54 protein-coding genes and 1 riboswitch (1 of these 55 running past the window's edge) are annotated in these 57,671 nt (G+C 57.1%); of the genes, 38 read left to right on the top strand and 16 right to left on the bottom strand.

The features are described from left to right. The 3 genes from tsaE to regB all read right to left on the bottom strand — a co-directional run. Positions 1-455, bottom strand: the 5' portion of a protein-coding gene (gene tsaE / locus NWQ23_RS14840; RefSeq protein WP_306167165.1) for a tRNA (adenosine(37)-N6)-threonylcarbamoyltransferase complex ATPase subunit type 1 TsaE. 10 nt of this gene lie to the left of the window's left edge; only the first 455 of its 465 coding nucleotides appear in the window; its start codon is at positions 453-455; the stop codon falls past the left edge of the window. Positions 456-496: 41 nt separating this feature from the next. After that, a complete protein-coding gene (locus NWQ23_RS14835; RefSeq protein ID WP_306167164.1) occupies positions 497-2,041 on the bottom strand; it encodes a PAS-domain containing protein in 1,545 nt (514 codons plus the stop codon). A gap of 79 nt (positions 2,042-2,120) precedes the next feature. After that, complete coding sequence (gene regB, locus NWQ23_RS14830; protein ID WP_306167163.1) at positions 2,121-3,524, bottom strand: sensor histidine kinase RegB; 1,404 nt, start codon at positions 3,522-3,524, stop codon at positions 2,121-2,123. Positions 3,525-3,694: 170 nt separating this feature from the next. Between regB and NWQ23_RS14825 the strand changes: the two genes are divergently transcribed. Continuing rightward, on the top strand, positions 3,695-4,246 hold the full coding sequence (locus NWQ23_RS14825; RefSeq protein WP_306167162.1) for an ActR/PrrA/RegA family redox response regulator transcription factor: 552 nt from the start codon (positions 3,695-3,697) through the stop codon (positions 4,244-4,246). An 18-nt stretch (positions 4,247-4,264) separates the two neighbouring features. Here the strand turns inward: NWQ23_RS14825 and NWQ23_RS14820 are convergent, their stop codons facing one another. The 5 genes from NWQ23_RS14820 to NWQ23_RS14800 form a co-directional block, all read right to left on the bottom strand. Beyond that, a complete protein-coding gene (locus NWQ23_RS14820; RefSeq protein ID WP_306167161.1) occupies positions 4,265-4,732 on the bottom strand; it encodes a hypothetical protein in 468 nt (155 codons plus the stop codon). A 2-nt stretch (positions 4,733-4,734) separates the two neighbouring features. Further along, positions 4,735-5,265, bottom strand: a complete 531-nt coding sequence (locus NWQ23_RS14815; protein WP_306167160.1) for a GspMb/PilO family protein — start codon at positions 5,263-5,265, stop codon at positions 4,735-4,737. Continuing rightward, a complete protein-coding gene (locus NWQ23_RS14810; protein WP_306167159.1) occupies positions 5,265-6,329 on the bottom strand; it encodes a PilN domain-containing protein in 1,065 nt (354 codons plus the stop codon). The genes NWQ23_RS14815 and NWQ23_RS14810 overlap by 1 nt, the downstream gene beginning before the upstream one ends. A 79-nt stretch (positions 6,330-6,408) precedes the next feature. Further along, positions 6,409-7,713 carry a DUF1501 domain-containing protein gene (locus NWQ23_RS14805; RefSeq protein ID WP_306167158.1) on the bottom strand — a complete coding sequence of 435 codons (1,305 nt, stop codon included), beginning with the start codon at positions 7,711-7,713 and terminating at the stop codon, positions 6,409-6,411. Between the two features lie 89 nt (positions 7,714-7,802). Further along, positions 7,803-10,439: a DUF1800 domain-containing protein gene (locus tag NWQ23_RS14800; RefSeq protein WP_306167157.1), complete on the bottom strand. Its 2,637-nt coding sequence runs from the start codon at positions 10,437-10,439 to the stop codon at positions 7,803-7,805. Between the two features lie 404 nt (positions 10,440-10,843). Between NWQ23_RS14800 and NWQ23_RS14795 the strand changes: the two genes are divergently transcribed. From NWQ23_RS14795 to gspD, 9 genes are all read left to right on the top strand, one after another. Further along, positions 10,844-12,505 (top strand): GspE/PulE family protein, encoded by a 1,662-nt coding sequence (locus NWQ23_RS14795; RefSeq protein ID WP_306167156.1) that lies wholly within the window; start codon positions 10,844-10,846, stop codon positions 12,503-12,505. Between the two features lie 12 nt (positions 12,506-12,517). Next, positions 12,518-13,753, top strand: coding sequence for a type II secretion system F family protein (locus tag NWQ23_RS14790; protein ID WP_306167155.1), 1,236 nt, complete (start codon positions 12,518-12,520; stop codon positions 13,751-13,753). Further along, positions 13,737-14,174, top strand: a complete 438-nt coding sequence (gene gspG / locus NWQ23_RS14785; RefSeq protein ID WP_306167154.1) for a type II secretion system major pseudopilin GspG — start codon at positions 13,737-13,739, stop codon at positions 14,172-14,174. The genes NWQ23_RS14790 and gspG overlap by 17 nt, the downstream gene beginning before the upstream one ends. Beyond that, on the top strand, positions 14,155-14,589 hold the full coding sequence (locus NWQ23_RS14780) for a Tfp pilus assembly protein FimT/FimU (RefSeq protein ID WP_306167153.1): 435 nt from the start codon (positions 14,155-14,157) through the stop codon (positions 14,587-14,589). Before gspG ends, NWQ23_RS14780 begins: the two co-directional genes overlap by 20 nt. Then, on the top strand, positions 14,586-14,984 hold the full coding sequence (locus NWQ23_RS14775) for a type II secretion system protein J (RefSeq protein WP_306167152.1): 399 nt from the start codon (positions 14,586-14,588) through the stop codon (positions 14,982-14,984). The genes NWQ23_RS14780 and NWQ23_RS14775 overlap by 4 nt, the downstream gene beginning before the upstream one ends. Beyond that, complete coding sequence (locus NWQ23_RS14770; protein WP_306167151.1) at positions 14,981-15,652, top strand: hypothetical protein; 672 nt, start codon at positions 14,981-14,983, stop codon at positions 15,650-15,652. The genes NWQ23_RS14775 and NWQ23_RS14770 overlap by 4 nt, the downstream gene beginning before the upstream one ends. A gap of 50 nt (positions 15,653-15,702) precedes the next feature. After that, on the top strand, positions 15,703-16,485 hold the full coding sequence (locus tag NWQ23_RS14765; protein WP_306167150.1) for a type II secretion system protein GspK: 783 nt from the start codon (positions 15,703-15,705) through the stop codon (positions 16,483-16,485). Next, a complete protein-coding gene (locus tag NWQ23_RS14760) occupies positions 16,482-17,141 on the top strand; it encodes an A24 family peptidase (protein ID WP_306167149.1) in 660 nt (219 codons plus the stop codon). The genes NWQ23_RS14765 and NWQ23_RS14760 overlap by 4 nt, the downstream gene beginning before the upstream one ends. A 75-nt stretch (positions 17,142-17,216) precedes the next feature. Then, the gene (gene gspD / locus NWQ23_RS14755; RefSeq protein ID WP_306167148.1) at positions 17,217-19,610 is read left to right on the top strand and encodes a type II secretion system secretin GspD; all 2,394 of its coding nucleotides are present in this window, start codon (positions 17,217-17,219) and stop codon (positions 19,608-19,610) included. A gap of 79 nt (positions 19,611-19,689) precedes the next feature. Here gspD and ppsR read toward each other — a convergent pair whose 3' ends face one another. Next, positions 19,690-21,117 carry a transcriptional regulator PpsR gene (gene ppsR, locus NWQ23_RS14750; RefSeq protein WP_306167147.1) on the bottom strand — a complete coding sequence of 476 codons (1,428 nt, stop codon included), beginning with the start codon at positions 21,115-21,117 and terminating at the stop codon, positions 19,690-19,692. A 35-nt stretch (positions 21,118-21,152) separates the two neighbouring features. Further along, a complete protein-coding gene (locus NWQ23_RS14745) occupies positions 21,153-21,950 on the bottom strand; it encodes a cobalamin B12-binding domain-containing protein (protein WP_306167146.1) in 798 nt (265 codons plus the stop codon). A gap of 274 nt (positions 21,951-22,224) precedes the next feature. Here NWQ23_RS14745 and bchF point away from each other — a divergent pair, with 274 nt between their 5' ends. The 15 genes from bchF to NWQ23_RS14670 all read left to right on the top strand — a co-directional run bounded on the left by bchF (position 22,225) and on the right by NWQ23_RS14670 (position 38,143). After that, a complete protein-coding gene (gene bchF / locus NWQ23_RS14740; RefSeq protein ID WP_306167145.1) occupies positions 22,225-22,725 on the top strand; it encodes a 2-vinyl bacteriochlorophyllide hydratase in 501 nt (166 codons plus the stop codon). Continuing rightward, positions 22,722-24,005 (top strand): ferredoxin:protochlorophyllide reductase (ATP-dependent) subunit N, encoded by a 1,284-nt coding sequence (locus NWQ23_RS14735; RefSeq protein WP_306167144.1) that lies wholly within the window; start codon positions 22,722-22,724, stop codon positions 24,003-24,005. Before bchF ends, NWQ23_RS14735 begins: the two co-directional genes overlap by 4 nt. Continuing rightward, entirely contained in the window at positions 24,002-25,531 is a 1,530-nt protein-coding gene (gene bchB / locus NWQ23_RS14730) for a ferredoxin:protochlorophyllide reductase (ATP-dependent) subunit B (protein WP_306167143.1), read from the top strand. Before NWQ23_RS14735 ends, bchB begins: the two co-directional genes overlap by 4 nt. Then, a complete protein-coding gene (locus tag NWQ23_RS14725) occupies positions 25,521-29,072 on the top strand; it encodes a magnesium chelatase subunit H (protein WP_306167142.1) in 3,552 nt (1,183 codons plus the stop codon). Before bchB ends, NWQ23_RS14725 begins: the two co-directional genes overlap by 11 nt. A gap of 37 nt (positions 29,073-29,109) precedes the next feature. Then, positions 29,110-30,006 (top strand): ferredoxin:protochlorophyllide reductase (ATP-dependent) iron-sulfur ATP-binding protein, encoded by an 897-nt coding sequence (gene bchL / locus NWQ23_RS14720; RefSeq protein WP_306167141.1) that lies wholly within the window; start codon positions 29,110-29,112, stop codon positions 30,004-30,006. Further along, positions 30,006-30,698 (top strand): magnesium protoporphyrin IX methyltransferase, encoded by a 693-nt coding sequence (gene bchM, locus NWQ23_RS14715; RefSeq protein ID WP_306167140.1) that lies wholly within the window; start codon positions 30,006-30,008, stop codon positions 30,696-30,698. Before bchL ends, bchM begins: the two co-directional genes overlap by 1 nt. Continuing rightward, the gene (locus NWQ23_RS14710; RefSeq protein ID WP_306167139.1) at positions 30,695-32,125 is read left to right on the top strand and encodes a PucC family protein; all 1,431 of its coding nucleotides are present in this window, start codon (positions 30,695-30,697) and stop codon (positions 32,123-32,125) included. Before bchM ends, NWQ23_RS14710 begins: the two co-directional genes overlap by 4 nt. A 19-nt stretch (positions 32,126-32,144) precedes the next feature. After that, entirely contained in the window at positions 32,145-32,927 is a 783-nt protein-coding gene (gene puhA, locus NWQ23_RS14705) for a photosynthetic reaction center subunit H (protein ID WP_306167138.1), read from the top strand. Positions 32,928-32,985: 58 nt separating this feature from the next. After that, entirely contained in the window at positions 32,986-33,621 is a 636-nt protein-coding gene (gene puhB / locus NWQ23_RS14700; protein ID WP_306167137.1) for a photosynthetic complex putative assembly protein PuhB, read from the top strand. Positions 33,622-33,627: 6 nt separating this feature from the next. Next, entirely contained in the window at positions 33,628-34,104 is a 477-nt protein-coding gene (puhC, locus tag NWQ23_RS14695) for a photosynthetic complex assembly protein PuhC (RefSeq protein WP_306167136.1), read from the top strand. Positions 34,105-34,152: 48 nt separating this feature from the next. Beyond that, positions 34,153-34,449: a hypothetical protein gene (locus NWQ23_RS14690; RefSeq protein WP_306167135.1), complete on the top strand. Its 297-nt coding sequence runs from the start codon at positions 34,153-34,155 to the stop codon at positions 34,447-34,449. Continuing rightward, a complete protein-coding gene (gene acsF, locus NWQ23_RS14685) occupies positions 34,446-35,564 on the top strand; it encodes a magnesium-protoporphyrin IX monomethyl ester (oxidative) cyclase (RefSeq protein WP_306167134.1) in 1,119 nt (372 codons plus the stop codon). The genes NWQ23_RS14690 and acsF overlap by 4 nt, the downstream gene beginning before the upstream one ends. Further along, positions 35,564-36,349, top strand: coding sequence for a putative photosynthetic complex assembly protein PuhE (puhE, locus tag NWQ23_RS14680; RefSeq protein WP_306167133.1), 786 nt, complete (start codon positions 35,564-35,566; stop codon positions 36,347-36,349). The genes acsF and puhE overlap by 1 nt, the downstream gene beginning before the upstream one ends. Positions 36,350-36,354: 5 nt before the next feature. Continuing rightward, entirely contained in the window at positions 36,355-37,569 is a 1,215-nt protein-coding gene (gene hemA / locus NWQ23_RS14675) for a 5-aminolevulinate synthase (protein ID WP_306167132.1), read from the top strand. Between the two features lie 112 nt (positions 37,570-37,681). Beyond that, entirely contained in the window at positions 37,682-38,143 is a 462-nt protein-coding gene (locus tag NWQ23_RS14670) for a cytochrome c family protein (RefSeq protein ID WP_306167131.1), read from the top strand. 52 nt (positions 38,144-38,195) lie between these two features. Here the strand turns inward: NWQ23_RS14670 and bchO are convergent, their stop codons facing one another. Genes bchO through crtA form a run of 4 tightly spaced genes read right to left on the bottom strand, consistent with a single transcriptional unit; the run spans position 38,196 to position 42,405 of the window. Then, entirely contained in the window at positions 38,196-39,041 is an 846-nt protein-coding gene (gene bchO, locus NWQ23_RS14665; protein ID WP_306167130.1) for an alpha/beta fold hydrolase BchO, read from the bottom strand. 4 nt (positions 39,042-39,045) lie between these two features. Next, positions 39,046-40,710 (bottom strand): magnesium chelatase subunit D, encoded by a 1,665-nt coding sequence (locus NWQ23_RS14660; RefSeq protein ID WP_306167129.1) that lies wholly within the window; start codon positions 40,708-40,710, stop codon positions 39,046-39,048. Then, complete coding sequence (bchI, locus tag NWQ23_RS14655; RefSeq protein WP_306167128.1) at positions 40,703-41,707, bottom strand: magnesium chelatase ATPase subunit I; 1,005 nt, start codon at positions 41,705-41,707, stop codon at positions 40,703-40,705. The genes NWQ23_RS14660 and bchI overlap by 8 nt, the downstream gene beginning before the upstream one ends. Further along, positions 41,704-42,405 carry a spheroidene monooxygenase gene (gene crtA / locus NWQ23_RS14650; protein ID WP_306167127.1) on the bottom strand — a complete coding sequence of 234 codons (702 nt, stop codon included), beginning with the start codon at positions 42,403-42,405 and terminating at the stop codon, positions 41,704-41,706. Before crtA ends, bchI begins: the two co-directional genes overlap by 4 nt. 106 nt (positions 42,406-42,511) lie before the next feature. Here crtA and NWQ23_RS14645 point away from each other — a divergent pair, with 106 nt between their 5' ends. The 10 genes from NWQ23_RS14645 (at position 42,512) to NWQ23_RS14600 (ending at position 52,323) form a co-directional block, all read left to right on the top strand. Continuing rightward, the gene (locus tag NWQ23_RS14645; RefSeq protein ID WP_372340139.1) at positions 42,512-44,050 is read left to right on the top strand and encodes a phytoene desaturase; all 1,539 of its coding nucleotides are present in this window, start codon (positions 42,512-42,514) and stop codon (positions 44,048-44,050) included. Next, the gene (gene crtB / locus NWQ23_RS14640; protein WP_306167125.1) at positions 44,047-45,069 is read left to right on the top strand and encodes a 15-cis-phytoene synthase; all 1,023 of its coding nucleotides are present in this window, start codon (positions 44,047-44,049) and stop codon (positions 45,067-45,069) included. The genes NWQ23_RS14645 and crtB overlap by 4 nt, the downstream gene beginning before the upstream one ends. A gap of 30 nt (positions 45,070-45,099) precedes the next feature. Beyond that, positions 45,100-45,579, top strand: a complete 480-nt coding sequence (locus NWQ23_RS14635; RefSeq protein ID WP_306167124.1) for a TspO/MBR family protein — start codon at positions 45,100-45,102, stop codon at positions 45,577-45,579. Positions 45,580-45,628: 49 nt separating this feature from the next. Continuing rightward, positions 45,629-46,399: a fumarylacetoacetate hydrolase family protein gene (locus NWQ23_RS14630; RefSeq protein ID WP_306167123.1), complete on the top strand. Its 771-nt coding sequence runs from the start codon at positions 45,629-45,631 to the stop codon at positions 46,397-46,399. Between the two features lie 76 nt (positions 46,400-46,475). After that, positions 46,476-48,272, top strand: coding sequence for an adenine deaminase (ade, locus tag NWQ23_RS14625; RefSeq protein WP_306167122.1), 1,797 nt, complete (start codon positions 46,476-46,478; stop codon positions 48,270-48,272). After that, the gene (locus NWQ23_RS14620; RefSeq protein ID WP_306167121.1) at positions 48,269-49,750 is read left to right on the top strand and encodes an AMP nucleosidase; all 1,482 of its coding nucleotides are present in this window, start codon (positions 48,269-48,271) and stop codon (positions 49,748-49,750) included. Before ade ends, NWQ23_RS14620 begins: the two co-directional genes overlap by 4 nt. A gap of 133 nt (positions 49,751-49,883) precedes the next feature. Beyond that, entirely contained in the window at positions 49,884-50,174 is a 291-nt protein-coding gene (locus NWQ23_RS14615; protein ID WP_306167120.1) for an HU family DNA-binding protein, read from the top strand. 75 nt (positions 50,175-50,249) lie between these two features. Next, on the top strand, positions 50,250-51,122 hold the full coding sequence (locus NWQ23_RS14610; protein ID WP_306167119.1) for a DMT family transporter: 873 nt from the start codon (positions 50,250-50,252) through the stop codon (positions 51,120-51,122). Between the two features lie 57 nt (positions 51,123-51,179). Beyond that, on the top strand, positions 51,180-51,893 hold the full coding sequence (locus NWQ23_RS14605) for a cytochrome c biogenesis CcdA family protein (protein WP_306167118.1): 714 nt from the start codon (positions 51,180-51,182) through the stop codon (positions 51,891-51,893). Positions 51,894-51,909: 16 nt separating this feature from the next. Beyond that, on the top strand, positions 51,910-52,323 hold the full coding sequence (locus NWQ23_RS14600; RefSeq protein ID WP_306167117.1) for a thioredoxin family protein: 414 nt from the start codon (positions 51,910-51,912) through the stop codon (positions 52,321-52,323). Here the strand turns inward: NWQ23_RS14600 and aroC are convergent. Then, entirely contained in the window at positions 52,320-53,426 is a 1,107-nt protein-coding gene (aroC, locus tag NWQ23_RS14595; RefSeq protein WP_306167116.1) for a chorismate synthase, read from the bottom strand. The genes NWQ23_RS14600 and aroC overlap by 4 nt on opposite strands. Positions 53,427-53,518: 92 nt before the next feature. After that, positions 53,519-53,617, top strand: a riboswitch (TPP riboswitch). A 36-nt stretch (positions 53,618-53,653) separates the two neighbouring features. Between aroC and thiB the strand changes: the two genes are divergently transcribed. Genes thiB through NWQ23_RS14580 form a run of 3 tightly spaced genes read left to right on the top strand, consistent with a single transcriptional unit; the run spans position 53,654 to position 56,827 of the window. After that, positions 53,654-54,643, top strand: coding sequence for a thiamine ABC transporter substrate binding subunit (gene thiB, locus NWQ23_RS14590; protein WP_306167115.1), 990 nt, complete (start codon positions 53,654-53,656; stop codon positions 54,641-54,643). Continuing rightward, positions 54,619-56,148: a thiamine/thiamine pyrophosphate ABC transporter permease ThiP gene (locus NWQ23_RS14585; RefSeq protein WP_306167114.1), complete on the top strand. Its 1,530-nt coding sequence runs from the start codon at positions 54,619-54,621 to the stop codon at positions 56,146-56,148. The genes thiB and NWQ23_RS14585 overlap by 25 nt, the downstream gene beginning before the upstream one ends. After that, positions 56,135-56,827 (top strand): ATP-binding cassette domain-containing protein, encoded by a 693-nt coding sequence (locus NWQ23_RS14580; RefSeq protein WP_306167113.1) that lies wholly within the window; start codon positions 56,135-56,137, stop codon positions 56,825-56,827. The genes NWQ23_RS14585 and NWQ23_RS14580 overlap by 14 nt, the downstream gene beginning before the upstream one ends. Before the next feature lie 80 nt (positions 56,828-56,907). On the opposite strand, the gene NWQ23_RS14575 is transcribed toward NWQ23_RS14580, so the two are convergent. Then, positions 56,908-57,671, bottom strand: a 764-nt coding sequence (locus NWQ23_RS14575) for a cytochrome c1 (RefSeq protein ID WP_306167112.1), incomplete at its 5' end; no start/stop codon positions are given.

Genomic DNA, 57,671 nt, shown 5'->3' with positions numbered 1-57,671 from the left:
AGACCTCTCAGACGGCTGTCCCAGGGTGGGGGGCCAGAAATTGTGAGCTTATGCGCGTGATCCTCTGCGGAAAATGCGAGCCTGAGGGCGGTTTTTGGCGCGATATCGCCCAAGCGATCGGGCCACTCTATGAGGCAGATTGCCGTCTCAAAGGCCTCATCCAATCCAAGTTCGAGCGCTTCGTCAGGATGAGTCAGCCGGTAAAGGTCGCAATGCCAGATGTCTGCAGAAGCATCTTCATATGTCTGAACAAGCGTAAAGGTTGGCGATGGCACGTCTTCCATTCTGCCCAGACGCGCCCGTATCAAAGCACGTGCAAAGGCGGATTTGCCTGCGCCGATGGCCCCCTCCAAAAGCAGCGTGTCACCTGCCTTGAGGTGTGGCGCAATGAGACTGGCCAGATTTGTGGTGGCATCCTCATCGGCAAGCACAAAATGAAACAGGGGGTTGGTCATAGTCCGACACTATGGCCTCGCGTGGCCCCTGCAAGCGAAAATCAGCGTTTGCCTGCCCGGATGGCCGCGTCCGGCAGTGTCAGTTTGCGGATCACGGGGCGCATCTGTGGCGCAATAGCAAAGCGGACCATTGTCATGCCGCCGGCGATGGGTGTTGCGTAGCATTTCAGATGACGCCCATCATCAAGCATCGCGTCTTCGCACCATGGCTTGCGCGCACCAACCTGTTGCACGAAATTGCGCATTTCGGACCATATCGGCGAAGGAATGCAACGGTCCTGCCAGATCGACATTTCGGATTGCAGTTCACGGTATTCCAGCATCAGTTCGGCATTGGTCGACCAAAGCGCGCCATAGGCACGGTTAGTGGTGACCAGCGTGCCGGCAGCGGAAAACACGGCGATTGCATCGGGAAGCGTATCAAGCACCGCTTGCCCCGTCTCGATATCGGAACGAAACCGCCGGGTCAGTGACACTTCGGCGCTGATATCCTCGAAGAGAAATGCAAATGCGCCATCAGGGTGGGGGCGTCCTGTGACCCGGTAGGTTTGGCCGTCGGGAAGCGCCCAGTTTTCGCTATAGGTCCCGTTCTTTGCGGCCGTTTCAACGGCTGAGAACTGTTCACGCCAAGAGCCATAGTTCTTTGGCTCTGGCATCATGCGTCGTTCGCGCAGGCGGTCAAGGACAGTATCGATCGATGGTTTCGCCGTGAGAAAATCGATCGGCAGTTGGGTCATCTCAAGCATCGCCGGATTGAACATGACCAGCTGACGGTCCCTATCGAAGATTGCCAATCCAATCGATAATTGGGCAAAGGTCTTGCCCAGCGTCTGGACAAAGCTCTGTCTTTGCTGATCGACGCGCACAAGCGCGTTTGCATCATTTGCAAAGTGAAGGAAGCCATCGGCATGGGCAACCGTTCTCACATCGAACCATTGCGTAACTTCAGTTTGCGGGTTTGTGATGCTCAACCGGTGCTCACCCTGCGTATCCAGATTTGAAGGCATCACAAAGAGCGGCGTTTGGTAAGGATCTTGCGGCGCTGCAAATTCACAATAGGCCCGATTGGCCCAGCGCAGTTTTCCGACCTTGTCGGTTTGCCAAATCAGCTGTGTCGTATGGGCGGCCACATCATGCATCAATGATGTTCGGGCATCATCCGCCGCCTGAACCCACAACTGCATCACCGTTTTTTCGGCAGTATAGAGCGACAAACGAAGCTGCGTATCATCACGCTTGATGTCGATGAAAACCTCGGGGCCTTCCTTGCTCCGCAGGCGGGTTGCGGTCGTGGTCGGATCATCAAGAGTGCTGCCAAGTGTGGGAAATCTTGCCTCGAGCGCATGCAGAACTGCATCATAGTCAGACATGTGATCGGCCCTGTGGTCCAACAAAGCAACCGCCCCGCCCGTCGCATCGACCAGCGATTTACCCTGAAACAGGAAAACGGCGACGCAAGCTTCTATGCCTGATGGGTCTTTCGGAGCCATTGCAACTTGTTTTTGTTTCGGCTTCAGCACAGCCAGTATCAAGCCTGCACCGACAAAAGCCACCAACAAGACCATGGCTAGATCCGCCGCATCCATCAACATTGCCCATCCATTCCTGATCCTGCTCAAAGCCAGCATCGGCGAGGAAGGTTAATGTGGGATTAATTGAAATGCTCTAGGGCCAGGTTGCGATCGGTTGGTTCTTACCCAAAGGCGTGCTGCCGAGTGGTTCACTGGCTTGCAGCACGTTGCGTGGCCAGATCACTTCGACAACCGCTCCTCCGGTTGCTTGCCCATTCCAGCTTGCGTGGCCGTGACGGCGACTGTTTGTAAAGGTTAGCTTTGCTCCGGATCGCTCCAATAGCGTCTTGGCAATAAAGAGACCAAGACCCATGCCCTCATAGCCGGGACGGCGTGCGCCATCTTCAAGCAACCGACGGCGCCTGACATAAGGGTCTCCGATGCGGCCGATGACGGATTGTGGAAAGCCATCGCCATCATCTGAAATGCGCACAACAATCTGGTCATCGGTCCAATTTACCTCAACCCAAACCGCAGACCGCGAAAAATCCACGGCATTCTGGATCAGGTTTCGCAGCCCGTGGATGATCTCGGGCCGGCGCCTGATAATCGGTTGTGTCAGTCCCGCTCCCTCTTCTGGCGCGATATAAAAGAGCACAGCCTTACCACGGTTTATATGGGGGTCGGCGGCTTCGCGTACGACGGTTTCAACGGGAGCCTGCCGCAAATGCAGGTCATCTTTGCCTGCCTGCCCCATGGATTGCAGGATATCACGGCAACGGTCGGCCTGTTGACGAATTAGCTCGGCATCCTCCAAAAGCTCGGGATGGTTCTCGAGTTCTTCTTTCAGTTCACTGCTGACCAGTTTGATCGTCGCGAGAGGCGTGCCCAATTCATGCGCCGCGGCAGCAACCACACCCCCAAGATCAGTGAGCTTTTGCTCCCGCGCGAGGGCGAGTTGGGTTGCAACCAGCGCCTCGCCCATCGCATGCATTTCGGTGGTGACCTGACGGGCATAAAGGGCAAGGAAGACCACGCTAATCAAAAGCGCCACCCAGAAGCCGAACTCGAACAAGTTGGGTAGCGAAAGCACGTTGCCATCAGCACTGATCAGCGGCAGGTGAGTACGGCTGATCACTGTGACCAAACAAATGGTCATCAGGCCAAGAAAAATCGTGTTGCGCAGGTGCAAGACAGTTGCTGCAATCGTGACAGGCGCCAGTATGAGCATCGCAAACGGATTATTCAGCCCCCCAGTGAGGAACAAGAGCAGCCCGAGCTGGACAATATCAAAAACCAGCCAGAGGGTGGCCTGTACTTCGGAGAGGCGTTTGTTTTCAGGGTAGGTATAGCTGGAGATGATATTTGCCATCACAGACAGAGTGATGACCAATGCGGCCATACCAACTTCAATTTGTATATTATAGACACGCACGGCGACCAAAATTGCAATCGTTTGACCTATGATCGCGAACCATCGCAACGCGACGAGCGTCCGCAGGCGCACCCAATTGCTGCGCTCCTGTTCATTGAAAAGCTGAAACTCGCTGGGCGCCATGCTGTTGGGTCCGATATGCTGATGATCTGGAAGGATAAGGCGAAATGGCGCAGGATCAATGCGGCTTGGTTGCTGTGCGGTGCTTTGTTGGTTTTGCAGGGTATGGTTGCAGTTGACGCAAAGCATTGGCGGCCTAACTAAAAGCTCGGTAAGCACAGTTAGGGCAACGGATGAATATCGAGGCGTTGGATCTGGGCGAAGACAAAAGTCTTCTCCTCGTTGATGATGACGAAGCGTTTTTGCGTCGTCTGGCAAAAGCGATGGAGAAACGAGGTTTCGATGTCGAGATGGCAGGTTCGGTTGCGGCAGGACAGGCGATAGCAACCGCCCGCCCGCCCGCCTATGCGGTTGTTGATCTGCGGCTCGAGGATGGGAATGGGCTGGACGTGGTGGAAACGCTGCGCGCTCGTCGCCCAGAAAGCAGAATCGTTGTTCTGACAGGCTATGGCGCCATTGCTACAGCGGTTGCAGCGGTCAAGATCGGGGCGACCGACTACCTCGCAAAGCCGGCAGATGCCACCGATGTGACCAACGCGCTGCTCTCGCGGACAGATGCGTTGCCCCCGCCACCTGAAAACCCCATGAGCGCTGATCGCGTGCGTTGGGAACATATTCAGCGGGTTTATGAACTTTGCGACCGGAATGTTTCGGAAACGGCACGGCGTCTGTCGATGCACCGCCGGACCTTGCAGCGGATACTGGCGAAACGCAGCCCGCGCTAGTCGACTGCAGGCGCCCCGCTAATTTCCTTGCGAGAGTCCGATAACTTCGCGCTTGCCGTCTGGGGTTATGACCGTTACGGCGCTCGGCGTGATGTCCAACACTTCCCAATTTCCGACCTTGTCACCCACCCTTGCCCGAAACATTTGATTGTTGTTTGACAAGCGCAGCAACGCCACCTGCACACTGTCGCTTTCGACGATCCCCGTGAGGCTAATCGTGACAACCACCGGAGCAGGCACCGCCACCGTTGCGATTTCAGGTGGACGCCGCGTGATATGAAAAAGAGGTCTGGCAAGGAGTTCTTGTGCGCCCGCTGCAATCAATGTCTGTGGGTCCGGGCCCGTGGGGGCGGCTGCCTCTGTGCCATCACGCGATGACAGGCGAGGTTCTTGGCCAAGCGGCATCCAGATCAAACCGGCAAGGACGATTGAAAGCAGACCTGCCGCCAATGGTACCGTCGTTTGGATATGCGGTGAAAGGTTCATGGCTATCTTGTAAACCCGCTCAGCTTCAGTTCGATCGCCAGAGGTCGGTCATCGACTGTCTGGTTTGTCGCCCGCGCCCGCCGCAGACTGACGCTTTCGACAACGATCTTTGGCTCATGCGCTGTGAGGCTTTCCAGAAAGCCCCCAAGCTGACTTTCCGAAACAACACCGTTGAGCGTCAGTCCCATACGAAGCGCACCGCTCAGCTGTTCGATCTGATCCGCGCGTATGACCTCTAGGCGGACCTGGTTTTGCTGGGCAAGGGCCTGCATCTCGGTTTGCATTTGTGATTGCGCGAGTTGCGGTGTGTCGGCGCTATAGAATTTTGAGAGAACATCGGGCGCAACCTGTTCGGTTGTGGCGCGTTGTGCGCGCAGAATTGTCTCTTGCTCTAGCGCAATGTCATCGTAGTTGTTGCGCGCAACATTGGCCAAAAACAGCGTCAGCAGGATCAGCAAAATAGATGTTCCCATCACCAATAGCGTCCCGACACGACGCACCAAAGTGGGGTTATAGAAGGCGAAACTACTCATCAAAGCAGCCCAGTCAGAGTCGCGTTGATACGGAAGCGTTCGAGATTCTGGGTATTGTCGCGCGTGACAGGTGATCCGAATTCAATATCGGTCACTGAATCGAGCGTAGAAAGCAGACGAGTCACCTCTGCGGCAGATGGCGCGAAACCAATGAGGGTTAGATCACTGTCTTGGATGATCAATTGTTCCAGCCACACGCCGTCTGGAAGTGTTGCAGCGAGCGTTCCGATGACGGCGACGCGGGCATCCCCAAAAGCGCGCCGGTCTCGAAGGCCTTGTGTAATCGCTTGAGCTGCCGCCAATTCACGCAGTTCTGCGCTGGCCTGTGCTGCTCTATCAGAGACGGTGGAGTAATTGGCCGCCTGCGCGATAAAGAGTGCAATGGCTGAAACACTGAAGACTGCAAAAGCTGCCAGAGGCATTCGAAGCGCGGGCGGAATTTTCCCAAGGCGCGCGAGAGGGCCGCTGGCTTTGGCCAAAATGGACGGCTTCTTTATCCAATCAGGCTCAACGCCAACACGGAGTGATCCGTCTTCACGGTGCCGGCGCGCCAGATTGATGGACTTTCCAGTGTTCTTGATGCCCTCCAAGACCCAGTCAATCGAGCTTTTTAGAACAATCGCACCCTCGACTAGCCAATCGCCCTTTTTGGTTTCCTGTGCGGACCAGAACCAGACACATTGTTCGCGCTGAATCGGCGAGCGAAACTCAAGCTCGGTCTCAATCATGGCCTGCAAGTCGTTGAAAGGGCCGTTGGGAATCTGAAAGCTAAGGTCAAGCGCTGTTCGGCCCGCAAAGACAAGGTCGATTTCACGTTCCGGCAATTCCTGCAAACGCGCGATCAACTCGGCTTTATCCGTAAAGCCGAACACATCTTCGTCTAGACGCAAAGTGTATGATCTGTCCCCAAGATAGAGCTCTGGAGGCGGCGCTTTTTTGGGGATCTTCGGCGGCTCATTCATCATCGACACGCTTGCCGAAACCAAATTGACCAGCTTCGTCATGGTATTAACGGACTTTTGGGTCGTCGATGGGTTGGATGACATGTCTGGAGAGGTCGTCATTCCGGTGCGTGGCCTTTAAACGAATTGCGCTGAAGGGCAGTGTGCCCTTCAGCGCGTTAGGTTTCAACTGTCGCTTTGCTTAAGCTGTCGCGGTTCTCGTGAATAGTCTGTGATCAAAGAACTGGTGACCCGGCAATACTGTTTGAACCAATCCAACAGGCATTTCCATGTGGCGGACCATGATCTCGGCGACGAGGTCGCGGTACTCGGTCGCTGTCGGAACAAACCGGTTCTGGAACAATGCAGCAGGATCAAGCGTTGTGATATCTGGTGCAAGGCCACCTACCGTTGGTCCACCGAATGCAAACCATGTGCTTCCTTTACCGTGGTCTGTACCGCGGCTCCCGTTTTCGATGACGGTACGGCCAAATTCAGTGCCAACCAATACGACAACGTCATCTATCAAATTTCCGGACCCGCTCATATCAAGGTAGAAGGTCAGGAAGTCATTGGCGCCCTGGAACAGGCGCTGATTGAAACCGAACGACCTATCACCAACACCTGAGATATTGTCAGGAACTTGGTTTGCGTGAGTATCCCAGCCGACATTCCAATCCAATGCAGCTACCTCTAGTGGCACACCAGCCTTGATAAGCTGTGCCGCCAGTCTCAAACCCCTGCCCAGATCGGAGTTGGAGTAGTTCAAACCAAGCATTCCCGCTTCACCAGCCGGCACGTCGAACATGCTCGAATTCTGAACTTCGGCGATTGATTCAAGCATGATGACCTGGTTTTCACGGACTTCCGCGGACATGCCAGCTTCGTCAACCTCATGCGATGCAATCAGATGCATCAATTCGGTCAACTGGTTGTCTTCACACCCACCCGTCGTACAGAAGTTGTCGTTCCTAAGGTCAAAGCTTGAAGCTGCCTGAACGACCGGGATCGTTAACGTGCCCCGGGCTTCTGTGCTGAGGCCATTCTTGCCAAGGACAGCCCCGCGCAGCGGGTGCATTGGGTTGGCTGTATTCTGAAGATAACGGTTCAGGTAACCATCGATGATGTTGTTACGCGCACCCGTACCAATCCAGCGTTGGTTGTCAAAGTGTGACCGCCCGCCATCATCCATTGCAGTTGCGGGCGCAACCATCAGGCGGCCGTCTTCCCAGATCCGTTGCAGACCAATCAAGTTAGGGTTCATACCGCGATAACCGTTGTCCCCAGCGAGCATTCCAAGATTGTATGCGCTGTGTTCGGTGCCGGAATCTGGTCTTGGAATGTTGATATTCGGACGGTGCGTGTAGTACCAGTCGTCACCTACCGCAGGAAAAAGGTGCAGACCATCCGCACCTCCGCGCATGAAGACCTTAATGAATGTTTTCTGCCGCCCGCTCTCATTTGATTGGCCAAATGAAAACTTCGGTGCGCCTGCGACACCCGCCATACTTGCAGCGGCTACCATTGCTGAGGACTTTAGAAATTCTCTACGGTTTTTCAATTTGGAAACCTTTCCTATTCGGTTGGTGCCGATGCTTATTGCAATTGGAAACTTGGAAGGACGACGAGCAGGCCGGCAGCCCGTTCAAATGCGTCAGTCTCATTCACATCAGGATTGCGAGGATCAAAGATCCCGTCCATCCCTTTCAAAACAGCTACTAGTTGCTCGTATTCTTCAAGAGAGTAGCGATCTGCGGTTGCGATCGTGAGGAGATAGGCGGCAACCTCTTCTGCGGTTTCGATACCGGCCTCTTCAATCTTTGTCTGAAGGTCGAGGTTATGCGTACTGCTGCGCTCTACCGTCTCTGTCACTGCGCGGAACTTGCCGATCATTGACGCAGAGCTTGTCCATGCTGATCCTGTTTCAGGCAGACCTGTCGGAAGCCCAAATTCAAGTGGGTCGAAACCACCCTCACGGCTCGCTTGACGGAAGCGCTCGAAAAAGCTGCCCTCGGTATCATCAAGATTTGGGCTCAGACCCAGTGCACGAATGACGGATACAGCATACTCATAGGGTGTCTTTACCTTGTTGCGCTGCAGTTCAACGGTTGTGATGAATTCCGGCGCCGTCAGAATTGCGCGCAGGATTTGACCCGAATTGCCATTTGTTGCTTGCCAAGTATCGACGCAGAGCTGGACAAAGTTCGCCGGAGGCACATCTGCAACGAACCGCTGCACGATCTTGCCGCAGACATAGTTCTGGGTACGTGGATCGTTGGCTAGCAAGGCGATAAATTCTTCACCCTCTTGAACGCCAGCTGCACCGGAGCGGCCTGGCATGACAAATCCGTTTAGGAACTGAGCAGAGAATGTCTTGTCTCCTGAATCATGGTCGCCTTCACGGAATTCAAACTCAAAGAGTTGGGGCGCGTCGTCAACGCCGCTATTCGTCCGGCGGTAGTTCCAGCCAGTGAAGATGCGCGCGGATTGGATAACGTCCTCTTCCGTATATCCACCGTTGACGCCAACAGTCATCAGCTCGAGAATCTCGCGGCCGTAGTTTTCATTGAGGCTATTGGCACGGTTCCGGTCGTTATCAAGGAACTGAGACATCAACGGGCTTCGGGCGGAATAGAGCAAAAGATCTTCAAAATCTCCGAAAGCGTTCTCGCGGAAGAACTGACGGTCTTCGACGTTCTGCTGGCGAATATCGCTGTCTTTTGTCGATGCAAAGAAATGGTTGCTCCAGAAGTCGCTCATGACATCCTGAAGTTGCTTTTCGGAAAACGCAGAATGTGCAAGGTTGTTACGGAACAGACCACTCAAAATGCGCCCTTGGTCGTTGCTGGTTGTATGAAGAAATGCATCCGCATTGAGACTGTTGAACACGGCGTCGTTGATTGCGCTAGGGTTCAGCTGCTCATCTATATAGTTGGTGATGCCAATCTCACGAACGCGTGCGTAAAGCTCGGCGGTCGGTCCATTTGTCATGCGCGAGAGCGCCATTGAAATACCGTCACCTGCCATTGCAGCTTGGAATTCATAGGAAACAGGAACAGTCGTGACTTCGGAATTCACGCGGGATGCCCCCGTCACTGTCACTGTTGCTTCTCCGGTTATCAAATCTTCCGGGAACAGGCGCACCGCAAATTGACCAGTGTCTTGACCCACATCGACAGTAACTTCACGCCCCGATGGCAAAATAACAGCGTTAACGATGTTGAATGTCTCTGGCTGCATAACCTGCCCAAAAAGGGTCTGGCCACTGGATGAAACGATTCCTGCCTCGGAGGGTCCGCCGGTAATCTGAACAGCTTGTGTCAGCGCTACGTTGGTCGGCGGTGTAAGCGCGCTTGCGCGTGCCATATCTGCCGGCATGACAACAGGGACAACTGGTGTCGGTGTCGGTGTTGGAACGGTGGACGGTGGGACAGTAGGAGTTGGTACAACCGGCGCGCCTGCAACGGGCGTTCCCGCTGGGGGCGGAACGGTTCCTGGGGTTATGACAGAGCCGCCGCCAGTGCTCACCGACCCGCCTCCGGAACTTGCAACTTGCTCTGTCGTTCCTGACGAGGATGTGCCGACCGATCCGGAAACGCTTCCTGCCGAACGCGCTGCCTGCGGATTGGCGGAGGCCATTTGCATACCAGCACCATTGGTCATTGCGGTATCGCCACCAACGTCACCGCTGGAAACAGCTGTGCCGCGATCAGCAGAACCACCGCCGATCACAAATGGTTGGCGTGGCTGAACCGAAAGGGATGCAATCTGTGTTTCTTGCATAGCAGCGTTTGCTGGCGCTGCCGGGTTGTTTGATAAACTCGCAGCAAGGACCTCGGCCTCTTCAGCTGTCAGGGCCTTCGCAATATTTGCCACGCTGACCGGTTCCCCGCCAATCTCGTGCATGGACACCAGCGCGACCTGCTCAAGTGTCAGATCAACACCCTCCAACTCCAGAAGATGATCGCCAGCGCTTAGCATCGTGATCACTTTGAAAGGTTCCACACTGTCACTGGGAACTTCTGGAGCCGTCATGATGACCTCTCCGTCGAGAGTCACTTTGACAGGGTTATGGGCGGGGGACGTAAAGACGTACATTCCGGCAGTTGTCACGCTGATCTGAAGCGGAAACACAACAGTTTCGGTCTGTACCGATGCCGCAATCACCTGATCTTCAAGAGCTACGGCTGCGTTCGATATAACGGCTTCTTGGGCCAAAGCGCTTGTTGCCATGGCAGTCAACAATACGGGCGTAATTGCAAGCAGTCGAATATGGTGCGATGTCATTTGGCAGCTCTCTGTTTGGGAGGGTCTCAATAAGAACAGAACGTTAGCATGAATATAAACACAGGATGAACATAAATGGTCCAAAAAAAACGCGTGTGGCAAGTATCTCTATTCATGACTAGTTAATGGGCGTAAAAACGCTCATGACCGTTGCCAATAGGCAAACATTTCAGCGAAAACAGTCGTTATATCCACCAACAAGGCCCAATTCCGCGAAGCTGCCGTATATTTAGGCGCAAAATGGCCCTCATTCTGGAAATAGTGATGGTATTCGAAGGCAATAGAATCGCCTTGCGGTACAGCAACGGGCAAGAATCATAGGCGGCGAACTGTATTGATGGACATTAAGAATGCGCATTAAACTGCCCGCTATTTTCCTTGAAAACGGAACGCTTACTGATGCCGATTTGGCAAAGGTAAATGATGCAGCCGCGGCCACTGGGCAGCCGGTGCGCACTGTCTTGGACCGGTTGGGCCTCATCTCGCAAAAGGAATGGGCCCGAGCCAGCGCCCAACACCTCAATTACCCGTTGCTGACCGTTGACGATCTGCCGGCACGTTTGCCAACGGACTCGCGCCTCTCGGCGGATTACCTGCAAAGGTCGGCGATCGCACCGATCGAAATATCGGACCAACGCGCCTTCTTTGCTGTTGCTGATCCATTTGATGACCAAGCGCTTGCTGCTTTGGATATGATTTTTGGTGCAACCCTAGAGTTGGGCGTTGCAACCGATCGTGACATTGAAATGGCCATGGCACGCAGCGCCGCTGCTGCTGCCTTGGAGGGCTCAGATACGTCCAAGGTCGTTGCGGGTGGCATGGGGTTTGCGCTCGATACAGATAAACTGACAGAGCTTGCCAATAATGCACCAACTGTCCGGTATCTTGAGACTTTGTTCGATACAGCGCTGGAAATGCGAGCAACGGATATTCACCTTGAGCCCAGCAAGACGGCCGCACGTGTCCGTCTGCGCGTTGACGGTGAACTGCTCGAGGTCCAAAGCCCTGAAGCGGGCATTTACGAAGGTGTCGTCTCGCGTCTGAAAATCCTCGCCGGAATGGACATCAGCGAACGTCGTTTGCCGCAAGATGGTCGGATTCGCCAACGTCTTGCTGGCCGCGAGATCGATATGCGGGTCGCAAGTGCGCCGATGATCCATGGCGAAACAATTGTCTTGCGGCTGTTGGACAATCAGGAAGGTCTGTCGAAACTTGCCAATCTCAAGCTGCCTGTGCATGTGTCCAAACGGCTGGGCACAGCGATCAAACAGCCTAATGGCTTGATCCTTGTGACAGGCCCGACAGGCAGCGGCAAAACCACTACGTTGCATGCCGCGATGAATGAACTCAATGACAGCCGTCGGAAGATTGTCACGATTGAAAACCCGGTTGAAATTCAAACACCGGGTTTGCAGCAGATCGAAGTGAACCCAGAGCTGGGATGGACCTTTGCTGCGGCATTGCGAACGGTTTTGCGCCATGACCCCGACGTGATCATGGTGGGCGAGATAAGGGATAGTGAAACCGCCGAATTGGCTGTGCGTGCCGCAATGACCGGCCACCTCGTTTTCTCGACCTTGCACACCAATACGGCGCGTGATGCAGCGACGCGGTTGATCGACCTTGGCGTGCCGGAATATTTGATGAAATCCGTTGTCCGCTTGGTTGCCGCCCAGCGCCTTGTCCGGCGCGTTTGTCAGGCCTGTGCGGAACCCGTTGATCGCGACAAGCAACCCAAGCTCTTCGAGATTTTCAACAAGATCAACAAACGCTCTGGCGGACACAGCGACCCGGAGAATCTGCATCTCATGAGGTCCGTCGGTTGCGAGGCCTGCAATCAGACAGGCTTTATGGGGCGTGTCGCCTTGTTCGAGGCCTTGGAACCCGAGGAACTTGAAGCACAAGACAAGCGTGGTGTACGCACGCTTGGGTCAGAAGGTGTGCGCATGATCGCAGAAGGTCATACAACGCTGGAAGAAGTCATGCGCGTGCTTGGTGTAAAAGCCTTTTAAAGGGAGTTTCGGGTGAGCGAGACAAAAAAGACATTCGTCTATGTTGCCCGAGATGCAAACGGTGCAAAGCAATCAGGTGAAGTGCTTGGCATCAACCAGACCGAGGCAAAGCGCGCGCTGCGTGCTCAGGGCCTATTTCCGATCACGCTCGACTTCAGCGACGGCACAGCAGCAACGGCAACAGGCAGGTCTGGTCGGCCGATCCGCATCAAGAATGCGCTTACGCCGCGGCAAACGACAGACTTCCTTGTGCGATTGGCCAAGCTTTCGGGGCGCCAAATCCAGGCAGAGCGCGCATTGGCCATCATTGGTGACGGGGGAAACGACCCGATCTCCAAGGCGGCGCTGCGGGTCCGGGACAGTCTTAGAGAAGGACAACCGCTCTCACAGGCCCTTCTGGAAAAGGCCGGCATGAATGACCCGGTTGTCTTGTCTTTGATTAGCGGCGCCGAAGCATCGGGTGACATGGGCAGCGCACTCACGACCGCGTCAGAGATCATGCAAAGCCGCCTTGATGTGCGCCGGCGGATTATCACAGGGCTGACCTATCCCGGAATCCTCATGTTTGTCGCAATCCTCTCTGTCGGGGTGATCATGATCGCGATCATCCCGCAGTTCTTGCCATTGGTTGAAGACCGGATCGCGTTGGTGCCAACTATGGGCCGCGTTGTCTTTGCGTTGTCCGCATTTCTTGCCGCCCTTTGGCCGGTCATTGTATTGGCCTTTTTTCTGCTTGGCGCGGCAGCCTATCTTGCTGCGCGGCGGGGATTGCTGAATGGTATCTTGGTTCGCGTAGGCAATCGCGTGCCGCTGATCCGGAAACTTGTCCTGCGCAACCAGATGATGTTGTTGCTTTATGTGCTCGGTGCTTTGCTCAGCCGCGAAATCACCTTGAGCGGCGCATTGCGTGTTGTGTCAAAATCCACCCCGGCAGGGCCTGTTCGACAGGGTATGGCGATTGTTACCAAAGATGTTGAAAGCGGCGCCTCGCTCTCTGCGGCCTTCCGCCGCGCCAACCTGCTACCGCAGGAAGCGATCGAAATGATCCGTATCGGCGAAGAATCCGGCGATCTTGGCGGGATGATCAGCCGCACTTCAGACGATATGCGCGAGGCCGCTGATCGCGATCTTGAACGCTTCTTGTTACTTTTCCAGCCCGCGCTCATTGTAGGTGTTGGCCTGATGATCGGAGTAAGCCTCTATGCATTGTTTTCAGCTATCGTATCCGTCAATGCGATTTCGTTTTAGATCCCGCCCCCAGCGCCGCCGTCCGGCAAGCGCAGGCTTTTCGCTCGTCGAGATGCTTGTGGTTGTTGCGATTGTGGGCCTTTTGATCGGCCTCGTCGGGACTGGGGCCATCCGCCAGTTGCAGAATTCGCGTGTGAACGCCGCTGAAGCGCAGATTGCGCAGTTGCGCAGCGCCTTGGATATTTTTCTGATCGAGACGGGCCGCTATCCGTCAGAACAGGAAGGTCTGATAGCGCTGGTCGAAAACAACAATCAAATTCCGGGCTGGAACGGGCCCTATTTGCGTGATGGCAACCTGCCCGCCGATCCATGGGGCGGCGCATATATCTATGTGTTGGATCAGGGGCAGGTGCGCATCCGGACGCTGGGTGCGGACCTACGCCCCGGCGGGACGGGTGTGGATGCCGATGTGGAAGGCTAGACGCAGCAAAAGGCGTCGCAGCACCCGTGGCTTTGCCATGGTCGAGGTCTTGGTCACGGTTGCGATTGTCATATTGGTTGGCACGGTCGCCATTTTTGCGCTGGGCCGTTCAGATCGTGCGCAATTGCAAAACGATGTGGCCGAGATTGCACTCATTCTGCAACAGGCCCGTTTGCAGGCGGCAGAAACAGGTCAGCCGGTCGAAGTTCAGTATTCGCGCGAAGACCGCAGCTTGGCTACGCCAACGGCCTCCTATGAATTCGGGCGTGGTGTGACAAGCACAACAGAGTCCGCAAGGATTGTGATCCGCCCTTCTGGTGAAAGCGAAGGGTTGGACCTTGTTTTGGTTGCCGGTGATTTCACCCGTTCTGTCGCATTGGACTGGCTGACCGGCCAAATCCGGATCGCACGATGAAGCGGTCGGGCGGGCAACGTGGCTTTACCCTGATCGAGACTTTGGTCTCTTTGGCGATTGCTGCCATCGCAGTCACAGGGTTTTACCAAGCCTTGTCACAGGGCCTTTTTATGGAGCAGCGCGCCACGATCCAGGCCGAACAGATGCTTGTCGCGACGCAGATCATGGACCGCGTTGGCGTCGATATTCCTGTGCGGGCGGGCATCCAAGACAATGGGACAGCGCAGGGGCTGGCATGGTCCTATGTCGTCTCGGAAAGCGGAACGGCCGACATGGACCTTGGTCGTATCCGCGCCAATGAGCTGCTTTACATTTATGTCACCGTCGGATCGGATCGCCCGGATGGCAGCCCCTTGGTGCTGCGCGGTATACGCTATGTCGAGACACCGCTATGACGACGCGCTGGGCAAGACGACGCCGACACGCGGCGGCCCGCGGCTTTATCTTGGCCGAGGCACTGGTTGCACTTTCAGTGGCTGCGCTGACGATTGCCTTACTCACCGGCGCGACCTTTGGGTTGCGACAGACGGCGATGCAGCCTTCTGTCTTGCAACAACAAGCAACAGACTGGCTTACGGCGCGACGTGTTTTGCAGGCTTGGGCGGGGTCGGCAACAACAGACGGTTTTGGTACAATCGAAAGCCGTTTCTTTGGGTCGCCCTCAGAATTTCGCTTGATTGTGGATGACAGTACAAGCCGCAGCAATCGCCCCGTTATGATTGCGCTTCGGATCACGCAAGAGGATGGATTGTACCGTCTTTCTGCCACGCGGCACTTTGATGTCCGCGACGTGCGACTTGGCAATGAGCCGATACGGGCCAGCGATGTTATTGTCTCGGACCAACCTCTCAGTCTCGTTTATTATATGGCGGCCGGAATTGGGTTGAATGCTCGGGCTTGGACGTACGAGCCCGCGGCGGAACAGGGCCTCCCCTATGCTGTCGCAATTGAACGCGGCGCTGAGCGGATGATCGTTGCGCCGATGCCAGCGACACGCAGTGCAAGTTGTGTCTCGCGTCAGGGTCTTCGTGGGTTGGAGGGGCAGCCTTGCGAGTTGCGCTGATCCCAAGACGCGGTCGTTTTCGCGGCTTCATCTTGCTCACCGTCCTTTGGATGTCGCTGGGCTTGCTGCTTGCGGCATCCAGCTATCTCGCAACACAAAGGCAAACAGCCCTGTCGACCCGCGCCGAAGTCGAGACAAGCCGTGCAGTCGAATTGGCGCGCAGTGCGCTGAACGTTGCTTTGGCCGATTTGGGACGGGTTGGAGACGATGTGCCCAGAAGCCCAAGAGATGGCACACCGATTGCCATCTCAATGGCCGAGGGCCAAGCCATCTATCGGATCTGGGACGAGGGCGGGAAACTTGATGTCAATCATGCCCCCGTTCAGATGATCGGGCCCGCACTGCAAAGCTTGGGAGACGGGCAAGGCATCGACGCATTTGATGCAGTGACAATTGCGCAGGTGATTGTCTCACAGCGCCAAGACGCCAATGCTTTAGGCGATTTCCCGTCGATCGCGATCATGCTTTCGCAGTTGGGCTTTCCACAGGAGGCCAGTTTGCAAGCGCGGCGGATGCTGACCACATATAGCGGCACTGCGCAAATCAACCCAAGGACCGCATCTGCCGACCTGCTACGCGCCGTTCCTGGGGTCGGGCCAAGTGACGTGTCGCGGATTATTGACAGCCGAAGCGCTGGGCAGCCGCTCCCTCAGCTTGGTACCGCTGGGATCTGGCTGGGCGGAACAGAAGGGCCTGTCTACACCATCGAGGCAGAGGGCATCTTGGCGAGCGGCGTTCGTGTCGAGATTGTCGCGACCGTCGCAGAACGCGGCATCAGTTTCCGGCGCGGGCGAACGCGGTTTGATGTTTTGGGTCTGGAAATCCTCAGATGACCGGGCTGACTGGTGGGTTCATCGTTACGGCTTTGCCGGTCGTTGTCCTGATCGTTGCCTTGACCTTTGGCCCCCTTCCAATCGTCGTTCGCGGGCTGCTTAGAGGTGTTTTCGACCCCCATCTTACCCGGAGTTGGTATCGTGCAGTTTCGCTCGGCCTTGGCCTTGGGATGGTCGGTTCGGTCGTCGCTGTCATGATGATCGACACCAGTTTGACGTCGACTGCCGCTTTGCTCTGCCTACTTTTTCTACTTGCAGGTATCGACTGGCAGTGGCGTTGGTTGCCCATCGAATGGACAATCGGTGTCATCGTTCTGGGGCTTATCTTTGCCTTTCAATCCACGGACCCATTGCGCATCTTGATCCACATGGCGCTGCCAGCAGGCGTCTTGCTTTCTGTGCGTCAAACTGTGCTTTGGGCAATGAAAAAAGAGGCCTTGGGCCTTGGCGATGTTTGGCTCGTGGCGGGTCTGGGAGCGTTCCTCGCACCATTCGAAAGCTTCTTACTCATTGGTTTTGCGGCACTTTCCGGACTTGTTGAAATCGCTATCAGAGTGCGGATTCACGGAAGGGCGGCGGTTCAGAGGGGCGTGTCATATGGAACACACCTGTGTATCATTTTCGTCATTGTCCGTAATTTCGCATCACTTGGCTAAGGCTCTGTTGTTAATGTCCAGCTAATAAAAGCGCACCCAGGCACAAGATTTGGGGCGGGGCTGATGAGGCAGAGCATGAAAAAAATCATAATACTCGCGGCTGTCGCCGCGTTCCTGGCTGCGTGTGAAGAACTCCCACAAGCAGACCGTACATCGAACGACAACAATCTTCCGGGTTGGCAGCTTGCCAATATTTTCGGCAACAATGGTGACAATACGTCATTGAACCGCCAACAAGGGCGCGTGACAGGTGGTCAGCGTGTCGAAGCGGGGCAAGGCACGATCTTTCCGGGCCGTCAGCCTCTTTTGATTGACAGCGATTTTGTCAACGAGAGCGGCGAAAGAACTGTGTCGCTGAACCTTGTGAATGTTGATATTGAATCGGCAGCAGCAGCGATCCTTGGCGAGTTGCTGCAGGTCAATTACGTCATTGACCCCGGCGTACAGGGTACTGTGAACATTCGTTCTTCTCAGCCCGTGACACGCACCACCGCGATTGAAGTTTTCGAGCTTGCGCTCGCGCAGAACAACGCGGTTCTGGTGCGTCGTGGCGACATTTTCGCGATCTCGCCGCTTTCAGCGAACCTGTCGATTGCGCCATCAACCTCGCGGGACGTTCTGCCGGGCTATACTCTTCGTGTGATCCCGTTAAGGAATATCGGCGCACAGGAGATGGCGGCGATCCTCCAGCCTTTCGCGGGTGACGGTATTGTTGGCATTGATGCCCAGCGGAACATTCTGGTTCTGGCCGGTACTTCGGTTGATCAGCAGTCCTGGCAGGACACGATCCAGAGCTTTGACGTCGACTGGCTTGCGAACCGATCGGTTGGTATCTTTCCCGTCAATGGTCGTTCGGCGCAGTCCATCGTGAACGGACTTGAGCGCGTGGTGGAAACGGATGAGTCGTTTGAACCACTTGTAGTCTTTGAGGTCATTCCGGAAAACAACTCGATTCTTGCGGTCGCCAAGACACCGCGCGCCCTCGAGAACGTGTCCGTCTGGATCAACCGTTTGACCCGTGAGGGGGCAAATGATGCGCAGGTCTATTCCTATGACATGAAGTATGCGCGTGCCTCGGATATTGCGCCGACACTTTCGCAGATTTTGGGGATCTCGGTCGAAACCTCGAACGAGGATGCCGATGTGATCCAAGCAAGTGCAGATTTCTTTGCGCCACAGGGTACCCTGAACGCCACGCGCGTTGTCGGCAGCGAAGCAACAAATACGCTGCTGATCCACTCTACACCGGATGAATACCAGCGTATCCTTGGCATCCTGCATCGGCTTGACGTGCCACAGCGGCAGGTTCTGGTTGAAGCGACAATCGTCGAAGTTTCTTTGAATGATGACCTGCGTTATGGTGTGCAATACTTCCTCGAAGATGGTGGTGGACGGGCGGTCCTGTCGCGCGGCGAAAGCTTTGATCTTGCGCCAAACCTTCCCGGTTTTGGTCTGACGCTTGGCGGGACACCAGCGAATGCTGTGATTGATGCGCTGGATAGCATGACTTCAATCAACGTCATTTCATCGCCTAACTTGATGATCCTGAACAATGAATCCGCGCGTCTTGTCGTTGGTGATCAGGTTCCGACATCAGTACGCACGGCACAGAATGCGGATAGTGCAACCGATGAGGTCTTTATCTCGACGGTCGAGTACCGCGACACCGGTGTGATCTTTGAAGTGACGCCGCGCATCAACTCGTCGGGGTCAGTGATCTTGAACATCCAACAAGAAGTCAGCCTTGTCGGCAGCACTGATGAGGCGACGGGCAACCCAATCATCTCACAACGTGTGATCGACAGTTCTGTCTCAGTCGATAGCGGTGAAACGATCGTCCTTGGTGGCCTGTTCTCGGATCGTCGGACCAACGGAAATGGCGGCATCCCTATCCTCAAGGATCTGCCCGTTGCAGGCGCATTGTTCGGGAGTAGCTCCAGAAGCAGTTCGCAGACAGAACTGCTGGTTCTGATCACGCCACGCATCGTGAACGATCGGATGGACGCACGCCGTGTCACACAGCAACTTCGGTCTCGGGTCGAGTCGCTTCGTCAGGAAGATGCTTCACTCAGCACACAGATGAACATTCCGACGATGAACACGGCCAACTCTGCGATCATCGCGCGCTCTGCAACAGCTGAGCAAAACGTTGCAGAAGCTGCACGCTCTGTGGTTGCGACCCCTGCTGTGGCAACTCCTGCAGTCGCCCAGGTTGCCCCCACCCCTGTCGCGGCAGCTGTACCGGCGGGTCGTCATATCGCGGTGCTTGGCTCGTTCAGTTCCTCTGACAATGCCCAGCAGCACTGGCGCGATCTGGTTGGTCAGAATTCTGCGGCCTTGGGTCAGTTCACACCTAGTTTCCGCCAAGCTGGTGGCCTGACCATGGTGACAGTTGGTCCGATGTCACGCGATGCAGCGAGCAAGATCTGCGTCGATGTCAAAACAGATTGCTTTACCGCCACGCAGTAAGGCACTCGCAACAAACCAAGAAAGGCCCGCCCTGAGAAATCAGGGCGGGCCTTTTGTATTTGTGCATTGCCGGTCGTTTCTACTCTTCGCCGTCTATCTCACGGCTCAGCAGGCCAAACTTGCGCAGCTTTACGTAAAGCGACTGTCGTGAAAGCCCCAGCATCTCTGCGGCTGCAACGCGATTGTTCATTGTCAGCTCAACGGCTGTTTCAATACACATCTTTTCGACGACATTTGTCGTCTCGGCGACGATGTCTTTGAGCGTCGCGCTGCCGACCAGCTCTGCCACAGACCGCATGCTTTCGTCACTGGTTGGATGTGGACGGGACTGCGTTGCTTCTGCGCGATTGGCATCACGCAGAACGAATGCAAAAATATTCTGTGTTCCGGCCGACAGTTTGGTGACCGACACGTCCACAGACCGTGGATTGCCATAAGAGCCGTTCAGTTTGGTTGCATAATTGCGCATGCGACCAGCCCGGATTGCATTCTCGGTCATGACCTTGAAATCAACACTGCCGCGTTGCAGGTAGTCACTCAGGCTGCGGCCACGCACGTTCACGTCATGGGCCGCATCAATCAGGTCCAGGAATGCATCATTCGCTGACAGCACATCGCCAGATTCGGAAGCAAAAACGATTGCCTCTGGTCCGTCGAGGTAAAGCCCCTGCAGATTCTTGCCAAGATCGTCTGACTTTGCCTTGCTCGCGTCAATCGGCACAAGGCGGCACAACAAAATCCGTTCCCCCGCGGCCCGGAACAGGGTTGGAAACACATCGACCATCATGCCGTTGCCGCGTAGATTGGCAGTGGTCTTCTTGTGAAGGTCGGAAATTGCCTGTGTCGCCAAGCCTTCGACGATGTCGCCGCGCTTGCGTCCTTCAAAGCAATCCGAAAACTGAGTGCCGACCAGGTTCTCGACAGCGCGATCCAGCAGCACAGTGGCTGCGCCATTTGCTTCAATGATCTCGCCGGATTGGACCGAAACGAACAGGACAGCCTCGGTGGTGCTGTCCATCAAAACCCGAAAACGCGTGTCATATTCCCGCTGTGTTTCATAATCGCGCTCGAGCGAGAGTTGCGCCTCGACCAATTGCTGCTGCATTTCGGCAATCGGACGTAGATCGCGGCCAAGCAGCAGAATCGCCCCATCGGGACCGATCCGGTGGAAACTGTAGCGGACTGGCGATGACCATTTCCCGCTTTCATCAATGTGGTTCAGTTCGACGGGCCGGATAAAGCCCTTCGCTTGCAGGAACTCACCCAGACGCTGCTCGAATTTCGCGACGCTTTCGATGGCCAGAACAGCGCGAATATTCCTTCCTTCCCAGCGCTCGAGTTCGCGAAAGGCATCGTTGGAAGGGTTTACAAGAACAGAAAGAATTGTCCCATTCTCAGAAATGACGACTCCGACATCTGCGACCTGCGCAATGATATCGCCCAGAATATCTGGAGCAATGAGCGGTATAGCTCCGCTGTTCCAGTATTTTGTCCCACGGGATGTCATTGCCAACGCGCCTGAGAGGGAGCCGCTCTCATCAATCAGGTCCCGTGTTTCATTTTTATGCTGTTGTGCGTGATGTCTTGAAGGCCGCAAAGTTTCAAGGCCTCTTCTGGATTTCTAGTGGCATAATCAGCCCCTGTCAGCGCAATTACATTCTCTTTCGTCTCGACCTCCAGAATGGTTCCGCCCACCACGATGGGCGGTGGTTTTTTAGTCGAAGACCGCACGGCATCTACCAGCAGGCGCAACGTATAAAGGGCTTCACCAACAGAGGATGATATGAAGATACCATCATATTTAGTAATTGAAATCCGCTTTGCAATGTCTTCGGGCTTGCCACCCAAAATAAGCTTTACAGACAGTCCCTTGCGCCGCAATTGACCGCTCAGAACAATCGCACCAAGTGTGTGGTAAACATCCTGTGGTACCACCAACAAGAGCGACGGCGCATGTGGATCAGAAGCAGCGTTGCTAGACCAGTCTGGCCCCAGGACCCTTAGCATGGCCTGCAATCGCGACGCGCCGATGGTCACGCTGGCAAAACTGAGTTCATCGACACACCAAAGGTCGCCCATCTTGCGGGCAATGGATGGAATATAGAAGTCTGAAAGATCTTCTGGCCGGACGCCAGTCGCCACCACTTCTTTGACCGCTTGCCTGCAATCATCGGCATCTGGACTGACAACCGCTGTGTACAGTTTCGCGAGAACAGTCTCATCCAACCGGATCCCGATCTCTTCAACAACAGTTGACGCAACACGACATGCCGCGCGGCTTTGATGCGGCAACGGTGCAGAGATTTTGATCTTGGCATTCAAGTTCGGATAATCCGCCATCTGCCTACCCTCGGCTTGTTCAATAGATTCAATCGTTCATTGCGGCATTCATGACATTGTCGTTCGCAGGGTCAAGAATGTCAAAGAAAATTGACACATTCCGTATGCAGCCAGCGACATATAGCCGCAAAGTCCTTATAAACATGGTATAAAGAGCAGATTAGGTCCCTCTCCCGCATTCCATGCTATTTGCACCTAAATGTGTAACTTAAAGTTGACACTTGGCCAATACGCCACGTATTCTTTACACAAGAAGATGTCAGGGAGACATTACATGACCATTGCCGATACTGATACCGTAAGCGCGATTGCGATCGGCCGGCGTCTGTATTCCGACGAGGAACGTGTGCGCCGTGACTCCACAAAATGGACCCTTGTTCAAGGCATTCTGGCACCCATCCAGTTTCTCGTCTTCTTGGTCTCTCTTGCGCTTGTTTTGCGGTACCTCTGGACAGGCGTCGGGTACGAGGCCGCCACCATCTCGATCATCGTCAAAACCTTCTTTCTGATCCTGATCATGGTGACCGGCGCGATCTGGGAAAAAGTGGTCTTTGGCCAGTATCTTTTTGCACATGCGTTCTTCTGGGAAGACGTGTTCAGTTTCGTCGTCATCGCCTTGCATACTTGGTATATGGTCGCGCTTTTGACTGGTTCGATGGCCACCGAAAACATGATGTATATCGCGCTCGCGGCTTACTTCGCCTACGTCGTAAATGCGGGTCAATTTATCTGGAAATTGCGCATGGCGCGCCTCGATGCGGAGGCACGTGCATGAACGTCCCGATGACCCCGACAAACGGCGGCTGCAGGACTGCTCCGGTCCTCAAAGAGCGCGGCCAGCGCGAGGTATTTTGCGGCCTGACGGGTATCATCTGGTTGCACCGCAAAATGCAGGACGCGTTCTTTCTTGTGGTCGGTTCGCGGACCTGTGCGCACCTGCTGCAATCCGCGGCTGGGGTGATGATTTTCGCTGAACCGCGATTCGGTACAGCGATTCTCGAAGAGCAGGATTTGGCCGGAATGGCCGACGCGCATGTCGAGCTGGACCGCGAAGTGGCCCGCCTTTTGTCGCGCCGTCCTGACATTCGCCAGCTCTTTTTGGTGGGGTCTTGCCCATCCGAAGTGATTAAAATCGACCTTGCCCGCGCCGCCGAGCGTCTGAGCCAGGTCCATGCCCCCCATGTGCGGGTGCTGAATTATTCCGGTTCCGGGATTGAAACCACCTTTACCGAAGGCGAAGACGCCTGTCTTGCCTCGATGGTTCCCGTGCTGAAAGACACAACCGCCCGCGAACTTCTCGTGGTCGGTGCATTGCCCGATGTTGTCGAAGATCAGATGGTTTCGCTTCTGACCGATATGGGCATTGGTCCGATCCGGCTGCTCCCAGCGCGCCGGATCGATGACACAACCGCCGTGGGCGAAAATACGGTCTTTGCGTTGACCCAACCGTTCCTTGGCGACACCCATGCCGCACTCGAGCGTCGCGGTGCGCGGCACTTGTCTGCGCCGTTCCCGTTCGGGGATGAAGGTACCACCGCTTGGCTGCGGGTGATCGCCAACGAATTTGGCGTGAGTGAGGAAACCTTTGACGCAGTGACTGCCGCCCCCCGCGCCCGTGCGCGCAAGGCTATTGCGCAAGCGGCAGAGGTTCTGCGCGGCAAATCGGTGTTTTTCTTCCCTGACAGCCAGTTGGAAATTCCGTTGGCCCGTTTCCTGACCCGCGAATGCGGCATGACCGCGATTGAGGTCGGCAGCCCCTATATTCACGACGCCCTGCACGGTCCTGATCTTGATCTGTTGCCCGCTGGCCCGCAGATTTCAGAAGGTCAGGATGTGGACAAGCAGCTTGACCGCGCCCGTGCCGCCCGCCCTGACCTGACAATTTGTGGTCTTGGCCTTGCCAATCCGCTGGAGGCCGAAGGCCTGTCCACCAAATGGGCCATCGAGTTGGTCTTTACGCCGGTGCATTTCTACGAACAGGCCGGTGATCTTGCCGGTCTCTTCTCGCGACCTTTGCGCCGTAAGTCGGTTCTTCGTCTGGAGGCTGCCGAATGAAGCTGACTGTTTGGACATACGAAGGCCCGCCGCATGTTGGCGCGATGCGTGTCGCGACTGCGATGAAGGGCCTGCACTATGTGTTGCACGCGCCTCAGGGTGATACATACGCTGATCTGCTTTTCACTATGATCGAACGGCGCAATCACCGTCCGCCTGTCAGCTACACAACTTTCCAGGCCCGCGATCTGGGTGCGGATACAGCGACCCTGTTCAAAGCCTCCTGTCAGGATGCAGTAGACCGCTTTAATCCACAGGCAATTATTGTTGGCGCCTCTTGCACGGCGGAACTGATTCAGGATGACCCTGCTGGTCTGGCCGAAACCATGGGCCTCAGCATTCCTGTTATTCCTTTGGAATTGCCAAGCTATAGCCGCAAGGAAAATTTCGGCGCGGACGAGACCTTCTATGAGATCGTCAAGCATCTTGCCAAACCGCAAGAGCGCACGCCGCGCGTCACCTGCAACATCCTTGGCCCGACAGCGCTGGGCTTTCGGCATCGCGACGATGTCGAAGAACTGACCGGGCTTTTGTCCGATCTGGGTGTGAACGTGAATGTTGTGGCACCTTTGGGTGCGACACCTGCCGATATCGCCCGCCTGCCTGCTGCGCATTTCAACGTGCTGATGTCACCCGAAACCGGTGAAGCTGCGGCGCGCTGGTTGGAAAAGAACCACGCACAGCCTTATACGAAAGTCGTTCCAATCGGTGTCGGTGCCACCCGCGATTTCATCGCAGAGGTCAGCCGGATCATCGACAAGCCCGTTTTGATCGACGAAAGCCGCTTGCGGATGCCTTGGTGGTCTCGGTCGGTGGACAGCACCTATCTGACTGGCAAGCGCGTCTTTATTTTTGGCGACGGCACCCATGTTGCCGCCTATGCCCGGATCGCCCGCGACGAGATGGGTTTCGAAGTGGTCGGCATGGGCTGCTATAACCGCGAAATGGCCCGCCCGATCCGTGCATTGGCCAAGGAATACGGTGTCGAGGCGCTGATCACGGACGATTACCTTGAAGTTGAACAAACCATCGAAGCGCTGAGCCCTGAAATGATCCTCGGCACCCAGATGGAGCGCCACATCGGCAAGCGTCTGGGCATCCCTTGCGCTGTCATTTCCGCGCCCGTCCATGTGCAGGACTATCCTGCCCGCTATTCGCCTCAGGTCGGCTTTGAAGGTGCGAACGTCATCTTTGACACGTTGATCCATCCGCTTGTCATGGGTCTGGAAGAGCATTTGCTGACCATGTTCCGCGATGATTTCGAATTTCACGATGATGCAGGCGCGAGCCACCACGGTGGCAAAGCCAAGGCACGTGTTGAAGTCGAGGAAGCAGTTGATGAGGCGCCACAGCCAGCGGACGACAACATTATCTGGCTGAGCGACGCTGAAAAAGAGCTCAAAAAAATTCCGTTCTTCGTGCGGGGCAAGGCCCGCCGGAATACCGAAAATTATGCGGCAGAGAAGGGTCTGCACCAAATCAGTCTTGATACCCTTTACGAGGCCAAAGCCCATTATGCGCGATAACGCCGACATAAACGCTTTCCGCTTTGTGATTGTCACACTTGACAGTCACACTGCCGGCCCGGCTGCGCGCTGCCGGGACCGTTTGGTTGCCGATTTCCCGGGTCTTGAGATTTCTATCCACGCCGCTGCAGAATGGGGCGAAAACCCTGCTGCTCTGGCGGATGCAAAGCAGTCGATCGCGCACGCCAATATCGTCGTGACGAACCTGCTGTTCCTTGAAGAACATACCAATGCGATCATGCCTGATCTGCTCGCCCGCCGTGACGGTTGCGATGCGATGATCAATGTCATCGCGGACAGTTCTATCGTGAAGTTGACGAAGATGGGCGATCTGGACATGTCCAAGCCCGCCAGCGGTGCGATGGCGCTTTTGAAAAAGCTCCGCCCGCAGCAAAGCAAAGGCAACCAGTCCGGCAAGAGCCATATGAAGACGCTGCGCACCTTGCCAAAGATTCTGCGTCTGATCCCCGGTAAAAGCCAAGATTTGCGCAACTGGTTCCTGTCGATGCAATACTGGCTGGGCGGGTCTGACGATAACATTGAACAGATGATCCGGATGCTGGTGTCACGCTATGCAGTTGGTCAAAGCTGGAAGCCGATGAAGGCCAAGCCGCCGATCGAATATCCAGAGGTTGGCGTCTATCACCCCGACCTTCCCGGCCAGCACATCAGCACGGATGCAGCCGATCTGCCACGCCCTGAAAACGCAGTGGCAACCATCGGGATGCTGATGCTGCGGTCCTATATCCTGTCCTCGGATACCGCACATTATGATGCCGTGATCCGCGCCTTTGAAGAAAAGGGCATGGCGGTCATTCCCGCCTTTGCGGGTGGTCTGGACGGCACGCCGGCGATTGAAAACTATTTTCAGGGCAACGTTGACGCGATGGTTTCGCTGACCGGTTTCTCGCTTGTGGGCGGCCCTGCATACAACGATAGCGCCGCCGCGGTGAAGCTACTGACAAATCTGGATGTCCCTTATATTGCGGCACAGCCGCTCGAGTTCCAGACCCTTGGCCAGTGGGCGGAAAGCCCGCAAGGTCTTGGCCCGATTGAAACAACCATGTTGGTCGCCTTGCCAGAGATTGATGGTGCGACCAACCCGACTGTCTTTGCGGGCCGTCACGGTCCCGAAGGCTGCCGCGGGTGCGCAAAAGGCTGTGTGGGCCAGTCCGATTGCAAAGCGATGGCACCATGCCACGAGCGCATTACAAGCCTTGCCGAAAAGACCCTGCGTTTGGCCAAGTTGCGCCGCAAACAGAACGCTGACAAGAAAATCGGCGTTGTCCTGTTCGGCTTCCCGCCAAATGCAGGTGCCGTTGGTACAGCCGCTTATCTGAGTGTCTTTGAAAGCCTGTTCAACACGCTGAACCAGATGAAAGCCGATGGTTATACTGTAGATGTCCCTGAATCAGTGGACCATCTGCGCGCCATGATCTTGCAAGGCAATGCGGCACAATATGGTCAGCAGGCCAACGTCGGTGCCCATGTCGATGTCGATACCATCGTGCGCACAACCCCGCCGCTCAAAGAGATCGAGGCCGTTTGGGGTCCGGCACCGGGTAAGGTCCAGTCAGACGGGCGCGGCGTATTTATCCTTGGTCAGCATTTCGGCAATGTCTTTGTCGGCGTACAGCCCACCTTTGGCTACGAAGGCGACCCGATGCGGTTGCTTTTTGAGCGCGGCTTTGCCCCGACGCATGCTTTCGTGACCTTCTACATGTGGCTGCGCAACACATTCAACGCCGATGCGATCCTGCATTTCGGGATGCACGGCGCGCTGGAATTCATGCCCGGCAAGCAATCGGGCCTTGGTGCGCGCGATTGGCCGGATCGGTTGATCGGCGAGATGCCGAATATCTATCTTTATGCTGCGAATAACCCGTCCGAGGCTTCGTTGGCCAAGCGGCGCAGCAATGCGGTGATCATCACCCATTTGACCCCGCCTCTGGCCTCATCCGGCCTTTACAAAGGTCTGGCCGAGGTGCGTGACAGCCTGAAGCGCTGGCGTGAACTGCCGGATGCGGATTCACAGCGGTCCGAACTCGAAGTCCTGATCCGCGATCAGGCCGCTGCGGTGGATATGGACGCGAGCAATCTTGATCAGTTGTGGCTGCGCCTGCTGGAAACCGAAGGATCGTTGATCCCTGATGGCTTCCATATCGTCGGCAAAAAGATGTCCGATACGGACCGCACCAATATGCTTGATCTGATGGACCATGCAGATGCGGCGGCCCGTGCGCATACTGACACCCTGTTGCAAAACGAAACCGAATTGCGCGGCCTGATGAACGCGCTCTCGGCGCATTACATCCCGCCCGTCCATGGTGGCGATCTGATCCGCTCGCCTTCGATCCTGCCCACAGGTCGCAATATCCATGCGTTTGATCCGTTCCGGATGCCTACCGCCTATGCGATGTCCGATGGCGTCAAGCAGGCCGATTTGCTGATCAAGACCCACAAGTCCATGCCGCGCACGGTGGCACTGGTGCTTTGGGGGTCCGACAATATCAAATCAGATGGCGTCCCGATCGCGCAGGCGCTGGCCCTGATGGGCTGCAAGCCACGGTTCGACAGCTTTGGCCGTTTGTCCGGCGCTGACCTGATCCCGCTTGCAGAACTGGGTCGTCCACGGGTCGATGTAGTGATGACACTTTCGGGTATTTTCCGGGATCTGCTGCCACTACAGACACGGATGCTGGCCGAAGCCGCGTTGCGCTGTGCGCAAGCCGATGAACCTGCTGATCTGAACTTTATCCGCGTTCATGCGCTGGCCTATGCCGAGCAAATGGGTTGCGATATTGAAACCGCCGCATTGCGGGTCTTTTCGAATGCCGAAGGCGCATACGGGTCCAACGTGAATGTGCTGGTCGATCAAAGCACCTTTGGTGACGAAGACGAGTTGGCCGATGCCTACGAGAACCGCAAAAGCTTTGCTTACGGTGTCGATGGCAAAGCCGCCAAGAACGCAGGGCTTTTGCAAAAGGTCCTCAAGGATGTGGACCTCGCCTATCAGAACCTCGAATCTGTCGAGTTGGGCGTCACCACCGTTGACCACTATTTCGATACGCTGGGCGGGATCTCCCGCGCCGTGAAGCGCGCCAAGGGTGGCGTCAGCGCACCGGTTTACATCGGCGACCAGACACGCGGTGCTGCCAAGGTCCGCACTTTGCAGGATCAGGTGGCACTTGAAACACGCAGCCGCAGCCTGAACCCGAAATTCTACGAAGGCCTGCTGAAGCATGGCCACGAAGGCGTCCGCCAGATCGAGGCGCAAGTGACCAATACAATGGGTTGGTCTGCGACAACGGGCGAAGTCGAGCCTTGGGTTTACCAGCGCCTGTCCGAGACTTTCGTTCTGGATAAAGACATGCGCGAGCGTCTGGCAGCGTTGAACCCGCAAGCCTCCATGCGCATGGCGAACCGCCTTTTGGAAGCATCTGACCGCCACTACTGGGCGCCCGATGAAGCAACGCTCGCAGCCCTGCAAGATGCAGCGGATGCGCTTGAAGACCGAATGGAAGGGATCGCAGCGGAATGACCCTTTTCACAATGAATACAACAGGAAGGACTCTATCATGAGCCCCAGAGATGAAATCCCGAACCTACGTGGCCAAGATGGCGAGGGCTCTGTTCAGGTCCATCAGCCAGATGATGCCAAGATTGAAGGCGCAAAGGTTTTTGCGGTCTACGGCAAGGGCGGGATCGGTAAATCGACCACCTCGTCCAACCTGTCTGCAGCTTTTTCCATGCACGGCAAGCGCGTCTTGCAAATCGGTTGTGACCCTAAACATGACAGCACGTTTACGCTCACAGGCAGCCTTGTGCCGACGGTGATCGACATCCTCAAGGACGTTGATTTCCATTCAGAAGAACTGCGCCCCGAAGATTTTATCTTTGAAGGTTTCAACGGCGTGAAATGCGTCGAGGCCGGTGGCCCCCCTGCGGGAACAGGCTGTGGCGGCTATGTTGTTGGTCAGACGGTGAAACTGCTCAAGCAGCACCATCTGCTGGAAGATACCGATGTCGTGATCTTTGACGTGCTTGGCGACGTGGTCTGCGGTGGCTTTGCCGCCCCCTTGCAGCATGCCGACCGCGCATTGATCGTGACCGCCAATGATTTTGACAGCATCTATGCGATGAACCGGATTATTGCCGCCGTTCAGGCGAAATCGTCCAACTACAAGGTGCGCCTTGCGGGCTGTGTTGCGAACCGCAGTAAGGATACCGACGAGGTTGACCGTTATTGCGAAACTGTCGGCTTCAACCGCATTGCCCATATGCCTGATCTTGATGCCATCCGCCGCAGCCGTCTGAAGAAGAAAACGCTCTTCGAGATGCCTGACGACGAGGACACTGTACAGGTCCGCAAGGAATACATGCGTCTGGCCGAGACCCTTTGGAATGGCACATTGCCTTTGGCGCCAGCCTCATTGCCTGACCGTGAAATCTTTGAATTGCTGGGATTTGATTAATGGCTGACTATGCCGCCACACGGGATCGGGTCGAACACTATTTCGACCGTACCGCGACCAAGACATGGGAGCGTTTGACATCGGACGCGCCTGTATCGGGTATTCGTGCCACGGTCCGTGCGGGCCGTGACCGGATGCGTGATCTGATGCTTGCCCAGTTGCCCGAAGATCTGCGCGGTGCGCGGATCCTTGATGCAGGCTGTGGCACCGGCGCGATGGCGGTGGAACTGGCCCAGCGCGGCGCGGATGTGGTGGCTGTCGATATTTCCCCTGCATTGGTCGATATCGCGGCAAAGCGGATGCCTGCCAATCTGGCTGGACAGATCACATGGGTCGCAGGCGATATGCTTGATGCGACCGAAGGTGGATTTGACCATGCCTTGGCCATGGATTCGATGATTTACTACAGTGCCCCGGATATCGCAGCCCTGTTGGGTCGGGCCGCTGCGCGGATTGATGGCAAGTTTGTATTTACTCTCCCACCCCGCACCCCTGCTTTGATGGCGATGTGGCGTGTTGGCAAACTCTTCCCCCGTGCGGATCGCAGCCCTGTGATGATCCCGCAGTCTACCGCCGGTGTGGCCCAAGCTTTGCGCGATGCGAGCGTTCCGGGCCGTTTGCGCGAGATCGATCAGATCAAATCAGGCTTCTACTTCTCTAGCGCCTTGGTTTTCGAAGGAACAACAAAGTGATATTCAAAGCATCATCGCTCAAGAAGCTTTCAGTAGACCTCCTGCCGTTCAGCGATGCGGTAAGTGATGACCTGCCGCTGAGCCAGCTACTGAGGCTGTCGCTGTTTCAGGTGTCTGTTGGTATGGCGGCTGTCATGCTGTTGGGCACGCTGAACCGTGTGATGATTGTTGAATTGAACATCGGCGCGATGCTGGTTGCCGCGATGATTGCGCTGCCCGTCCTTGTTGCACCGTTACGTGCGCTGGTGGGCCACAAATCAGACAACTACAAATCCGCCATCGGCTGGAAGCGTATTCCTTACCTTTGGCTTGGCACCATGTGGCAGTTTGGCGGTTTGGCGATCATGCCGATGGCGCTTTTGGTACTGTCGGGTGACCGGACGCTTGATGTTGATTGGGCCGGTTACGTGGGTGCGGCGCTTGCCTTCCTGATGACCGGTTTCGGGATGCATATGACGCAGACCGCCGGACTGGCGCTTGCCGCTGATCGTGCGACCGAAGAAACGCGGCCCAAAGTTGTCGCCCTGCTTTATGTGATGAACCTTGTTGGTATGGCCGTTGCCGCCATCCTGATCGGCGCTTTGCTGCGCGATTACTCGGCGCTGCGGCTTGTGCAGGTCGTGCAAGGTACGGCTGTGGTGACACTGCTTTTGAACCTGATCGCCCTGTGGAAGCAGGAAAAGGTCAAGCCAATGACCAAAGCCGAACGCGAAGAGGCATCGCCCACCTTCCGCGATGCCTGGCGCGATCTTGCAAAAGGTGGCGATGCTGGTCGCCTGTTGCTGGTCGTGTTTCTTGGCACGATGGCTTTCAATATGCAGGATGTCTTGCTTGAGCCTTATGGCGGCGAAATTCTGGGCCTTTCCGTTTCTGCGACCACGCTGCTGACGGCGACTTGGGCAACGGGTGCGGTGATCGCGTTTGGATTCGCGGCCCGTTGGCTGGCCAGCGGTACAGACCCGTATCGCATGTGCGCACGCGGCATCCTTGCCGGCGTCGCGGCCTTTTGCTGCGTGATCTTTTCTGCGCCGCTGGGCTCGCCCGCGCTGTTCTATCTTGGCGCCGCACTGATCGGATTCGGTGGCGGGCTGTTCGGGGTGTCGACCCTGACTGCCGCAATGACGATGCCTGCAATCGGCAATGCCGGTCGCGGTTTGGCCCTTGGTGCATGGGGGGCCGCCCAAGCCACCGGTGCCGGGCTTTCCATCTTTATCGGGGGCACGCTTCGTGACCTTGTGAACCATGCCGCTGGGAACGGCACTTTGGGAGAGGCGCTCGCCACGCCTGCCACTGGCTATTCGGTTGTCTATCACACCGAAATTGGCCTTCTTTTCATCACCCTGATTGTGCTGGGGCCGCTTGTGCGGTTGCGGCCCATGACACTGGGAAATTCTGCCAAGCTGGGATTGGTAGAGTTCCCGACCTAAACACCGAAAGGATCATACAATGGTTGGTGTAACCTTCTTTGGAGACTTCGATCTGGCGAGCGCAGCAATCTGGCTCTTCTGGATTTTCTTTGCAGGGCTTGTGATTTACCTGCAGACCGAAAACATGCGCGAAGGGTATCCTTTGCGTGCTGACGATGACGAGCCGCCAGCGAACGAAAGCCTTTGGCCGGTGCCGGGTGCAAAGACCTTTCATCTGCGTGATGGTCGCGGCACTCTGACCGTTCCATCTCGTGAGTATGAAGACAGCAAGATGCGGACAGATCTGGCACTTGCAGCATCTTCTGCCGCGAGCGGTTCACCTTGGATCCCGACAGGCGATCCGATGATTGATGGTGTCGGTCCAGCTTCATGGGCACCCCGCCGTGACGCGCCAGAACTGGACGCCCATGGTCATGCCAAGATCAAGCCGATGGCCACACTGTCTGAATTCCATGTGTCCGCTGGGCGCGATCCGCGTGGCAAGGCTGTCGTCGGTGGTGACGGTGAAGTTGTGGGCCGTGTGATCGACATGTGGATCGACGTACCAGAGCAAATGGTCCGTTACCTGACTGTGGATCTGAACCCAGAAGGATCCGGCAAGACACGTCTGATCCCAATGAACATGGCAAAGATCGGCAGTGATCGCGTCACGGTACGTTCGCTTCATGCTCACAACTGGGACAATGTGCCAACAACCAAGAAAGCCGACGAGGTCACCGTCCTCGAGGAAGACAAGATCATGGCCTACTACGGGGGCGGCACACTCTATGCGGCGCCTTCCAGATCGCAGCCGGTCATTTAACCAACACGCTGCTCCGGTCAGCCACCGGAGCAGCTGCTTACCAAAAGGGAACACTAAAATGAGCCATGACGATTTTAAATTCGAACCTGTCCGCGGACTGCCAGAGGCGTTGCCAGAAGACGAACACATCTTGTGGCAAGGGTCACCTGATCCCGCCCGACTGGCCCGTGATGCCTGGGGCTTGCGTTGGGTTGCTGGCTATTTTGTCCTGCTTGCCATTTGGCGCGTCGGTGTCTCATCTGTTGATTTCCCTATGGGCATCGCACTGATGCATGGAGTGCCGTTCATTATTATGGGCATCGTGGCCTGCGGGATCATGTATGGTATTGCCTATATTCAGGCCCGTTCGACGGTCTATACCCTGACAAACAAGCGCGTCGCGATGCGCATTGGTGCAGCCCTCACGATGACGCTGAACCTGCCCTACGTCTGCATCGGCACCGCCAAGCTTGAAGTCACCAAATCCGGTCACGGTACGCTGGCCTTCGAAATCATCGGTGATACCCGGATTTCCTATCTGATGACATGGCCCCATGTGCGGCCTTGGTATATTTCGCGTACCCAGCCAGCCTTGCGCAGCATCCCCGATGCTGAAAGCGTCGCACGTATCTTTGCAGATGCCGCCGAGACCCGCATTTCAGAGCCGCGCATCGCGCGTGTCGCAACACACGGCAATGCCGTCGCGGCGGAGTAACACGAGATGTCGGAAATTGTGAAATTCGCTAAACTGCAAAAAGAGATGCGCCGGAACGACGAGCAAATGGTGCCTACGTTCCTGGTGGTGGCCATGTTCGGCCTTATGTTCGGCTGCCTTGCCTTGGTTGCCTACAGCAAAGAGCATAATCTGCCGATGACCGGTGTGCTGGTCGAAGCACCCGTTGTGCAATCGCTTGAAATCGTGATGACAGGCGATCGCAGCGGCGTCTACTCTGTACATGATACGGCTGGAAACCTGCTCGCGACTTCCTCGGACGAGATGGCCGGTTTTCTGGGAGTAATTGGTCGCGTGTTCGACCGGGACCGGAAAGTCGCGGGTGTTGTCGGAAACCCGCCCGTGCAGGTCGTTCGCCGTGAGAATGGAAATATTGCTGTAATTGACCCGAGCATTGATCTTTCGGTCGAATTGATTGGGTACGGCAAAGATAATGTGGCAGCGTTCGGAAACCTGCTGAAGTGAAACTGTGCGTGGGTTAGCCACCCGCGCCCAAAGTGAAAGGGAACTCACATGGGACTACTATTCAGAGAAAAGGAAACCGCACCTTGCACGGTCACGATCTCGCATCGGTTTGAAGAACTTTCGGCGCATGTCCGTCTGGACAACGGCGCGGTCATCAATCCGGGCGATACGGTTCAGGTTCAGGGGCCTGAAATCATGGCCGCCTTTGGCGAGATGATCGAGGAAAAGCGCACAGCGGTGATTACCCGCGCCTCCAAGATCGAGCAGCTTTGGACCCGCGCCACCGGCGATTTCGAGTTTATGGAACTCTGCGAATTCTCATTTAGCGAAGAGGTGATGTCATGAACATGCACTCGTCCACTGCTGCGACAGCAGAAGAAGCCATTGCAGCCCAAGAGGCGCTGCCGCCGCTGACAAACGAAGAAGCAACCAAAGTCGCGATGTCCAATACATTGCTGACCCCGCGCTTTTATACCACTGACTTTGCCGAGATGGATGCGATTGATGTCTCGCCCGTGCGCAAGGATTGGGATGTTCTGATCGGGCAGATGAAAGCCGACCCGAACAAAGGCCATTTTCGCAAGAACGAAGATTGGGATCACGTCGACTGGGACGGGATGGAGCCCAAGCTCAAGGCCGAATTCATCGATTTTCTGATCTCGTCCTGCACCGCTGAATTTTCGGGCTGTGTGCTTTACAAAGAGATGAAGCGCCGTGGATCGAATAAGGACATCACGGAATTGTTCCAGCTGATGGCCCGTGACGAAGCGCGCCATGCCGGTTTCATCAATGATGCTCTGCGTGAAGCAGGGATCGCTGTGAACCTTGGCTTCTTGACGCAGGCGAAGAAATACACCTATTTCCGCCCCAAGTTCATCTATTATGCGACATACCTGTCCGAAAAGATCGGCTATGCCCGCTACATCACGATCTACCGCCATCTAGAGCAACACCCCGAGCATCGCTTTCATCCGATCTTCAAATGGTTCTGCGAATGGTGCAACGACGAGTTCTCGCACGGCGAGGCCTTTGCCCTGCTGCTCAAGACAGATCCCAAGCTGACGGAATCCTTTTCCAACAAACTCTGGATCAAGTTTTTCCTGACTGCCGTTTTCTCGACCATGTGGATCCGCGACCACCAGCGCCCCGAGTTCCACAAAGCGCTGGGTGTCGATCCGGCGTGGTACGGGCAGGAAGTCTTCCGCAAGACGTCCGATATCAGCAAGCAAGTGTTCCCGATGACTTTGGATATCGACCATCCGCGCTGGATACCGACGCTGAACAAGATGCAGGCGGCGAACGTCCAGATTGCGGCGGGCCGCAAGCAAGGCGGTCTTGGCGGCTGGCTGAAGCGGATGTCCGGCACGGCAAAGGCGGGGGTTGGTTTTATCTCGCTTTTGTTGATCCCTGTTGAAAAGAACACCGTTCCTGCAAGCCCACGCATGGAGCCAGCTTACTGATGTCATCACCCGTAGTCGCAGCGCTTTTTGCAATTTTTATCTGGTGGTTTTCCACTGGGGTAATTTTGCTGGCGGTGCGTCGGGCTGACCGGAGCGGTCGACACTTGCAGACAGTTCTGGCAGGGCTGCCCCTGCTGGGCCTGGGCACTTGGGCAGTGTGGATGTCCTTGTCTGACGCCAGTGTCGTTGGCGTTTATCATGGATTCTTGGGTGCCTTGGCGATATGGGGTTGGATCGAACTGGCCTTCCTCGCAGGTGTGGTGACAGGTCCGATGAAGGATGATTGCCTACCAGGGTTGAAAGGCCAAGCTCGGTTCTTTCGCGCCTTTGCGACCCTCGCATACCATGAACTGTTGTTGACCGTTGCTTTGCTGGCGCTGGTTTATGCGTCAAGCGGTGCGCCAAATCAGATGGCCTTGGCCACTTACATGGTTCTGTTTTTGGCTCGTATCCTTGCCAAAATGAACCTTTTCTATGGGGTCCCGCGCATAAACACAGAGTTTGTGCCGGCCAAGCTGGCGCATATCAAGTCCTACTTTTGTCGGGGGCCGATCACCTATGCGTTCCCTGTCGCAATTACGATTCTGACCGCGATGCTGGTCGTTTGTGTCGAACGTCTGTGGAATGCAGGCTCGGACGCGACTGTCATGGGCTTTACGTTGCTGACCGCTTTGACGGCTTTGGCACTTATCGAACATTGGTTGATGGTTGTTCCATTGCCTGATGCAAAACTATGGCGCTGGATGTTGCCCGCGCCCAAAACGATGACCAATGAAGAAAGATGAGACCGATGGATTTTGACGCTTTATTCAATGCCCAGCTGAACCAACTCAAAGACGAAGGCAACTATCGTTACTTCGCCGAGCTGGAGCGCAAATGCGGCAAATTCCCCCGCGCGGCCAACCATGCCGAAGACGGTGTACGGGATGTCACTGTCTGGTGTTCGAATGACTATCTGGGGATGGGCCAGCACCCCAAGGTGATCGCCGCAATGTGCGAAGCGGTCGAACGGACCGGCACCGGTGCAGGCGGCACCCGCAACATTTCAGGTACAAACCACGACCACCTGCTGCTGGAACGCGAATTGGCCGATCTGCACGGCAAAGAGGCGGCATTGCTGTTCACCTCGGGCTATGTATCGAACTGGGCCGCGCTCTCGACTTTGGGTAGCCGCCTGGAAAACTGTGTGATCCTGTCTGACTCTGGCAACCACGCGTCCATGATCGAAGGCATCCGCCATTCCCGCGCCAACAAGGTGATCTGGAAGCACAACGATGTGCATGATCTGGAAATGAAGCTGCGCGCCCTGCCTGCCGATGTACCCAAGATCGTCGCGTTTGAAAGTGTCTATTCCATGGACGGTGACATTGCGCCTATCCGCGAGATTGTCGAAGTTGCCGAGAAATATGGCGCGATGACCTATCTGGACGAGGTCCACGCCGTTGGTATGTACGGCCCACGCGGTGGCGGCGTGAGCGAACGCGAAGGTCTCGCTGATCGCATCACGCTGATCGAAGGCACATTGGGTAAAGCCTTTGGCGTTGTGGGCGGGTATATTACCGGCTCTGCCGCGCTTTGCGACTTTATCCGCAGCTTTGCGTCCGGGTTCATCTTTACGACAGCCTTACCGCCTGCTGTCGCGGCTGCAGCGCGGACTTCGATTGCCTATCTCAAGGAATCCGAGCTTGAGCGCGCACGCCAACGCCGGCAGGTTGCACGCCTGCGCGCCGCGCTGGACCGCGAGGGAATCCCGCATATGGAGAACGAAAGCCATATCGTTCCGGTAATGATCGGCGACCCGGTCAAGACGCGGATGTTGGCGGATTATCTTATGCGCGAATGGGATATTTATGTGCAGCCGATTAACTATCCGACCGTCCCAAAGGGTACCGAGCGGTTGCGATTTACGCCTTCTCCACTGCATGACGACTCAGATATCGACCATCTTATCAATGCGTTAAGGGTTTTGTGGAAGCAATGCGCGCTCGCGCATGCGGTGGCCTGACGCCTATCACATATTCTTTTGCATACGGGGGTAGACCGCCCCGTCGATTGTATTACATTGCAACGCGACTGGGGCGAACGGTCACAGAATCAGATCGAAGAGGAATACGATCATGAAACGTTTTACTATTGCAGCAGTGTTTGCTGTACTTTCCGCACCCGCTTTTGCAGACGGCCATGCCGCAACAATCGGCGACGCCGCCGCGGGTGAAGAGCAATTCAACCGTCAGTGTGTTGCATGCCACGTGGTAGCAGATGCATCCGGTGAGGTGCTTGCCGGTCGTAATGCACAGACAGGCCCTAACCTTTATGGCATCGCTGGCCGGACCATGGGCTCGATTGAAGGGTTCCGCTATAGCGATTCTCTTATCGCGTTGGGCGAAGCTGGAACACCTTGGACTGAAGCTGCGTTCGTTGGCTACGTTCAGGACCCGACAGGCTGGTTGCGCGAGGTTCTAGAGGACCGTCGTGCGCGTGGTAAGATGGCCTATCAGGTCCGTGAAGAATCGCAGGCCTATGACCTTTATGCTTACCTGTCGACTTTCGGCGCGGAAGAAGCTGCTGCAACAAACTAATCACAGTCTGATGTGAATGACTTTGGCCGTCAGGGGAAACTCTGGCGGCCTTTCATATTTCCAGAATGAGCCGCGCTATCGTTTCGGGGTCTTCCTCATGGGCCAAATGGCCAAGATTTGCCAATTCAGTCAGCAAAGCATTGGGCAAAACGGTTGCGGCATCCCGGCTCACTTGTGGGGGCACAGCAACATCCGATAGGCCTGTGATCAGTTGCACCGGTGCATCAATCTGACCTAAACGAGACAGCAATCCATCCAGCTTCCACTGCGCCATCATGGATAGTGTGCCGTCCACATGGGCCTTGTCTGTCGCAAGCCGATAGTAAAGTTCCAGTCCCTGCTGATCGAGCGTTGAACCTGTGCCGCGCAGAAGGTTTCGCACGGCATTCCGAGTTGTCGTGCCTGCAAAAATACTTGCACTGAACGGCGTGATCGCCAGTGCCTTTGCCATGACCGGAAAGAGCCATCCGGCCATGCCCTTGAAGTTCCCTAGTGCGGCGTTGATCCCGACAATGCCTTTGGATGGGTGAAGCCCCAGCTCCCAAAGTCGCAACGCAATCGCGGCTCCCGCGGAATGGGCGACAATCATTTCGGGTTCCCAGCTTTCGCTGCGGCAAAGCGACAGCAGATCTTCGGCCATATGATCCAGCCCGCAGCGTTGCTGCGCACCAAGTTGGGTGAACCCTTGACCAGGCAAATCCACGGCGACCACCTGGTGCGTCTTCGCCAGAATGGGTAACAGCCCGCGAAAGCTGTGCGTCGCACCCCCTGCACCGTGGATCAGCAGAATGGTCGGACCGGTCCCCGCCTCTTGCACGTGCCAGCGGTGGGGCCGGTGCAATACCTGCCGCGAATATTCCGCGAGCGGCCAGTCTTTGGCATCAGCGGGCCAGCGCACAGGCCTAATCTCCCAATGCGGCAGAGACAGAGGCCGACAACCGCTTTGCATCCGCGCGCGGCATCGGAAGATAGGCGGCGTCAAGCGTGGCGGCCAAAGCTTTCAGTGCAGGTTCGGGCCGATTGCCCGTATCAATCACCAGCGCGTCGATACCGTGGGCGCGCAACAGCCGCGCGATCTGTTGGGCGTCGTCGGCGGCTTGCTTGCGATCGCCCCTACCGTCCAAAGCGACATTGGCGCGCCCGTCAGTCAGAATGGCAATTGTTGGCGTCAAACCACGCCGCGAGGCCTGTATTGCCTGATCAAAGGCCGTGACCATGCCAGCGGCCAATGGTGTCCCACCGCCTCCGGGTAAGGCTGCAAGCCTGCGTTTGGTCTGCACCAACGAACGGGTAGGCGGCAGCAGCAGTTCTGCATCCGTGCCCCGAAAGGCAACAAGGGCGACGTGATCCCGCCGCGCATAGGCCTGCGCCAAAAGCAGTTCAACGGCGCCCTTCGCTTCGGCCAAACGGTTGAGCGCGGCCGAGCCAGAGGCATCGACGGTAAAGATCAACAACCGGTCGGATTTTTCCTCGAACCGTTTGATGCGGAAATCGGCGGGTCGGATTTGTAACCCCTCGCGCCCGCTCGCCTGTCTGCGAATAACTTGCCAAGGTGCCGCCGTCCGCAGCGTTGCAACAATATCAAGTCTAGCCCCATCGGCCAGCCTGCCTTCGCGCGATGGCAGCGGCCTGCCACGGCGGTTGCCTTTGCGCGCGGCACCGGACCCGTTGCCCTTGCCGGTTCGCGCTTTTCGCGCGGCCAGCCGTTCCAGCAGGTTATCTGGCAAAAGCGCCTTGACCGCTTCCAGCAACATCTCGTCCGGTATCTCGAGGTTGTCGCTGTCTTCGTCATCTTGCGACTGCTCGGAATCCTGATCAGGCGGTTGCGGCGGTGTTTCTTCTTCCTGGTCTTCCTCTGTCTGCGGCATCTGCGTTGCACGATGGGCAAGGGTCAGGGCGCAAGCAACCTCGAGGTCCTTGTCATCGACACTGGCCTTGCCCAAAAGCGCTGCCAACGCGCGCGCGGCTCGCAGGGTGAACAAAGGTGCGCGCATGCTGTCTATTCCGAACTGCGCGGCGATGCGCGCGGCCCGTTCCAGAACATCAAGACCGTGGGTCACCCGCGCCAGTTGCGCCCGTGCGGCGTCTATGTCGATTGGTTCTGCGGGCTCCGCATCTGCAATGCTGACATTTGACAGGTCCGCATTAAAGGCCAGCCGTTCGGCCAGTTTCGGGTTCAGCACTTCATCCGGTTCCGCCCCTTCATCGAGGGCGATCAGGCAGTGCAATTGGCTTTTATCAAGCGTCACCGCCAGCCGTGCCGCAAGGCTGGTTGTCGCCCGTTCCGCCATGGCCAGAATTAGGGTGCCAGGGACCGAAAGTAGACCCTGTTCCTGCACAATTTCACCGCTCGCCAAGGTTGCTGACAGGTCCAGCCCGCCAAAAAGCGCCTCGTCCGATATTGCCGGATGGAGCCGGTGTTGCGGTTGCGGCAAGGTCTTGATCTGCGCCATAAGCACATCACGCACCGGACCAGATCGCGCGCGGATTGCCATCCCGCCAAGACCGGGATCAATGGCCAGCAGGTGCAGCGCCAAAGTGGCGCGGGACCAGTCGGGATTAGCCAAGGACGTCTTCCACGATCCGTGACACCCGCGTGCCGCTGCCTGCCTCGTCGAGGGGATCGCGGCGCAAACGGTGGCGCAGCGCCATAGGCGCCATGTCGCGGACATGCGCGCGGGTCAGGGCGGTGTCGTCGCGCCACGCTGCATAGGCGCGCGCGGCCTTTAACAGGGTCAATTCGCCGCGCAATCCGTCAGAGCCAAGCGCGAGGCATAGTTCGGCCACATCATGCAAAGTGCTTTCAGGTGTCTTGAGTTTGGACAGCGCCTTGCGTGCCGTCAAAATCCGGTCGCGGATCGTGGCATCCTCGGCCTGCCAGCGCAGCATGAAGGCGGCGTTGTCATTTTCAAATGCATCGCGTCGTTTGATCACCTCGACCCGCGTTGCGATCTCTTTGGGTGATCCCACCTCGACCGAAAGGCCGAAGCGGTCCAGCAGCTGCGGGCGCAACTCGCCCTCCTCAGGGTTGCCGGACCCGACCAACACGAAACGGGCGGGATGGCGGATGGAAAGCCCTTCGCGTTCGACCACGTTCTCGCCTGATTGCGCGACATCCAGCAGCAGGTCGACGATGTGATCTTCAAGCAGGTTCACCTCGTCGATATAAAGATAACCGCGGTTGGCGCGGGCCAGCAGACCGGGTTGAAAGGCTTTCTCGCCCTTTGTCAGCGCCTTTTCGATGTCGAGCGCCCCTGTCACGCGGTCTTCAGACGCGCCCAAAGGCAGATCGACGACGGGTGTCGGCATTTCGACGACCGTTTTCGTCTCTAACATAGCCCAATCAGGCACATTTTCAGGTTTTGCACTATTCACTGGACAGCCTTTGACCGCCTGTATCGGTGGCAAAAGCGCGGCCAGTGCCCGCACCGCAGTCGATTTTCCGGTGCCTCGATCCCCAAAGACCAAAACGCCACCGATGCTGGCATCAATCGCGGTAAGGATCATCGCCTGTTTCATTTCTTCTTGGCCGACGATGGCGGAGAATGGGAAGGGTTGGGTCATGCGGCCTCGAGTTTGGCTAGGGGTGATATGCCGTTCCATGTGCCACGATCAGAGTGGACAGCGAAACGGGCGTAGAGTTCTTCGCGAAACCAGCCTTCTTCGCGTACGGCGCGAATGGCCTCTGCGTGCGGCCCTGTGCGGGCAAAGCCTGCCATCGCTTTTTCGGAGGGCCAAATCGAGAATGTCACTTGGTGCAACATCGGCACCTCACCAATCCCGATCTTGAAGGCGACATTAGGGTCTTTGCCGATCATGGCCGAGATATCGGGGACCCGCCCCCAAAATCGCGCAAGGATGCGGGGCTTGATCGTGGCCCGCGTCAAGGCAGCCAACGGGCCGGTCGCTTCAAGGCCCGAGGGCTCAAACGGCGATTGCCCCGACCAGACGCCGCGCGCTGATTGGGTTTGCAAGAACACCGTCCAGTTTTCGCTGGCGCGGTTCTGGTAGCGGGCAAAGATGCCTGACTGCGTGCGCGCATGGGCGGTTTCCGCGTCGGGCCAAGTGGCAAGGATCGCATAGACGGCGGTATTGGGGACGGGGGTAAACCCTTCGCCTGTGCCAGAGCCGCAAAGTTTCCAGAACCCGATGTCAGGCGTGCGCGCCATCGGCCAACGCGCCCCGCCCATCATCGTCAGCGCCCAAGCTCGCGCCAAAGGCCCGGAAAAGCGAAAAAATGACAGGCTGACGATCTGCGTCACAGGGAAACCTCGGAATGTGTCAACTAATCCTGACATAACCCGCCGGATTTGGGAAGCACTGACAAAAATAATTGTCAACTTGGGTTTACACTATTATCGTCACCTTATGATGACACATGACACACCAGATTCAAATGCAGCCATCGTGATTGGTGCGGGCCTTGGCGGGCTGGCAGCGGCCATGCGCCTTGGAGCCAAAGGCTATGCTGTTACCGTGCTGGACCGTTTGGATCTGCCCGGCGGTCGCGGATCGTCGGTGACCCAGGATGGCCACCGATTCGATCTTGGCCCGACGATTATCACGGTCCCGCAGGTCTATGAGGACCTTTGGGCCGCTTGCGGGCGCGACTTTCACAAGGATATCGACCTGCGACCAATGGACCCATTCTACGAGGTGCGCTGGCAGGACGGGTCTACATTCACGGCGCGTCAGGACACCGATGCGATGCTGGCCGAGGTCGCAAGGCTCAGCCCCGGCGACGTGAAAGGCTACAAGCGGTTCCTCAAGGATAGCGAGGCCCGCTATATCTTGGGTTTCGAAGGGATGGTGGCCAAGCCGATGCACCGTCTTTGGGAAACCATCAAGGTCTTGCCCCAGTTTGCGATGCTGCGCGCGGACCGGTCGATCCTTGGGCTGGCCAAGGCCCGCGTTAAAGACCCCCGTTTACGCATGGCACTGTCGTTTCACCCGCTGTTTATCGGCGGCGACCCGATGCATGTGACGTCGATGTATGCGCTTGTGGCCTATCTCGAAAAAGAATTCGGCGTGCATTACGCAATGGGCGGCGTGCAGGCGATAGCACAGGCGATGACCCGCGTGATCCGGTCCCAAGGCGGGCAAGTCCGCCAAGGTGTCGAAGTAGACGAAATCCTGATCGAAAAGGGTGCCGCAACCGGTGTGCGTCTGGCGGATGGAGAAAAGCTCGCCGCGCCTCTTGTCGTCAGCAATGCCGATGCGGGCCATACCTATCAGCGCCTCTTGCGCAATGCGCCACGCAAGCGCTGGACCGACAAGAAACTCAAATCGCGCCGTTGGTCGATGGGCCTTTTCGTCTGGTATTTCGGCACCAAAGGCACCGCCAAGATGTGGCCGGATGTTGGCCACCATACGATCACCAACGCGCCCCGCTATGAAGGGCTGCTGCGCGATATCTTTATCAAGGGCAAATTGTCTGACGACATGAGCCTTTATATCCACCGCCCCTCCAAAACGGACCCAAGCGTCGCACCTGTGGGGGATGATACATTCTATGTCCTGTCGCCGGTTCCGCACTTGGGTTTTGACAATCCGGTCGATTGGGAACGCGAGGCTGCGATCTATAAAGCCAAGGTGCAGGCCGAGGTCGAAAAAACCATGCCCGGGTTTGCCGAGCATATCAGCACCGAGATGATCCTGACCCCAAAGGATTTCCGTGATCGTTACCTGTCGCCCAACGGGTCCGGTTTTTCGATCGAACCGCGCATCCTGCAATCGGCGTGGTTCAGGCCGCACAACGTCAGCGAAGAAGCCAAGGGCCTGTTCCTTGTCGGCGCAGGCACGCATCCCGGTGCTGGCGTCCCCGGTGTGATCTCCAGCGCTGAGGTGCTGGCAAAACTCGTGCCGAATGCACCTGTTGTTGCTGAAATGAAGGTAGCTGCCGAATGATCCGACCTGATGATCTTGAACACTGCCGCGAGGCGATCCGCCATGGATCATTGTCGTTTCATGCGGCGTCAAGATTGTTACCCGGCAAAGTGCGCGACCCCGCGCTGGCGCTGTATGCCTTTTGCCGCCTTGCGGATGACGAGGTGGACGAGGGTGAATATCAGGCCGGCGCTGTTTTGCGTCTGCAAGACCGGCTCGACCTTGTTTATGCGGGCAAGCCGCGCAACGCGCCCGAAGACCGCGCCTTTGCTGCCATTGTCGAAGAATTCGAGATGCCGCGCACCTTGCCCGAAGCCTTGCTGGAAGGTCTGGCATGGGACGCGGCCGAGCATCGTTATGACACATTAAGCGGTGTGCGCGATTATTCTGCCCGCGTGGCAAGTGCTGTCGGTGCAATGATGTGCGTGCTGATGCGCGTGCGCGATCCCGATGCGCTGGCCCGTGCCTGCGATCTGGGCGTGGCGATGCAGCTGACGAATATTGCCCGCGATATTGGCGAAGATGCTCGGATGGGGCGGATTTACCTGCCGCTGGATTGGCTGGCCGAGGCGGGTCTTGATCCGATCAACTTTGTCCGCGAACCTCTGCCCACCGAAGAGGTGCGCCGCATGGTCAAGCGCCTGCTGGCCGAGGCTGACAGGCTGTATATCCGGTCAGAGGCCGGGATTAATGTTTTGCCAATGCAGGCCCGCACCGGCATTTGGGCAGCGCGCCTGATCTATGCGGGCATCGGCAAACAGGTCCGGCGCAACGGCTATGACAGTATTTCGATGCGCGCGCATACGTCCTTGCAGCAAAAGCTGGGCTGGATCGCACAGTCAGGCGCAAGAGCGGCTGTTTCTGTCCTGGCGCCCAAATCACCGCTGATTTATGCCAAGCCTCTGGATGAGGTGGCGTTTCTGGTGGATGCCGCAGGGCGCACGCAACCCCAACGCGGACGCTCGCTTGCCGTGCTGGAAATCATGGCGGAACTGCGCGCCCGCGAAGCAACCCTTGGCAGGGACCGTCCGCTGGCCTAGATACACAGGGTCACCTGAAAGGGACCCGCTATGGATATTCTGCTTTTCTTGATGTTTCTGGCCGCGACTTTCGCGGCTGGGTCTACGGGTGCCCTGTTTCCCACGGGGAATTGGTACAAACAGTTGACGAAACCCACATGGGTCCCGCCGAACTGGGTCTTTCCAATCGCGTGGACGTCGATCTATCTGCTGATTTCCTTTGCCGGTGCAAGGGTCGCGGTGCTGGACGGCAATGCCTATGCGCTGGGATTCTGGGCGATGCAGATCGCCTTTAACGCTGTCTGGACGCCTGCATTTTTCGGGTTGCGCATGTTGAAAGGGTCTTTGCCGATCATGGCGGGGCTTTGGGTGTCGGTGCTGGGCTGTATGATCACCAGCTTCCAGCTGGATTTCTGGGCCGGTATGGCGTTTGTGCCATACATGGTCTGGGTCACGATCGCTGCCGCACTCAGTGTGGCGATGTTCCGGCTGAACCCCGATGAAAAGCCGCTGAAACTGGCGGATATGTAAGGTTTTTGACGTCAGCGCGCATCCTGCGCAACAAAAGGAAGATAACTCGATGAAGTGGGCAAGAGCCAAGAAAGAAGACGGATCAGTCATCACCGGTATCATTGCGGAAGATGCCTTTCACCCGCGCACCGGCCTTGGGTCTGAGATTGAAGTCGGCGGGCCTGTGCCCTTGTCCGAAGTAACCTTGGTTGCCCCGGTCGTGCCCGGCAAATTCATCGGACTGTGGAACAACTTCAAGGCCGCCGCCGAAAAGGGAGGGATGGAGCACCCGACCCATCCGCTTTATTTCTTCAAGGCGGATACCTCTCTTGCTGGTCCTGGCGCAGAGGTGGACATCCCGCTATCCGCCGGTCGTGTTGTTTTCGAGGGCGAGTTGGGGATCGTGATCGGCCAGACCTGCAAAGATATCACCCCCGACCAAGCCAGCGATGCGATCTTTGGTTATACTTGCGTGAACGATATCACGTCGCTTGATATCCTGACGGCTGATCCGTCTTTCCCGCAATGGACCCGCGCCAAAAGCTTTGATGGTTTCGGCGTGGTCGGTCCTGTGATCGACACGGATGTGCAGTGGCAGGACCTCACGATCACGGTTCTGGTGAACGGCCGCGAGCGCCAGTCTTATCCGGCCTCGGATATGATCCTGACGCCGCCCCAGATCGTCAGCCTTCTGTCACAGGACATGACCCTCAACCCCGGTGATCTGATTGCCTGCGGCACCTCGATCGGCGCGCGCCCGATCAAACCCGGGATGGAGGTCGAGGTCGTGATCGACGGAATCGGCGGTGTCAGCGTGACGATGACTGGCCCAGACGCCTAAGTGCGACCAACGGCCAAGTTCACTTTGGCATTTCATCCCCTCTTGAACCCGCCTGAAAACGGTGAAACCATTGGGGATGGAACATCACATCAAATCTTGGGCCGAGGTTGCCCCCCGTTTGGTCGCTGTCGCCGCAGGCCGCGCACCCGCCGATCTGGTCGTGCGTGGTGGCAAGCTGGTGAATGTGCAAACCCGCGAAATTCTGGATTGGCAGGTGGCTGTCGCCGATGGGCGCTTTGCCTATGTCGGCCCTGATGCCAGCCATTGCATCGGCCCCGATACCCGCGTGATCGAGGCAGAGGGCCGCTATCTGATCCCCGGTCTGTGCGATGGGCACATGCATATCGAAAGCGGGATGCTGACCCCTGCGGAATTCGCCGCCGCCGTCATCCCGCATGGCACAACGACCATGTTCACCGATCCGCACGAGATCGCCAATGTTCTGGGTCTGCGCGGTGTGCGCATGATGCATGACGAGGCGCTGATGCAGCCCGTGAATATCTATACGCAGATGCCGTCCTGCGCCCCCTCTGCCCCCGGTCTGGAGACCACCGGCTATGAAATCTCTGCCGCAGATGTGGCAGAGGCGATGGCTTGGCCCGGCATCATCGGGCTGGGCGAAATGATGAACTTTCCCGGCGTCATCAACGGCGATCCCCAGATGCTGGCCGAAATGGCCGCGACCATGAACGCAGGCAAGACTGTGGGCGGGCACTATGCCAGTCCTGACAAGGGTGTGGCCTTTTCCGCCTATGTCGCGGGTGGGGCCGCTGACGATCACGAAGGCACCGCCGAGGCGGATGCGATTGCGCGCGCGCGCAACGGGATGCGGTCGATGATGCGGCTGGGGTCGGCGTGGTATGATGTGCAAAGCCAGATCACGGCGGTGACCGAAAAGGGGCTGGACCCGCGCAACTTTATCCTCTGCACCGATGACTGCCATTCCGGCACGCTGGTGAATGACGGCCATATGAACCGAGTCGTGCGCCACGCCATTGCCTGCGGCTGCGATCCGGTCATCGCCCTGCAGATGGCCACGATCAATACCGCAACGCACTTTGGTCTGGAACGCGAATTGGGGTCGATCACGCCGGGGCGGCGGGCGGATATGATCCTGACCTCTGATCTGATTACACTACCTATCGAGCATGTCATTGCGCGCGGGCAAACCGTGGCGCTGGACGGCAAGATCACGGTTGATTGTCCGCACTACGACTGGCCTGCCGATGCGCGGCAGACGGTGCATATGGGCAAGGTTCTTGGGGATGCGGATTTCGCGATTGCCGCACCCGAAGGCAAAAACAAGGTCAAAGCCAAGGTCATCGGCGTTGTTGAAAACCAGGCCCCGACCGAGGCGCTGACAGCGGAACTGCCCGTAGTCGACGGGCTGGTTGAAGGCGAAGGGGATACCTACCAGATCGCATTGGTCGAACGGCATCAAGGCACCGGCAAGGTCGTGAACGGTTTTGTTTCCGGTTTCGGGTATCAGGGCAAAATGGCCATGGCCTCGACCGTGGCGCATGACAGTCACCATATGATTGTTGTGGGCACGGACCGGGCGATGATGGCGGCGGCCGCAAACCGGCTGGGCGAAGTGGGCGGCGGTGTCACCGTCTGGAAAGACGGTCAGGAACTGGCGCTCGTGGAACTGCCCATTGCAGGGCTGATGTCCGATAGTCCCGCTGCCGAAGTCGCCGCAAAGGCTGACCAGATGGTCGCGGCGATGGCCGCCTGTGGGTGTACGCTGAACAATGCCTATATGCAGCATTCATTGCTGGCCCTTGTTGTCATCCCATCGTTGCGAATCTCTGATTTGGGGCTGGTGGATGTCGACAAATTTGAAATTACAGACCTATTCGAGGAAAACGCATGAACGTAGCGCAAAAGGTGTCAATCCGGACGCCTGAAGTCCCAAAGCCAGAGGCATTTACAGATGCCAAGCTGGCTGTCCAAAGGCTGCTAGAACTTTATGAAACAGCGGTCAAATTCCTGTCCGAGAACTTCTCGGCTGCTTTGCTGCATGGCCAGCCTGATACGCGGGTAAGGGCCTTTTATCCTGAAATTCGCCTGACAACGACGACCCATGCCAAGACAGACTCGCGCCTGTCCTTTGGCCATGTGGCAGAACCCGGGGTCTATGCGACGACGGTGACACGCCCTGACTTGTTCGCGGCTTATCTGGAACAGCAGATCGGGCTTTTGCTGGCCAGCCATGGCGTACCTGTCATCATCGGAGCATCCAGCACCGAAATGCCGGTGCATTTCGCAGCGGCCAACGATCCGGGGCTGACGGTGCCGCAGGAAGGGTCGATGGATTTCAACCTGCGTGATGCCTTTGATGTGCCGGACCTGAGCACAACACATGACAGTATCGTCAATGGCGCTGGCTTTACCTATCCGGACGGGGCGCTGCCCTTGGCACCGTTCACGGCACAACGGGTTGATTATTCACTGGCGCGTCTGGCCCATTACACCGCCACTGCACCCGAGCATTTCCAGAACCATGTGCTTTTCACGAACTACCAGTTCTATGTCGAAGAGTTCGAATCCTACGCCCGCCATATGCTGGCCGATCCGGACAGCGGCTACACCAGTTTTGTCAGCACCGGCAACGTCGAGATCCACGATGCAGATGCACCGATCCCGACACCGGCCAAGCTGCCGCAGATGCCGACCTATCACCTCAAGCGGGCCAATGGGAGCGGGATCACTTTGGTCAATATCGGGGTCGGCCCGTCGAATGCAAAGACCGCGACAGACCATATCGCGGTGCTGCGTCCGCATGCGTGGTTGATGGTCGGGCATTGCGCGGGGCTACGCAATTCGCAGCGTCTGGGTGACTTTGTTCTGGCGCATGCATACTTGCGCGAAGATCACGTGCTGGACGATGACCTGCCTGTCTGGGTGCCGATCCCGGCACTGGCGGAGATCCAGATTGCGCTGGAAACAGCGGTGGCTGATGTGACCGAGCTGGAAGGCTACGAGCTTAAGCGGATCATGCGCACTGGCACTGTGGCAACCATCGACAACCGGAACTGGGAATTGCGCGAACAGGCAGGTCCGGTGCAGCGGCTGTCTCAATCGCGGGCCATTGCGCTGGATATGGAGAGCGCCACAATAGCGGCAAATGGCTTCCGCTTCAGGGTGCCTTATGGCACGCTGCTCTGTGTCAGCGACAAGCCACTGCATGGCGAATTGAAGCTGCCCGGTATGGCCTCGGAATTCTATAAAACGCAGGTTGCAGCGCATCTGATGATCGGTATTCGGGCCATGGAGCGGCTGCGCGAAATGCCCCTTGAACGCATTCACAGCCGGAAATTGCGCAGTTTTGAGGAGACAGCCTTCCTCTGATGGGCCAAAAAACGCGAAAATGACGCCTTTTTCCCTTGTAAATCGACACTAATCGTTGTGGTCTCACACAACATACCGTTATATGTGCGGGTAACAGGCCCAACTGATAGGGCGAATGAGGGAGACCAGTAAGATGGCGACAAAACCAATGACAAAGGCGCAGCTGGTTGCTGCACTTGCCGACGAAACAGGCATGGACAAGAAAGCTGCTGGCGCGGCCCTTGACGCTGTAACAAGCATCATCACCAAAGAAGTATCAGGCGGCGGTGCCGTGACGCTTCCCGGTGTCGGCAAGATCTATTGCCGCGAGCGCCCAGAGCGCATGGTCCGCAACCCGGCCACCGGCGAGCAGATCAAGAAAGAATCCGACAAGGTTGTCAAAATGACGATCGCGAAGGCGCTGAAAGACAGCGTGAACGGCTAAACCATCAGGCCTTGTGCCAGATGCGCAGTTAGGAAAGGGTCGCTCTTATCGGGCGACCTTTTTCATTGGGGAATGATGGATATCAAGGCAATCATCATGGGCATCGGTTTTGCCCTCATGTGGTCATCGGCGTTTACATCTGCACGCGTCATCGTCGAGTTTGCGCCGCCCCTGACAGCATTGGCGCTGCGGTTCCTGATTTCGGGTGTGATCGGGATTGCAATCGCTTGGTCACTGGGCCAGTCGGCCCGGCTGACCCGTACCCAATGGACCGGAGTGCTGATCTTTGGGGTATGCCAGAACGCACTTTATCTGGGCCTGAATTTCGTGGCGATGCAGACGATCCCGGCCTCTTTGGCAGCCATTATCGCGTCAACCATGCCATTGCTTGTGGCATTGGTGGGTTGGTTGGTGTTTGGCAACAAGGTACGCCCATTGGGTATTGCGGGGCTGGTCGCAGGTTTGGTCGGTGTGGTGCTGATCATGGGTGCACGGTTGCAAGGCGGCGTTGATCCTTTTGGTCTGATCCTCTGCATCATCGGTGTCGCGTCATTGACCATCGCGACATTGGCCGTTCTGGGCGCCTCGTCAGGCGGCAATGTCCTGATGATTGTGGGTTTGCAGATGCTGGTGGGCAGTGCGCTGTTGTGGATTCCTGCGCTAACGATCGAAGTCTGGGACGTCACTTGGAATTGGCAATTGATCGTGGCTTTTACCTATACAACGCTTGTGCCGGGGTTGGCAGCGACCTTGGTCTGGTTCTTGCTGGTGGGCCGGATCGGCGCGGTGAAGGCCTCGACCTTTCACTTTCTCAACCCTTTCTTGGGTGTCGCCATCGCGGCCGTGCTGTTGGGCGAGCGGATTGGTGTGCTGGATGTGGTGGGTGTCATGATCATTGCGGGCGGTATTCTGGCGGTGCAATTGTCCAAACAGCCCACGGCAAAGTGACCGTTTGTCACCTTATTTGGGGCTGACAGGTCGCTGCACTTTGGCGCACAAAACCGCATGGATTTGGTTTTCGGATATCTTGCGGGCCTCTTGACCCTGATCAACCCCTGCGTTTTGCCGGTTTTGCCGATCATTCTTGCGACGGCCTTGCAGGCCGGGCGCGCGGGGCCTTTGGCGCTGGCCGCGGGGATGAGCCTGTCTTTTGTCATCGTCGGCATGTCGGTCGCTGTCTTTGGCCGCGCCCTTGGGATTGACGACGTGATGATTGCGCGCGCGGGGGCGGTCATGATGGTCCTTTTCGGGATCGTGCTGATGGTACCGCAGTTTTCAGCACGCTTTGCAACGGCAACGGCAGGATTGTCCGCACGGGCTGATGCGGGGATTGACGGGATCAACCGCGACGGTCTGGGCGGGCAATTCATGGGTGGTGCGCTGCTGGGTGCCGTCTGGGTGCCTTGTGTCGGCCCGACGCTGGGCGGGGCGATTGCACTTGCCTCGACGGGTGAAAGCCTTGGCTGGGCGGCAGCAACCATGTTCAGCTTTGCGCTGGGGATATCGACCATCATCGTGGTTCTGGCCTATGGCGCGCAAAATGCACTGCGCAAACGCCGTGACATGCTGCGGAGCCTTTCGGGCAATGCGCGCGGGTTAATGGGCCTTATCTTTGTGTCAGTCGGGGTCGCCCTGCTGTTCAACCTGCATATCATGGCCGAGCTTTGGTTGCTCGATCACCTGCCGTTCTGGCTGCAAGACCTATCCGTGAGATTTTGAAAAACAGGAGCAAGATATGAAACGTCGTGATTTTATGATGACTGCCGCTGCCGCATCGCTGATCCCGCTGTCAGCGCAGGCGAGCGAGGAAACCCTCATTTATACCCCGGGACTGGTGAAAGAACGGCTGGCGGCCGGTGACACTGTCTTTATTGATTTCAAGGCCTCTTGGTGCACCACTTGCCGCGCCCAAGAACGGGTGATCGGCGCGTTGCGCGCTGAAAACGCGGCCTATAACGATGCGATTACCTTTATCAACGTGGATTGGGATCAGTACGGGCAAGGTGATCTGGCGCAAGAACTGAACATCCCCCGCCGGTCCACATTGGTGGTGATGAAGGGCGAAGAAGAATTGGGCCGTGTTGTCGCCCGTACCTCGCGGGGCGATATTCAGGCCTTGATGGACCTTGCATTGACCGCAAGCAGCTAACCGATCTGACCGCGTACACCACCGGTTTGCCCGCGATCCAACAACAGATGGTCAAGGATGACACAGGCCATCATCGCCTCGCCCACGGGGACCGCGCGAATACCGACGCATGGATCATGGCGGCCCTTGGTAATCACCTCGGTCGGGCTGCCATCCATGCGGATGGACTTGCGGGGGCTTAGGATAGACGAGGTCGGTTTGACGGCAAACCTGACCACGACATCCTGCCCTGTGCTGATCCCGCCAAGGATACCGCCAGCGTGATTGGACGAATAGACCGGCTGGCCATCGTTCCCCATGAAAATCTCGTCCGCGTTTTCGCGCCCTGTTAGCGCGGCTGCCGCCATGCCTTCGCCGATCTCCACGCCTTTTACCGCGTTAATCGACATCATCGCAGCGGCCAGATCAGTGTCTAACTTGGCGTAAATCGGGGCGCCGATGCCGGCAGGCACGCCGCGAGCGACGACCTCGATGATCGCACCGACCGAGTTGTGATCGTCCTTGCGCAGCCATGCGAGGTAGTCATTCCATTCTGCAGCAGCCTCTGCATCAGGACAGAAGAAGTCGTTCTGGTCGATCTGGTCCCAGTCGATGCGCGCGCGGTCGATCTGCTTGGCTCCCATCTGGGTCATATAGCCTTTGATCTGCACTTTGGGCGCAATCTGTTTGATGGCTTCACGCGCCACTCCGCCTGCGGCCACCCGTGACGCGGTTTCACGCGCCGAAGACCGCCCGCCGCCCCGATAATCGCGCAACCCGTATTTCTGGTGATAGGTGATATCGGCATGACCGGGCCTGAACGTATTGGCAATATCACCATAATCCTTCGACCGTTGATCGGTGTTGCGGATCATCAACTGGATCGGGGTGCCTGTCGTTTTGCCTTCGAATACGCCCGACAGAATCTCGACCGCGTCCGGTTCCTGCCGCTGGGTGGTGTTCTTGTTCAGCCCCGGCCGGCGCTTGTCCATCCATTGTTGGATCATTGGCGCTTCAAGCGGCACGCCGGGCGGGCAGCCGTCAACGGTCGCGCCCAAGGCAGGCCCGTGGCTTTCACCCCAAGTGGTGAAGCGGAACAAATGACCAAAGCTATTCATCGACATGGGCAGTCTCCCTTTGCCGTTCGGGTCTAGCGGGCGTGACAATCAGGCTCAAGAGGTTTCCCTTGTCCCCGCCTCAAAACCGATTTAGCTATGTCCCTACCTCGGGGGGCCTTTACTGGCTGAGATGCGCAAGCGGACCCGTTGAACCTGAACCGGTTAAGACCGGCGGAGGGAAGGTATGGCAATCCCGCTATCCCCCAATCCGCCCGTCGCATTTGGAGGATACGATGCAAAAAGCCACCTATCTACCACTTGCTGCGGGATTTGTTCTTTGTGCCTCAGGCGCAATGGCACAAACCCCCGTACTGCAAGTTCTCACCTACGACAGCTTTACCAGCGAATGGGGTCCCGGCCCCGCGATTGAAGCGGCATTCGAAGCGCAATGCGCTTGCGACCTGCAGTTTATCGGTGCCGGTGACGGTGCAGCCCTGTTGGCGCGGCTGCAATTGGAAGGGCCAAGGACCGAGGCGGACATCGTCTTGGGACTTGATACCAACCTGACAGCCGCAGCGCGTGACACGGGGCTTTTCGCGCCGCATGGTGTGAATGCCGCGCTTGATCTGCCGATTGCTTGGGATGATGCGGAATTCCTGCCCTTTGACTGGGGCTATTTCGCATTTGTCGGCAATGCAGGCGTGGACGCGCCTGCGTCTTTGCAGGCTTTGGCTGACAGCGATCTGAAGATCGTGATCCAAGACCCCCGCTCATCCACTCCCGGTCTGGGATTGCTGATGTGGGTAAAGACAGCTTATGGCGATGGTGCGGCCGCACTTTGGGCTGATCTGGCGGACAACATCGTCACCGTGACCCCGGGCTGGTCCGAAGCTTACGGCATGTTCCTTGAGGGCGAGGCGGACGCGGTTCTGTCCTACACCACTTCACCCGCCTATCACCTGATCGCGGAAGAGGATGACAGCAAGGTCGCTTGGGCATTCGACGAAGGCCATTACATGCAGGTCGAAGTGGCCGGCAAAGTTGCAGGCACCGATCAACCCGGCTTGGCCGATCAGTTCATGGCTTTCATGGTGTCCGAAGGGTTCCAAAGCGTCATTCCGACAACAAACTGGATGTATCCTGCGGTGACGCCTGAAGGGGGGCTGCCTGCGGGGTTTGAAACGTTGGTGACCCCTGCCAAGGCGCTGCTCTTGTCACCGCAAGAGGCCGCATCTGTCCGCGATACGGCATTGGATGAATGGCGCACCGCGCTGTCCCAATAATACCGGGCTGGCCCAGCGTCGCGGCAGCGGCGCTGGTGCTGGTGCTGACATTCGGCACGCTTGGCGCAGTGACGTGGCGGGCCGAATGGGGCAGCGGGCTGGCAACGGCGGATTGGGCCGCGATCCGGTTTACCGTCTTGCAGGCGCTGTTGTCCGCCGCGATCAGCGTCGTCTTGGCCATACCTGTGGCCCGCGCTCTCGCGCGGCGGCGGTTTGCAGGGCGGCGGTTGCTGATCACCCTGCTGGGCGCACCCTTTCTTTTGCCGGTGATCGTTGCAGTCCTTGGTCTTTTGGCAGTCTTCGGGCGGGGCGGGATCATGAATAACGGGCTCGCGCTTTTCGGGTTCGCGCCGATCTCGATTTTTGGGTTGCATGGCGTCGTGCTGGCGCATGTGTTTTTCAACTTGCCGCTTGCTGTACGCTTCATTCTGCAGGGCTGGCTGGCCATCCCTGCCGAGCGGTTCCAGCTTGCAGCGAGCCTGAATGCCCCTGTGGGTCGGTTGTTGGAATGGCCGATGCTGGGTCGGGTCGTACCTGGTACGTTTCTAGTGATTTTCCTGATCTGCCTGACCAGTTTCGCAGTAGCCTTGACAATGGGCGGCGGTCCTCGAGCGACCACGGTCGAGCTAGCGATCTATCAGGCGCTGCGGTTCGATTTTGATCTGGGCCGAGCGGCACTCTTGGCTTGTATCCAGTTCGCTCTGTGTGTTGGTGCGGCTTTGCTGGCGTGGCGGGTGACGGGGGTTGATACTTTGGGACCAGGGCTTGACCGTGTGGTGCAGCGTTGGGATCTGGCGCGGCCTTGGGCGGACTATCTGATGATTGCGGGGGCCGCCCTGTTTCTGTTGCTGCCATTGGGCATGGTCGTCTTGCGTGGTCTGCCGGGTGTGTTTGATTTGCCAGCGTCGATCTGGTGGGCTGCGCTGCGATCGATTGTGGTTGCGATCGGGTCTGCGGCGCTGTGCATTGCGATGAGCATGGCTTTGGCACTGCGCGGCGGGGCTGTCGTGGCAGTGGTCGGGGTCTTGCCCTTGGCAGCATCCGGTTTGGTAGTGGGGACCGGTGCCTTTCTGATCGTGTTCCCCTTTGTACGCCCTTCTGATGTGGCTTTGCTGATCACGATGCTGGTGAATGCCACACTCGCCCTCCCCTTTGCGCTACGCGCCATAGCACCTGCAGTGGTGCAAGTCGTGGATGACTATGGCCGCTTGGCCGCCTCGCTTGATTTGCGCGGAACAGACTGGTTGCGGCTGATTGTGCTGCCCCGCATCCGCCGTCCTTTGGGATTTGCGGCGGGGGTAGCTGCGGCTTTGTCGATGGGTGATCTGGGGGTTGTTGCGCTGTTTGCAGGCCAGTCCGAAGAAACCCTGCCCTTGGCAATGTACCGGTTGATGGGTGCCTACCGGATGGAGGCGGCTGCCAGCGCTGCGCTAGTCCTGCTGGTGCTAAGCTTTGCTATGTTCTGGATATGTGATCAGGGAGGGCGGAAGAATGCTGATCTGTGAGGCGCTGGACCTGCGCCAAGGGTCGTTCGCATTGACGGCCGATCTGTCTTTTCCGGTAGGTGCGATCACGGCTTTGATCGGGCCTTCAGGCGCAGGGAAATCGACATTCCTAGCCGCAATTGCAGGATTTTTTGCGCCTGCATCCGGCCGAATTCTTTGGGATCAGACTGACCTCACGCAGATGCACCCTGGTATGCGGCCGGTAAGCATCCTGTTTCAGGACAACAATCTTTTTCCACATCTCACCGCTGCACAGAATGTAGGGTTGGGATTGCGCCCTGATCTGAGGCTTTCTGTAGAAGATAAGCGCGCGGTCAAAGCGGCCTTGGCGGCAGTTGGTTTGCAGGACTTCGGCGACCGCAAGCCGGGGGCCCTTTCGGGGGGGCAGCAAAGCCGCGTGGCTTTGGCCCGTGTCCTGGTTGCCGACAGGTCTGTCGTTTTGCTGGACGAGCCTTTTGCAGCTCTGGGTCCTGCGCTCAAAGCTGAAATGCTCGATTTGGTGAGGGATAAACTGATTGCTGCAGGAAAGACCGTGGTTATCGTGACCCATGATCCCTCGGATGCGCGGCGGATTGCAGATAAAGTCGCAGTTGTCGCAGAGGGAAGCGTAACAGCGCCGGTTCCGACAGATGTTCTGCTGGACAACCCTCCCCCTGCTTTGGCGGCTTATCTGGGCTAAGCTGGATCAAGATCCAATTTACAAAATGCAAAAGGCCCGCTGGATCAGCGGGCCTTTGTTATTCTTCGATCTGATGACAATCAGTCTTTGTGCTTGTGTGGTGCCCAAATACGCTTGTTTGTCAGGTAAAGCAGAACCGACAGAACCGTCAGGAACAAGACACCGGTCAGACCAGCCTGCTTGCGTGCAACCAGTTTGGGCTCGGCGGTCCACATCAGGAAGGCCGCAACGTCTTGTGCAACAGATTCCAGTTCGGTGGAGTGTCCGTCTGCGAATTCCACGTCATCGCCCCAGAGCGGCTGTGACATCGCGATCCATGACCCTGGCACCATGTGCTTGCCGTGTTCGTCTTTGCAGCTTTCGGGAAAACCGCCTGCTGCAAATGCGACGTTATAGAATCCGTCCATCGGCTCGCCTTCCAGCGCGCACTCTGGCTCTTCATGGTAGCCGGTCATCAAAGACGCGATATACTCTGCGCCTCCCATGCCGTTCACAAGCTGGCTGATCCCTGTCCCATAGGGACCGTGGAAACCAGCGCGGGCCTTTGCCATCAGGCTTAGGTCAGGCGCATTTGACAGGCTGGACGCAGGGAACTTGTCCGCAGGTGTTGCTGGGCGAAAATCGCCTTCGCCGTCGAACAGGCTCTGGTCGAAGACTTCGTAGAATTCCGCATAGGCGCGCATCTGGTCTTCTGGCAGACCGGGGCCGCCTTCGTCATGCAGGTTGCGGAAAGCTACATACTGCAGACCGTGGCAGGCGGCACAGATCTCGGTATAGACTTGAAGACCGCGCTGAAGCTGCATTTGGTCATAGCTGCCGAATGGCCCTTCGAACGAGAAATCAT

The sequence above is a fragment of the Yoonia sp. genome (genome assembly GCF_030731595.1).
In the GTDB taxonomy this organism is placed as follows: domain Bacteria; phylum Pseudomonadota; class Alphaproteobacteria; order Rhodobacterales; family Rhodobacteraceae; genus Yoonia.
Note: the sequence above shows the minus strand (reverse complement) of the source record. Positions and strands in the feature narration are given on the sequence as shown.

Excerpts from the sequence above, each read along its gene's own strand:
- thiB (WP_306167115.1), top strand. The coding sequence starts at position 53,654 with ATGCAAAAAGCCACCTATCTACCACTTGCTGCGGGATTTGTTCTTTGT.
- NWQ23_RS14810 (WP_306167159.1), bottom strand. The coding sequence starts at position 6,329 with ATGACGACCTCTCCAGACATGTCATCCAACCCATCGACGACCCAAAAG.
- NWQ23_RS14795 (WP_306167156.1), top strand. The coding sequence starts at position 10,844 with ATGCGCATTAAACTGCCCGCTATTTTCCTTGAAAACGGAACGCTTACT.
- NWQ23_RS14615 (WP_306167120.1), top strand. The coding sequence starts at position 49,884 with ATGGCGACAAAACCAATGACAAAGGCGCAGCTGGTTGCTGCACTTGCC.
- NWQ23_RS14805 (WP_306167158.1), bottom strand. The coding sequence starts at position 7,713 with ATGGCGGGTGTCGCAGGCGCACCGAAGTTTTCATTTGGCCAATCAAAT.
- NWQ23_RS14670 (WP_306167131.1), top strand. The coding sequence starts at position 37,682 with ATGAAACGTTTTACTATTGCAGCAGTGTTTGCTGTACTTTCCGCACCC.
- bchM (WP_306167140.1), top strand. The coding sequence starts at position 30,006 with ATGGCTGACTATGCCGCCACACGGGATCGGGTCGAACACTATTTCGAC.
- NWQ23_RS14605 (WP_306167118.1), top strand. The coding sequence starts at position 51,180 with ATGGATTTGGTTTTCGGATATCTTGCGGGCCTCTTGACCCTGATCAAC.
- NWQ23_RS14580 (WP_306167113.1), top strand. The coding sequence starts at position 56,135 with ATGCTGATCTGTGAGGCGCTGGACCTGCGCCAAGGGTCGTTCGCATTG.
- puhC (WP_306167136.1), top strand. The coding sequence starts at position 33,628 with ATGTCGGAAATTGTGAAATTCGCTAAACTGCAAAAAGAGATGCGCCGG.
- NWQ23_RS14780 (WP_306167153.1), top strand. The coding sequence starts at position 14,155 with ATGCCGATGTGGAAGGCTAGACGCAGCAAAAGGCGTCGCAGCACCCGT.
- regB (WP_306167163.1), bottom strand. The coding sequence starts at position 3,524 with ATGGCGCCCAGCGAGTTTCAGCTTTTCAATGAACAGGAGCGCAGCAAT.
- NWQ23_RS14630 (WP_306167123.1), top strand. The coding sequence starts at position 45,629 with ATGAAGTGGGCAAGAGCCAAGAAAGAAGACGGATCAGTCATCACCGGT.
- NWQ23_RS14645 (WP_372340139.1), top strand. The coding sequence starts at position 42,512 with ATGATGACACATGACACACCAGATTCAAATGCAGCCATCGTGATTGGT.
- gspD (WP_306167148.1), top strand. The coding sequence starts at position 17,217 with ATGAAAAAAATCATAATACTCGCGGCTGTCGCCGCGTTCCTGGCTGCG.
- NWQ23_RS14725 (WP_306167142.1), top strand. The coding sequence starts at position 25,521 with ATGCGCGATAACGCCGACATAAACGCTTTCCGCTTTGTGATTGTCACA.
- puhA (WP_306167138.1), top strand. The coding sequence starts at position 32,145 with ATGGTTGGTGTAACCTTCTTTGGAGACTTCGATCTGGCGAGCGCAGCA.
- NWQ23_RS14745 (WP_306167146.1), bottom strand. The coding sequence starts at position 21,950 with ATGGCGGATTATCCGAACTTGAATGCCAAGATCAAAATCTCTGCACCG.
- NWQ23_RS14820 (WP_306167161.1), bottom strand. The coding sequence starts at position 4,732 with ATGAACCTTTCACCGCATATCCAAACGACGGTACCATTGGCGGCAGGT.
- NWQ23_RS14620 (WP_306167121.1), top strand. The coding sequence starts at position 48,269 with ATGAACGTAGCGCAAAAGGTGTCAATCCGGACGCCTGAAGTCCCAAAG.
- ppsR (WP_306167147.1), bottom strand. The coding sequence starts at position 21,117 with ATGACATCCCGTGGGACAAAATACTGGAACAGCGGAGCTATACCGCTC.
- NWQ23_RS14775 (WP_306167152.1), top strand. The coding sequence starts at position 14,586 with ATGAAGCGGTCGGGCGGGCAACGTGGCTTTACCCTGATCGAGACTTTG.
- gspG (WP_306167154.1), top strand. The coding sequence starts at position 13,737 with ATGCGATTTCGTTTTAGATCCCGCCCCCAGCGCCGCCGTCCGGCAAGC.
- NWQ23_RS14800 (WP_306167157.1), bottom strand. The coding sequence starts at position 10,439 with ATGGCAACAAGCGCTTTGGCCCAAGAAGCCGTTATATCGAACGCAGCC.
- aroC (WP_306167116.1), bottom strand. The coding sequence starts at position 53,426 with ATGTCGATGAATAGCTTTGGTCATTTGTTCCGCTTCACCACTTGGGGT.
- NWQ23_RS14825 (WP_306167162.1), top strand. The coding sequence starts at position 3,695 with ATGAATATCGAGGCGTTGGATCTGGGCGAAGACAAAAGTCTTCTCCTC.
- NWQ23_RS14835 (WP_306167164.1), bottom strand. The coding sequence starts at position 2,041 with ATGGATGCGGCGGATCTAGCCATGGTCTTGTTGGTGGCTTTTGTCGGT.
- puhB (WP_306167137.1), top strand. The coding sequence starts at position 32,986 with ATGAGCCATGACGATTTTAAATTCGAACCTGTCCGCGGACTGCCAGAG.
- acsF (WP_306167134.1), top strand. The coding sequence starts at position 34,446 with ATGAACATGCACTCGTCCACTGCTGCGACAGCAGAAGAAGCCATTGCA.
- NWQ23_RS14690 (WP_306167135.1), top strand. The coding sequence starts at position 34,153 with ATGGGACTACTATTCAGAGAAAAGGAAACCGCACCTTGCACGGTCACG.
- NWQ23_RS14735 (WP_306167144.1), top strand. The coding sequence starts at position 22,722 with ATGAACGTCCCGATGACCCCGACAAACGGCGGCTGCAGGACTGCTCCG.
- ade (WP_306167122.1), top strand. The coding sequence starts at position 46,476 with ATGGAACATCACATCAAATCTTGGGCCGAGGTTGCCCCCCGTTTGGTC.
- NWQ23_RS14585 (WP_306167114.1), top strand. The coding sequence starts at position 54,619 with ATGGCGCACCGCGCTGTCCCAATAATACCGGGCTGGCCCAGCGTCGCG.
- bchL (WP_306167141.1), top strand. The coding sequence starts at position 29,110 with ATGAGCCCCAGAGATGAAATCCCGAACCTACGTGGCCAAGATGGCGAG.
- NWQ23_RS14635 (WP_306167124.1), top strand. The coding sequence starts at position 45,100 with ATGGATATTCTGCTTTTCTTGATGTTTCTGGCCGCGACTTTCGCGGCT.
- NWQ23_RS14765 (WP_306167150.1), top strand. The coding sequence starts at position 15,703 with ATGTCGCTGGGCTTGCTGCTTGCGGCATCCAGCTATCTCGCAACACAA.
- NWQ23_RS14600 (WP_306167117.1), top strand. The coding sequence starts at position 51,910 with ATGAAACGTCGTGATTTTATGATGACTGCCGCTGCCGCATCGCTGATC.
- hemA (WP_306167132.1), top strand. The coding sequence starts at position 36,355 with ATGGATTTTGACGCTTTATTCAATGCCCAGCTGAACCAACTCAAAGAC.
- NWQ23_RS14760 (WP_306167149.1), top strand. The coding sequence starts at position 16,482 with ATGACCGGGCTGACTGGTGGGTTCATCGTTACGGCTTTGCCGGTCGTT.
- NWQ23_RS14815 (WP_306167160.1), bottom strand. The coding sequence starts at position 5,265 with ATGAGTAGTTTCGCCTTCTATAACCCCACTTTGGTGCGTCGTGTCGGG.
- puhE (WP_306167133.1), top strand. The coding sequence starts at position 35,564 with ATGTCATCACCCGTAGTCGCAGCGCTTTTTGCAATTTTTATCTGGTGG.
- NWQ23_RS14610 (WP_306167119.1), top strand. The coding sequence starts at position 50,250 with ATGGATATCAAGGCAATCATCATGGGCATCGGTTTTGCCCTCATGTGG.
- bchF (WP_306167145.1), top strand. The coding sequence starts at position 22,225 with ATGACCATTGCCGATACTGATACCGTAAGCGCGATTGCGATCGGCCGG.
- bchI (WP_306167128.1), bottom strand. The coding sequence starts at position 41,707 with ATGACCCAACCCTTCCCATTCTCCGCCATCGTCGGCCAAGAAGAAATG.
- crtB (WP_306167125.1), top strand. The coding sequence starts at position 44,047 with ATGATCCGACCTGATGATCTTGAACACTGCCGCGAGGCGATCCGCCAT.
- NWQ23_RS14770 (WP_306167151.1), top strand. The coding sequence starts at position 14,981 with ATGACGACGCGCTGGGCAAGACGACGCCGACACGCGGCGGCCCGCGGC.
- bchB (WP_306167143.1), top strand. The coding sequence starts at position 24,002 with ATGAAGCTGACTGTTTGGACATACGAAGGCCCGCCGCATGTTGGCGCG.